This is a genomic window from Lysobacter sp. MMG2 (assembly GCF_016735495.2).
GTDB lineage: Bacteria > Pseudomonadota > Gammaproteobacteria > Xanthomonadales > Xanthomonadaceae > Lysobacter_J.
On sequence record NZ_JAERQY020000004.1, the window covers coordinates 57,672 to 115,342 of the forward strand.

Sequence of the window (57,671 nt, forward strand, 5' to 3'; positions counted from 1 at the left end):
GAATCCGACGTCGTCGAGAACTGGACCGTCGGCCTGGCCGGTCGCTACGAGGACACGTCCAACTTCGACAGCACCTTCGACTGGAAGGTCTCCACGCGCTTCGCCTTCACCGATGCGTTCGCCGTGCGCGCCACCGTCAACACTGGCTTCCGCACGCCCACGCCGGGCCAGCTCAACACGCTGGACGTGACCACCACCGCCGATTCCGACGGCAACCTGGTGCCGCTGGGCACCTTCCCCGTCGCCAGCGACGCGGCGATCGCGCTCGGTGCTCAGCCGGTGAACGCGGAAGAGTCGACCGCGTATTCGGCCGGCTTCGTGTACGCGCCCAACGACGTGTTCACCTTCACGATCGACTACTACAACATCGAGGTCGAGGATCGCATCGCCCTGCAGACCATCAACGTGGCCCCGGGTTCGCCGCAGCAGCAGGCGCTGATCAATGCCGGCGTGCCGGGCGCGGAGTTGTTGCGCCAGGTGTCGTACTTTGTCAACGGCTTCGACAGTACCGTGCAGGGCGTGGACCTGGTGGCCGTGTACCGCGCCGACTTCGGTGCGTGGGGTACGGGCGTGTTCGACTGGCGCCACAGCTACAACAAGCAGGAGATCGACCGCGTTGCAGTGATCTCCGGCACCACCACGCCGGTCATCGACGCCGAGCGTGTGGCCGACCTGGAGAACCAGCTGCCGAACAACCGCAGCGTGCTCACCGCCGACTGGCGCTCGCCGTGGAACGTCAACTTCACCGCGCGCGCCAACTACTACGACAGCTGGGAAGACTTCACCTTCGGCGAGCAGGGCGAGTTCAGCTCGGAATGGCTGTTCGACATCGCAGTGACGTTCAACCTGCTGGAAGACAAGCTGCGCCTCACCGTTGGCGGCAACAACATTTTCGACAACTACCCCGACCGCGAGACCAACAGCACGCTCAACTTCCTGGGCGCGAAGTACCCGCTGTCCTCGCCGTTCGGCTTCAACGGCGGCGAGTGGTACGTCAAGGCGACGTACGAGTTCTGATTCGGGGTGTGGAAGGAGGCCGGGCGGCGCATGCCGTCCGGCCTCTTGTTCAAGGCTGGGCGTGCGGCCTGCGATGGCGTTCACGGTTGGAAGCTGAGGCCACATTCGGTACGACGGACGGTACGGGATCCTGTGACCGTCGCATCGGTCCGCCACAAAGGCTTCACGTATGGTGGCGCCGCCTTGCCGCATCGCGCGGGCAGCGAAAGATCCGTCGGTTCCAGTGCCAGGGGGCGCGGAATGCGACGTCGGACCCCACAGGGGGGAGAAACGCCGGGCGACGGGGAGGTCGTCCGGCGTTGCTTTTTTTTGTTTTGACGCTGCTGCGAACGCGCGGTTGTCGCGCGCTGCTCCGGGTGGCCCTTTGCGACGCTGTGCGGTCTCGCGCGGCCTCGTGCCGCATCTGTTGCCGTCATCCCGGCGAAGGCCGGGACCCAGGCCCGCAGGGCGTGGGCACTCCCCGTGCGGCGACCCACTTCACCGTCATCCCGGCGAAGGCCGGGATCCAGGCCCACAGTACGTGGGCACTCCGATAGCGGCAAGCCTTGTCACCGTCATTCCAGCGAAAGCTGGAATCCATTTTGATTTGGCTTTCTCAGGCTTCTCAAAGAAGGAGCAATAGCAAAGCTTCCGATCGGCTGCGCCGCTCGGGTCACTTTTCTTTGCTTGCCCAAAGAAAAGTAACCAAAAGAAAGGGCCTTCCTTGACACCCCAATCCCACGACCGGACGGAGCAAGGGCGCGTTCGCGATTCGCCATCCATGGCTCAGCGCTCACCGCCGCACATCCATGTGCGGCGCCCTTCGGGGCTAGTGACCTGAAAGGCTGTTCGACAGCAACAGCAACAGCAACAGCAACAGAAGTAGCAATAGCAGTAGCAGTAGGAACAGAAGCAGCAAGAGCAAGAGCAAGAGCAAATCCACCGTCATCCCGGCGAAGGCCGGGATCCAGGCCCGCAGCCTGCGGGCACTCCTCTGCGGTAAACCACTTCACCGTCATTCCAGCGAAAGCTGGAATCCATTTGCTGTTGCTCTTACGCGCAACAAGGTAGAAGCGAAGAGCAAAATGGATTCCAGCTTTCGCTGGAATGACGCGACGTGACGCGACGTGACGTGCGGCGACGTGACGTGACTGGACGGCCGCCACAGCCAGGATCCCGGCCTTCGCCGGGATGACGCCACCATGCGTGCATTCGCACGACCGACCGCAACGACCCGCCTACAGCTTCTTCCCCGTAGCCTCCGCGATCGCCCGGATGCGCGCCTTGCGTATCGCTTCGCCCACGTCCGGCCCGCTCAAGCCGTGCGCAACGTCGTCCGCGCGCACCGTCATCGCCGCGGAAAAAGCTGCTTTCAGTGCTTCGCCCTGCGGATAAGGTTGGTCCTGCAGCCCTGCGCGGCCGCGCTTGTCCGCCTCGCACACCAGCGCCAGCTGGGCGATGCGCGCCGGCTTGCGAAAGCCATCGCAGCGTGCGATCAGCTCGTACACGGTGTGCGCACGCAGCTCATCGAAGCGATGCACGTTGAGGTGTTCGCGGCACGCGGCCTCGGCGAGTTGCCGATGCTCGGTGGGCACCTTGAGGCGGTCGCACAGTGCGCGCAGCGGCGCGAGGCCGGCCTGCTCGTGGCCCAGGTGCTTGGGCAGGACGTGCGCCGGCGTGAGCGCCTTGCCCAGGTCGTGGGTGAGCGCGGCGAAGCCGATCAGGTCGTCGCCCGGCGCCAGGCGCGCGGCCATGTCGCAGACCAGTTCGATGTGCACGCCGGTGTCGACTTCGGGATGGAACTCCGCGCGCTGCGGCACGCCGTAAAGCGCATCCACTTCCGGCAGCACGACGGCGAGCGCACCAGCCTCATGCAGCGTGCGCACGAACGCGGACGGCGTGGCGCAGGCGAGGGCACGGCGGGTTTCCTGCCAGACGCGTTCGGGCGTGAGCTCGGACAGCTCCCCCGAGCGCACCATCTCGCGCATCAGCGCCATCGTCTCCGGTGCCACGGTGAAGCCCAGCGACGCGAAGCGCGCCATGAAGCGCGCCGCGCGCAGCACGCGCAGCGGATCTTCCGCGAACGCCGGGCCGACGTGGCGCAGCACGCGCGCCTGCAGGTCGCGCGCGCCGCCATAGGGATCGACGAGCGCGCCGTCTTCGTCCTGCGCGATCGCGTTGATGGTGAAGTCGCGCCGCTGCAGGTCCTCCTCCAGCGTGACCGAAGGGTCCGCATCGACCACGAAGCCGCGATAGCCGCGCCCGCTCTTGCGCTCCGTGCGCGCCAGTGCGTGTTCCTCGCCCGTGTCGGGATCGAGGAAGACGGGAAAGTCGCGACCCACCGCGCGGAAGCCGGCGGCTTCCATCGAATCCTGCGTCTCACCCACGACGACCCAGTCGCGGTCACCGGCGGGCAGGCCCAGCAGCCGGTCGCGGACCGCGCCGCCGACGAGGTATCGCTTCATCGCACTCAACGCGGCATGTACTGCGCGAGCAGCGCCAGGATCTCGCGAACGCTGCGATCGCGGCCCAGGTCGCGCGTGACCGGCGACGGCTGCCCGGACACCCACACACGCAGTTCCGAATCCATGTCGAAATGGCCCGCCGTTTCCACCGAGAACATCACGATGCTGCGGTAGGGAATGCTCAGGTACTGCACCTTGCTGCCGGTGACGCCCTGCTTGTCGACGAGGATCAGGCGGCGGTCGGTGAACACGATCAGGTCGCGCACGAAGCCGAACGCGCGCTGCAGGGTTTCGCCCGGCGCGAGCATCGGCGCGAAATCCTCGGTGAGCTTGTCCACGGATTTTTCGCCCGCGTGGCCGAGCAGGGTGTCGATGAGGCCCATGGCGCATGTCTCCAGTTCGAGGCAGGCGACGATCCTAACGCACCGGTGCGGCGCTTCCCGTATGCGCCGCGGGGATTCGTCTCAGCAGCCGGCGAGGATCTCGGCGAGCTTGGGCTCCACCGCGGTCGGCGTCACGCCGAGCCGGCGCAGGCCGTCTTCCAGGCTCACCGAATCCAGTTGCAGCGAACGCCAGTTGTCGCGGCTGATCGGCTTGCCCGGAAGCCATTCGCCGATCTCCGCCTGCAGCTTGCCCAGCGCGGGCGGCAGGCCGATGACGATGCGGTGCCGGCCGCGCCCGCGCGCGGCGAGCTTCACGATCTGCTTCAAGGTCAGCACGTCGGGGCCGACCAGGTCGTAGCTCTGGCCGATGCTGCGCGGCTCGTCCAAAGCCTTGGCGAAGGCGTCCACGACATCGCCCACCCACACCGGTTGGAAGCGTGCACCGGCCCCGCCGATCGGCAATGCCGGCGCGAACTTCAGCAGGCCGTCGAAGCGGCAGAACAGGCCATCGCCCGGCCCGGCGATCACCGACGGGCGGAACAACGTCCAGTCCAGACCGGACGCGCGGACATGCTGCTCGGCGCGCCCGCGCGATTGCAGGTAATGGCTGTCGCCGCGGCCGGCGTTGAGTGCGCTCATCTGCAGCAGGCGACGCACGCCCATGCGCGTCATCGCCTCGATCAGCGCGTCGGTGATGCCGACGAAGACGTGCTCGAAACCTCGGCCGTTGTCGCCCTTCTCGTTGAGGATGCCGACGAGGTTGATCGCGGCATCGGCATCGTCGAGCACCGCGGCGAGGAAGTCGGCGTCGCTCACGTCGCCTTCGATCAGGCTGGCGCCTTGCGGTTTCATTGCGCGTTTGCGGGCGTCCACGCCGCGGCTGAGCACCGTGATCCGGTCGCCGCCGGACAACAGGCGCGCGACCAGATGCCGGCCGACGAAGCCGGTGCCGCCAAGGATCACCACATGCCGTTGCGTCATGCGGCGCAGTGTAGGCGAGGCCTCACGTCAGCGCTGTGATCGCGGCCGGGATTGCGCCGGTGCGGCCGGCGCCGGTGCGGTCGGTGCTGCCGCGGCCGGTGTCGGGCAGACGAAGCGCTTGCGTGCACCGTCGGTGCGTCCGCGCAGGCGGTCGCTCAGCGTCAGCGCATCGCCGTTGAGGCGCCAGTCGTAGAGCACGCTGAAGGCCAACACGCGGGCGACATAGTCGCGCGTTTCCTTGTAGCTGATGGTCTCGATCCAGAACTCCGGGTCCATGCCCGGCCGCTGCGACTGCCAGCGCGCCAGCGGCGCCGGCCCGGCGTTGTAGCCGGCGATGACCTGGTACGGCTGGCCGCCGTACTTGTCCATCAGCTGACGAAGGTAAGCCGTGCCCAGGACGATGTTCGTGTCCGGGTCGTAGAGGCTGTCGGCGCCGCCCCAGGGCAGGCCGAGCTTCGCAGCGACGCCCTGGCCGGTGCCCGGAAGGATCTGCATCAGACCCATGGCGTTCGCGCCGGAGCGCGCGCGCGGATAGAAGATGCTCTCGGCGCGGATCTCCGCCGCGATCCAGGCCGGATCGAGCCGGTTGTTGGCGGCCTCGCGGCGGATCGTCGACTCGTGGTGCAGCGGGAAGCGCAAACCGTACAGGCGCGACTCGTCGGGGTTCTTGCCCAGCGAGAACACCGCGCGATCGAACCAGCCGTTGGCCTGCGCCACTTCCACCGCGATGCGTCGCTGCTCGTCGTTGAATCGCGAGAGCGCGTCGTCCCACTCGCGCACGGCCCAGCCGACGCGGTCGATCTGGAACAGCCCCATCGCCCGCACGATGGCGGGATCGCGCGCGATGGCCTGCTGCGCGGCGGCGCCGCTCTGCGGCAGCCACGGGCACAGCGCATACGGCAGGCCGAGCCGGTCGGCGGCCAGGAAGCCGTGGAAGTCGGGCTTGTTGGCCGCCTCCCGGAACAGGCGCTCGGCGTCGGCCTTGCGGCCGGTGAGTTCGCTCAGGCGGCCCTCGAAGAACATCCAGCGTGAATCGCCGCGCTGCTTGGCACCCATCTTCTGGATCGCCGTCAGCGCGGCATTCCAGTCCGAACGCGACATGGCTTCGCGCACGCGCCATTCGTGCAGGCGGTCGTCGAAGGCCGAGGCGGGCACGGCGTTGAGGCGCCGCGCCGAGTCGGGCTCGTACGAGGCCACGGTCCACAGCGCGATCTGGTACAGCACGAGGCCGCGCTGGGCTTCATCCAGCCCCAGTGCGTTGGCGAAGCGCGGCAGCATCGCTTCGGCGGAGGCGGGCGAGGACTTGCCGAGTTTGGCCAGGCCCTGCGACGCGATCTCGCGGCTGCGCGGCGTCTTGGGCCAGGTGAGCGCGCGATCGTGCGGCGACTCCATGAAGGCCGCGTAATCGTTGGCGAGCGCGAGCTGGTCCGGCGGCAATCCGCGCGCGGCGGCGCGCATGACGCCGGTCTCCCACTCGGCTGCGGCCAGGTCGATGCGCTCCCAGCGCAGCTCCGGGCCAAGCCCGCCTTGCGCCGCGAGGGCCGCCATCGGTGCGTCGCACGAATCGGGCAGGGACTTGCCGGTGCGCCACAGCGCCTGCGCATCGCGCGTCCATTGCGCATCGGCGCGACCCAGCACCTGGCGCGCGTTCAACTCGCTGCAACGCAGGTTCGCGCTCTTGATCTGCGGGTTCCATGCGGCCAGCACCGAGGACCAGTCCTGGCGCCGCGCGGCCGCAGCGATCCATGCCTCGCGGAACGCCTCGGCCACGGCCTGCCCACGCTGTCGCGTGAGGAACGCCTGCGCCTGCGGGGCGGGGAGGTTGTCGATGTCGCGCCGCAAGGAGGCGAATTCGATCCACGGGAACAGCGGATGCTGCGCGAGGTCGCTGTAGCGGGCGGCATCGAAGCGGCCGAGCTCGGCGTCCTCCAGTGCCGCACGCACGCGCGGCAACTTGGGATCGGCCATCGGCTTGGGCAACGGCGGAATGACGACGGCGGGCGCGCCTGCCGTGGTCTGCGCGCAGGCAGAAGCGGCAATGGCGAGGCTGCACGCAGCGAGTACGATGATGAATGGGCGGGGGACCATTCGCGGGACTATAGCCCAGCATCGTGAAGCGGCCGTTGGCGCGATGTGTTCGGCTTTCAGGCGTGGTTGCGACAGGATGTGCAGCACGCATGTCGCTGCGAGGTCGCGCTGCATCGTCCAGGAGAAATCATGCTCACTGCATTGCCTGTATTCCTCGCACTCGGCGCGGTCGCCGGAATTCTCGCCGGGCTGCTCGGCGTCGGCGGCGGTCTGGTGCTGGTCGCGGCGCTGGTGTGGCTGCTGCCCGGCATGGGCATTCCGAAGGAAGCGGCGATGCATGCGGCCCTGGCCAGCTCGCTGGCGAGCATCGTGCTGACGGCCGCGGCTTCGGCCCGTGCCCATGCGCGGCGCGGCAGCGTGATGTGGCCGACGGTGGCGTGGATGGTGCCCGGCATCCTGGTCGGCGGATGGCTCGGCAGCGCTGTGGCGGTGCGCATCGACGACGACGTGTTGCGCTGGATCGTCTCCGGCTACTGCTTCCTCGCCGCCGCGCAGCTGATCTTCGGCGGCAAGCGCAATGCCGCCGGCGATGCCGTGCCGGCACCACGCGGCGCGCCGATGACAGCGGCTGGCCTGGGTATCGGCGCGGTCTCGGCGGTGGTCGGCATCGGCGGCGGCAGCATGACGGTGCCGCTGCTGGTATGGCGTGGCGTGGCGCCGGTGCGTGCGGTCGGAACCTCGTCCGCTTGCGGCGTCGCGATCGGGCTGGCGAGCGCGGTCGGTTACGCGCTGCATGCGCCCGCGGGCGCGCTTCCACACCATGCGATCGGCTACATCTACCTGCCCGCGGCGATTGGCGTTGCCGCCGCGTCCGTATTCGCGGCGCCCTACGGCACGCGCCTCGCGCACTACCTGCAGGGCGACACACTCAAGCGCGTGTTCGCAGGATTTCTCGTCCTGGTAGGAACGAGCCTGGCACTAGGCGTCTGACGCGCGCGCGGGACGACGACGGGACGATCACCCCGTCGTGCCGCGCAGCTCCGGTGCCGTCGAATCCAGCTCGGCCTGGATCGCCTGCAACGTGGCGACGATCGCCGCCCGGCGTTCCGCCGTACCGCGCGGTTTCGCATCGCCGGTGATCGGGCTTGCGACCAGGCTCAATGCCCCCTCCATTCGATGCAGGAGCTCGCGCTGGCGCGGTTCATCCCCCGCCTCGATGGCTCGGTCGAGCTCGTCCACCTCGTCGTGGCTCATATCGGAAAGATCGCGCAGGACACGGAGGAACTCGGCCGGATCCTGATACACCGAACGCAGACCCAGGAATGCGTCCGGCACCGCTTCGGGCACGGCGGGTGCTTCCGGCGCGAGGCGAAGCAGCGCCGACAGTTTCGCCGCAAGCGCATCGAGCTGGATGGGCTTGGCGAGGAAGTCGTCCATGCCCGCATCGCGGCAACGGTGGACCTGGTCCGGCAACGCGCTGGCCGACAGGGCGACGACGGGAATGCCCGCATTCGGACCGTCGGAAGCGCGCAGCTCGCGGGCGAGGGTGTAGCCGTCCATCACCGGCATGTGGCAGTCGGTGAGCAGCAGGTCGTAGCGATTGCGCGCAAGTTCGGCCAGCGCTTGCTCGCCGTTCTCCGCCATGTCGTACGCGTAGCCGAGCTTGTCCAACATCCGACCGATGACGGCGCGGTTGATCGGATGATCCTCCGCGACCAGAACCCGAATCCGCTGCTGCGATTCGGCGGCGATAGGCAAGGCGACGCCGTCGTCGCTTGCGATGCCCAGCGCGTTGCGGCATGCGGCGAGGAGGGATCGCAGCGACTGCGGGTCGCCGCGCAACATGATGCCCGGGCTGCCATTGGCGACTGCGTCCCCGGTGCTGCTTGCTACACGCAGCATCGGGCAGCGCAGAAGGGCGTCAGGCAACGCAATCGCAGCGTCCACCACGAACAGATCGGCGTCACAGCAGTTGAAGTCCGGCAGGTCGGAAGCCTCGATTTCCATCTGGCTGAAGCCCAGCGAGCTCAAGTCGTTGCTGATCTCCTGCGCGCGCAGCGGATCGGCGACGCAGACCACCACGGTGCGGCCGTCGAACTCGGGGCGCGGGCGCAGCGGTTCCACCACCTGCAGCGACAGATCGAAGATCGCACGCGTTCCCACGCCGGGTTCGCTTTCCAGATGCAGCCCGCCGCCCATCATCGTCGCCAGGCGCCGGCTGATCGAAAGGCCAAGGCCAGTGCCGCCAAAACGGCGCGTGGTCGAATGCTCTGCCTGGATGAACGGCTGGAACAGGCGCGACAGGTTTTCCGAGGCGATGCCAATGCCGGTGTCGGACACTTCGATCCGCAGGCGCTGTTCGTCGTCGACTTCCTCGATCAAACGGACGTGCAGGGTGACGTGCCCTTCGGAGGTGAACTTCAGCGCATTGCTGAGCAGGTTGGTGACGACCTGCCGGATGCGCATGGCGTCGCCCCGGAAGCGCGTGGCCAGGCGCCAGTCCACGATGGAGTACAGGTGCACCTCGCCCTCACGCGCGCGCGCGCCGAAGAGCCCTGCCGCGCTGTCGATCAGATCGCGCAGATCGAAGTCCGTGCGCTCGATGCTCAGACGGCCGGACTCGATGCGGGAATAATCCAGGATGTCGTCGAGGATCTGCAGCAGTGCCTTGGCCGAGTCGCGGGCCATCAGCGCCATGTCGGACTGGTCGACCTCCAGCCGTGTCTGCGTGAGCAGTTCGAGCAAGCCCAGCACGCCGGTCATCGGCGTGCGGATCTCGTGACTCATCGCTGCCAGGAAGATGCTCTTGGCCGCCACCGCGGATTCGGCCTGCGCCTTTGCTTCGCTCAGCGCTTCCGCCTGTTCGTGCAGCTGCGTCGTATCGAACCAGTAGCCGCTCCATTCCACGGCACCGTCCGGCAGCCGCCGCGGCATACCGCCTTCGGTGCGGAGCCAGCGCCAGCCGCCGTCGACGTGGAAGCGCAGGTCGAAAGGCGGCATTGGCTGCAACGTCGTCGCGGCGGCCTCCACGTTGCGGACCACCAGCATCTGGTCGTCGGCGTGCACGCGGGCCAGTACCCGGGGCTCGTCCGCAAGCAGTTCCTGCGCGGACATGCCGACCATGCCGAGCGAATCGCCGGCCATGTACGTGAAGCGGCGGCGTCCGTCCTCCTCGACGCGAAGCCGGAAGACCAGGCCGGGTATCGCCTGGGTGATGTCGCTCAGGCGTTGCTCGGACGCGCGTGCCCGGGCCTCGGCGGCACGGATGTCGCTGACGTCGACGATGGTGCCGAGCAGACGCGACTGCCCGTCGGACGTGATGACGGGGTGGCGCCAGACGATCAGGCTGCGCGCCTCGTCCGTCGCCGATAGACGCATCTGGTACTCGCGACGCGTACTCCCACCCGCGCGCAACAGCTCCGCGTCCTCGTCCATGAGCGCGTTCGCGTCGACATCGGGCAGGTGGTGCGTCTCGATCAACGTGTGGCCGATCAGTTCCTCGCGACGTCTTCCGAACATCTCCTCGTAGGCGCGATTGACGGCGACGTAGCGGCCCTCGCTGTCCTTCACGAGCACGGCATAGGGAATGGATTCCAGCAACGCCTGCTGGAATCCCAGCTGCAACGTCAGCTCGTGCTCGGCCTTCGCCTTGGCGTTTGTGGCCCGCCGCAGCCGGACGTAGGCGAAGGCGATGGCGCCGACCACCAGCAGCAGCACGGCGGCGGCGAGAAGCACCCAGCCCCACGGTGCGCCGTAGGCGTATTCGGTGGTGAGCCAGCGCGACCGGATTGCCTGGCGCTCGCCTTCGTCCAGGCCGTCCAGCACCCGATTGATCACGGGCAGTAGCGCCTCATGTTCGCGGCGAACACCGAATGCGAGCTCGGTGTCCATTCCTGCTGGGCCGACGACGCGAAGTTCGGCCGCGTAGCGATTGCGGATCAGCGCGTCGATGGCGGGCAACGTGCCCACGTAAGCGTCGGCCTCGCCGTTCGCGACTTTCGTCAGCCCCGCTCGTTGCTGCCCACCGCGAGCAGGCGCGTGCGCGGGAGCATGGCGCGCAAGCGCGACAGGACGCCGGCCTCATCACGCACAGACACCGTCCGCCCTACCAGGTCCTTAGGGCCGGCGATCGGCGGACCCTGCATGCGCGCCACGATGACTTCGGGAAAATACTCATAGGGCTGGCTGAAGCCCATCTCGCTCGAATCGATGTCCTCGCTGCTGCCGGCCGCGATCAGATCGATCTCGTGGGCCAGCACCATCCGTTCCAGACTGCCCCAGTCCTGCGCCGGGACCAGTTGCACGCGCAGCCCCGTTTGCTTCTGCAGGATGTTGATGTAGTCCGCCGCGATGCCGTCGAACGCGCCCTTGCGATTGATGAAGCTGTAGGGATAGCGGTCCACCTCGTACCCGATTCGCAGCACCGGCAGTCCGGCCAGACGCTGACGCTCCGCAGCCGAGATGCCTGCGTGCGCGAACGGGAGCCTGTCGTGGTCGTCCAGGCCCCAGCGTGCGCGCAGCTGCACAAGCTCGCGCTCGGTGATGGTGGCTTCGGCCTTGCGCAGGATGCTGGTCAACTCATTGAGATCGCGCCGTACCGCCGGGGCGAACTCAAACGTCGGCAGACCGAACGGGCCAAGTATCGACACATCGTCCGTCTGGCGCTGCTGCACCAGCGTCCGCATGCGCGCGGCGGTGACGCCGACGTAGGCATCGGCCTCGCCGCGGGTGAGCATGTCCAGCGCTTGCGCGCCGTCTTCGGCGTAGACAAGCGTCGCGCCTGGAAACTCGTCATGTACTACGCGCGAGACGACCTGAAACTTGCGTTCCAGGACGACGCGCGCCGTGTTGAGATCACCCGCGCCGCGGATCTGCAGGTCGCCCTTGCGCGCCACCAGCACCACCTGCTGGCCCAGCACGAAGGGTCGCAGCATGTGGAAGCGGTCCAGCCGCTGCGGGATGACCGGCTGCGTGAGCAGCATGTCGTACGGCATCGACTCATTCGATCCACCCAGCGCGACCGACACCCAGTCGTTGTACGGGCGGAACTCCAGTTGCAATCCCGCGCGGCCCGCGAGCAGGCGCGCGTAGTCGACGCCCAATCCTTCCGGTTGCCCGCCGCGCCAGGTTTCGAACGGCACGAAATCGCCCGCATACACGCCGACCTGTATGACCGGATGCGCCTGGCGCCACGCGACTTCCGAAGGTGCAAGGGCCACCGAGCCGGGCGCGCGCGCCTGCGCGCCGACAGCACCGCACATCAGCATGCACAGGATGAGAAGGGTCCGGAACATCGAGAGGACGATGCGCAACCGCGTGCGAGAGCCCATGGGATACCTTCTTTTTGCGGTCAGCGCCTGTCGGTCCACACTAAGTTCCGCGGCCGATGGGCTGCCATCAGAATGATCTGAATGTAAACGCTCTCGCCTTGGGGCGGACCACGCGCGAATCGACGCGCGACGTCTGTGGCGATCAACCCGTCTACTGTGAAGACGTGACGAGCGCGTGAGTTTCCCGGGTGCACCCCAAGCCCTTGTGCCAGACAGCGAACCCACGGTAGTCATTTCAGATTCGCGCGCGACGGGCGACGAATCACGCTCCGTCGCTGGCGAGGAACTCAGTCAGGCTGAGTCGGCTGTCCGCATCCGATTGGAACTTTACTCAAAAGCGAGATCCGCTTTACGCAATTTTTAGGAACTGTCCGATGGGTCCCAGCCAGTCTGGTGGCCAACATACGCCCCGTCGCTAGGGCAAGCCAATACAAGGCAAGCACCACCTCTGCGGCCTACCCACTCACCAGTAACGCATAGGAAATTGCAATGAAGAAGATCCTCCTCTCCTCCGCTATGGTTGCCGTCCTCGGCGTCGTCGCAGCTCCGTCCGCTTTCGCTGCTTCGGGCGGCACCATCACCATCAACGGCGAAGTCCTTGATGGCACCTGCACCGTGAGCGGCGGCGAAAACACCAGCGGCGGCGCCGACTTCACCGTCGACCTGGCCCCGGTTCACAAGGACCGCCTGCCGGCCGCCGGCTCCGTCGCCGGTGCCAAGGGCTTCACCGTGAACGTCGGCGGCAACGCCGGTGACGTGTGCGATACCGCCAAGCTCGCCAAGCTGTGGTTCCAGTACGACGCCGCCAAGATCGACTCGGCCACGGGCAACCTCAAGAACATCGATGCCAGCGGTCCGGCCGTGGTCCAGGTCCAGCTGCTGAACCAGGCCGCCACGCCGATCAACCTGTACACGGGTGATAACACCAGCACCGCCGCATTCGTGAGCGGCAAGGCCAAGCTGCAGTACTCGGCGCAGTACTTCGCCACCGCCGCCGCCACGCCGGGCAAGGTCAAGGCGCAGGCCACGTACGTGCTGTCGTACCAGTAATCGCTTCAAGCGTTCAAAGGTGTGGCCGGCTTAGCCGGCCACACCATTACTTGTACTGGATTCGAAGGTCCGCTTCATCGGAGTTGCCATGAAAACCCTTTCACGCACGCTGTCCGCGCTGGTCCTGACCCTTGTCGGTGGTCTTTCCGCCGCGCATGCCGGCATCCAGATTGTGGGCACGCGAGTCATCTATCCGGCCTCCCACCGTGAAGTCACGGTCCAGGTGACGAACAAGGGCGACGTGCCACGCCTGATCCAGTCATGGACGGACAGCGGCAACCCGGAGGAATCGCCTGAAACCAGCAAGGCTCCGTTCCTCATCACGCCTCCCATTTCGCGCATCGATCCGGGCAAGGGCCAAGCACTGCGCCTGATGTTCACCGGTGCCCAGCTTCCGCAGGACCGCGAGTCCGTGTTCTACCTGAACGTGCTCGAGATTCCGCCGGCGCCGAAGGCTGACCAAGACAACAATTACCTGCAGTTTGCGGTGCGCACGCGCATCAAGATTTTCTATCGCCCGACGACGTTGCAGGGTAACCCCGAAGCATCGGTCGATCAGCTTGGCTGGCGCATGGTGCGTCAGGGAGACAAGCTCGCTGTCGAGTGCACGAATGGCACGGCCTACAACGTGTCCATGACCTATGTCCGCCTGAAGGACGCCAAGAATCCGACGAAGGTCGGCGACAACGGCGGCATGTGCCCGGCTATGGGTCGTCAGACCTTCCCGCTGGAAAATGGCGCAGATAGCGGCCGCATTGTTTTCGATTACATCAATGACTACGGCGCGACGGTTGAGCACGAGGCCGCCTACACGCGCTGAGCCAGGCGCACTTCGCAACTAGTTCCCCTCCCGAACATCCCCAGTCCCTCCATGAGGGGCTAGGAAAGGTTTGTCCCGAATTCCTGGCCTGCCGCTATTGCGCGGGCCCAATCCCCGCCAGGTAACGCCATGTTCACTGCCTCGCTCGAAACCCTTCAGGACCAAGCCGCTGCTTATGGGCTGCGTCGCAAGCGCATCGGTGTGTGCATCCTCGCCGCAATGGCTCCGTTCGCGGTGGTGGCGGCGCCGGATCCTTCGCCCAATCCTTCGCCGGAGCCGGGTCCCGCACAGGTCGAGTTCAATGCGGGCTTCCTCGGTGGTGCGACCGCCGCCGCCGCCGACCTGAGCCGTTTCGAGCGCGGCAATCCGATGCCCACGGGCGCGCAGCGCGTTGACCTCTACGTCAACGAGTATCTTCTCTCGCGCGAGACCGTCACATTCCGTGACGACGGCAGCGACACCAAAGCCTGCTTCACCCGTGCGCTACTCACCACGATGGGCGTCAATGTCGGCAAGCTGGAGGCCGAAGGCGCGAATCTGGACGGCGACTGCCTCGATCTCCCCGCGCTTGTTCCCGGTACCACCGTCTACGCCGATGCGGGTGATCTGAGCCTGCGCGTCAGCGTGCCTCAAATTTCGATGAGTCACGATCCACGCGGCTGGGTGGATCCGAGTCTGTGGGACCGCGGCGTCAATGCGTTCACGCTTGGCTATACCGCCAGCGGCAACCAGTCACAACGCAATGGCCATGACAGCAACCTGTCGGGCTACCTCGGACTGGACGCGGGCTTGAACCTCGGCGGCTGGCGTATCCGGAATCAGTCGAGCTACCAGTGGAACCGTGACGGCAACTCGGACTTCCAGAGCATCCGCACCTACGCGCAGCACGACGTTGACCGCCTGAAGGCGCAACTGACCGTGGGTGATACGTTCACCACGGGTCAGCTGTTCGACTCCGTCGGCTTCCGCGGTGTGCAGCTGGCCAGCGACGAGCGCATGCTGCCGGACTCGCAGCGCACCTACGCTCCCATCATTCGCGGCACCGCGGAAACCAACGCCACCGTCGAGGTGCGTCAGGCCGGCTTCGTCCTGTACCAGACGACCGTAGCGCCGGGCGCGTTCGAGATCAATGACCTCAGCGCCGTCGGCTACGGCGGCGATCTGGAGGTCACGGTGCGCGAGGCCGACGGCCGCGTTCAGACCTTCACCGTGCCCTATGCCGCCGTGCCGCAGCTTCTGCGCGCGGGCACCTCACGCTTCTCCGCCACGGCGGGCGAGGTGCGTGACCAAGGGCTGGTCAAAGATGCGCCGATCTTCGTCGAGGGCACCTACCAGCGTGGCATCAACAACGCGCTGACGGCGTACGCCGGTGTCCAGGCGGCCGGCAACGACCTGTACCGTGCCGCCTTGATCGGTGCTGCGGTCAGCACCCCCGTCGGTGCCTTCGCGGCCGACATCACCGGTGCGCGCACCCGCTTCAGCGGCAACGGCGGCGACCAGAACGGCTACAGCGCCCGCGTCACGTACAGCAAGGCGGTTCCCTCCACCAGCACCAACTTCACCCTGGCGGCATACCGCTACTCGACCGAGGGCTTCCTTGGCCTGGGCGACGCAGTGCGCCTCGATGATGCCGTGCGCACGGGGGCATTGGGCGGTGGCGTGATGGAAGGCGCCGGCCGCCAGCGCAGCAAGTTCGACATCATGCTCAGCCAGCGCTTGGGCGACCGCGCCGGTTCGTTGTACGTCTCCGGTTCGCGCAACGATTACTGGGACGCCGACCGTTCGGTCGACACCAGCTACCAGCTCGGCTGGAACAACCGCTACCGCAACCTCACCTATGGCGTGTCTGCCAACCGGGCGCGCGTGGCCGGTGGCGACTACGACAACAGCTACTACTTCACGCTGTCCGTGCCGCTGGGCGGCAGCGGCCGCACGAGCCACACGCCTATGTTGAGCGTGGCGGGCTCCCATGGACGCGATGGCAACGGCGTGCAGGCCCGGGTCAGCGGGTCGGCGGGCGATCGCAGCCAGTTCAACTACGGTGTCAACGGCAACTTCAACGACAACAACACCGACAGCGTCGGTGCGAATGTCGGCTGGCGCACGCCGTACAACATCCTGGGCGCGTCCTACACCCAGGGCAGCGGCTACAACTCGGCCTCGGTCAACGCGTCCGGCGGCCTGGTCATCCACCGTGGCGGTATCACGCTGGCGCAGTCCCTGGGCGACACCATCGGCGTTGTCCAGGCGAAGGGTGCAAAGGGCGCGCGTCTCAACGACGGCATCAGCAAGATCGACGGTCGTGGCTACGGCATCGTGAACAGCCTGATGCCGTACCGCATGAACGACGTGTCCCTGGATCCCGCTGGCATGTCGATGGACGTGGAACTCGGCGAGTCCCGCTACGAAGTCGCGCCGCGTGCCGGCGCCGTGGTGCCGATCACGTTCGAGACGACCAGCGGTGCCACCTACCTCATCCAGGCGCAGCAGGATAACGGCAACCCGCTTCCGTTCGGAGCCGAGGTGCGCGACAGCGCCGGCAACGTGGTCGGCTACGTGGGTCAGGGCGGTCAGGCATTCGTTCGACTGCCCGACGAGAACAGCGTTGCGCTGTCGGTGATGTGGAACGGCAACGGCAAGTGCACGATCGACTGGAACGCGTCGGCCGCCACGAACGCCAACGGCATCGCCCAGATCAGCAACGGCGTGTGCCATGCGCGCTGACGCGTCCACCGCAGCCATCGAGTACAAGCCAATCGTGGTGCCGGCTCAAGCCGGTACCCGGAGTGTCACCATGTTCAAGATAATCGCCACCCTCGGCCTCGCGATGGCGCTGTGGGTCCCACAGCATGCCAAGGCGGCTGGTGAGTGCACGTTCCCGATGAGCACGGACGGACAGATGCCTAGAATCAGGTTCCCGGCGTTCGATTCCGGTCAATTTGATCCAGACGCGATCGACGTGGGTGACACCTTCGCATCCACTCAACAGCCTCAGGCCGCCGTCGAGAATAGTACTAATCCAACAAGAACGACTGTTTCATGTCCGGGGAAAACTGGGCACACAGTTCGCGGGACGACGGCACCGGCGCCCACCACGCTGAAAGGTCGTCCGGTGTACCCAAGCAGCATTCCCGGCGTGGGCCTTGCTATCAAATATACCAGTTGCGCTCCCGTAGGGTGGTGGCCTGCGTCCATGGCCACTTCCGCGCAGACGTTGACGTCGGGGTGCGTGATCAGGGTCGAGCTGGTCAAGACTGGACCGATTTCATCGGGATCCATGAGTGGTGAGTTTGCAGGTTTGTTCAGCCTCCCATCGGGATCACAATTTGTCAGCCTAGTCTGGAGCGGCGAAGTTCACGTTACCCCGGCTGTGCCCACTTGCGCGCCGACCGTAGTGGACAAAGTGGTGAATATGGGCCGGATCGAGGCCAGCTCGATTACGGACGACGGGTACTCGAATGCGGTGCCCTTCACGATGGACGTAGGGTGTTCCGGTGGTGTCCCCGCCAACAAAACGCAGCAGATGTCCGTCACGTTCACTGACGCAACGAATACGACGAACACGACGGACAGGCTGACGCTCACTTCCGCATCCGCCGCCACCGGCGTCAAAGTGCAGCTGTTGAAGGGTGGCACGCCTGTCACGTTCGGTACGGCGCCCACCAATGGATTGGACAAACCCAACAGCATCGCGCTGGGCACCATCCAGAATGGCTCGTACTCGTTCCCGATGGCAGCTCGTTACGTCCAGACCGGACCGGTCACGCCGGGCGTTGCAAACGCGATGGCCACGTTCGTTTTCATGTACCACTAGGCGCAGCGTTTCACAGACAACGGCATCAGCAAGATCGACGGTCATAACTACGGCATCCTGAAAGCCTGATGCCGGAAGGCCGCGCCTTCATGCGTCTATCCGACGACAACGGCGGCCAGCTCACGGTGAGCTGGAACGACGAAGGCAAGTGCGCGCTGGATGTGAACGCATCGTTCGCCACCAAGAGCTCCGCCGGCATCGCCTTCATCAACAACGGGGTGTGCCATGCGCGCTAACGCGTCCACCCCAGTCGAATTCAATCCCATCGCTGTTCCTACCCAGGCGGGTACCTCGAGGAAAAGTATGTTCAGTTCATTTAAGGGTTTGGGGTTTCCCCAAACAACACAGGGCGGCGCCGCACCAAAGCGCGGTCCGCGTCTTTGGCCGGTTCTGTTGGCCTTGATGCTGGGATTGCCCCTGCCTAGCTGGGCCGTCACCTGTACGAACAGCAACGGCAATCAGCCCTATCCGTTGACGTTCACCTTCCCCAGCCCGTTGGTTGTGGACAACTCCATGGACGACGGCGAGGTGGTGGCCTCCATAACTATTACTCAGGGCGCGGCAGGCGGCGGCGGTTATTCGACCTGCGCCAGCGACACTCGGTTGTGGTACGAAGGCATCGGCGCTTATACCCTCGTGGGCAGGCCTGTCTATCCAAGTTCTGTGGAGGGCATTGGCATCGCGATTTTTAATTACTCGCCGCCTGGGGGCTATTTCCCACAAATGTCAGATCGCTCCGGCGCTTCGTGGGTTGTCAACAGCAGTGCCCTTGTGAGGATCGACCTTGTCAAAACCGGACCCATTACGGGGGGATCACTATCGGGCCCCTTCGCCTACTCGACACTCAAATTCTTCGATGGAACTAGCTTTAACCATACCGTCTACCAATTTAGCGGGTCCGTTCCTGTCGTGCTCAAGAACCCCACCTGCGCTGTAACGACGCCGGACGTGGTAGTCAACCTGGACCAGGCTAGGATCGGGGATTTTGCGACGGTGGGCACCACCTTGAAGGAAAAGGACTTCAAGGTCAGCTTGGCCTGCTCGGGCGGTACTGCAGGCACCAAGACGGAAGTGGACATGTCGCTGGCCGACCGGACTACGCCGGCGAACGTGAGTCAGTACCTGTCGCTGACGTCCGCATCCACCGCGAGTGGCGTGGCCTTGCAGATTGTGCGTAATGGCTCGGCCATCAGCTTCAATCCGACGGTCAACAAGTTCAAGGTTCAGGACGTGCTGCCGGGCAACTCGACGGTCGATATTCCGTTCAAGGCCCGCTATGTGCGTACCGGCACCATCACGCCGGGCAAGGTGCAGGGAATCGCGGTCTTTACGATGGACTACAAGTAGGTCGCCCGCTCGCAGCTGGCGATCAGACAACGGCAGGTATCCCCTGCCGTTTGTCGTTTCCGAGTCACCCCGGAGCGGGCGAGCCGTGGCGTGGCGCCTTGGACTCACGGTGTTCTCAAAGCGACATGGGCCCGTCTGCGTTGTTTGCGGCGGCAATACGGCGACGAAATCTTCGGCCTGCCCTGCGCATCCGCGCTCTAGCTCAATATCGCCACGGTTTGTGCGCCGCACGCGGCCCCTCCCGTTGAAAGCCGGTGTTGGGCGCATGTTGTTATCAGCAACGCGCGGGATGACCTGGCTGGTGTCGTGCTCGCACGGGACATGTCATCGATGCCTCGCGGTCCATATGGAAGTCGCCGGCATCTGCGGACGCGCCGCACTTCATGAGGGCGTTGAGAGTGCAGCGCACGCTTGCATTGAGGGTCTTGCAACTGCTGATCCTGACCGCCAGCCGCACCGGAGAAGTCATCGGCGCGAAACGCTCGGAATTCGATCTGAACGTCAGGACGCGCGGAAGCCAACATCGCGCTGTCGCCGCGGATGCACCGGCGACGCAGCCGCACGATCGGCCGCCTCATCGCATCCATGAGGCGGCGGCCATGCTGGAACAGGCATAGAAGCTCGGACGGCGGCGACCTTCACCGCCGGCCTCATGAGGCGATCAAGAGCGCTTGATCACCGGCGGCGGGAAGTACGTGCCATCGGCGACGCCGCCCTTCGGTCCGTAGAAGCGGAACGTGAGGCGGTAGTCCTGCCCGCGCGGCGTCGGCAGCCAGTTGCCTTCCGGTGCATCGGCGGGTTTCTCGGCGGCGAAGTACAGCGTCAGCGAACCATCCTTGCCGTACTCCAGCTTCGACTGCTTGTTGAGCAGGAAGCGGTTCTGCGGATTGGGCAGCACGCGGAAGCTCGTTCCGTCCACCGCGATCACGGACCAGAAATAGTTCGCGAAGCTCGGCGGCAACGCGTCCTTGGGGAAGGTGATGGTGTACACGTGGTCGCCGTTGAAGTTCGCGCCGTCGGCGTCGACGCCGCCCTTGTAGTAGACGACCTCGTCCATCGTGTTGGCCCAGATGCCGCCCTGGTTCACCAGGCTGCGGGTGAGCCAGTCGTCGTGGTACACGCCCACCGTGGACGGGCGCACCCACTGGTTGCGCACGGTGCCGTGGCCGAGGATCTTCGATGCCTTGAAGAAGTCGGGCAGCGCCTTGTCGCGAATCACCTGGTCCACGCGCGCGCGTTCCTGCGGATCCTTCACGCCCTGCGCGATCGCGAGCACCTTCGCGCGCACCGCGTCCATGCCGGGATTGAGGTCGGCTTCGCTGTCCAGCACGGCCGGTGCGAGCTCGAAGGCTTCCACGCCCGGTGGTTTGGCGATGGCGAAATCCGGAACGGCGGGAAGCGTCGGCGGCGTCGGCGAACCGGTCGCCCGGAACGTGATCTTGTTTTGCAGCGCGACCGCTTCGTCCCAGTCCTTGCCGAGTTCGATGCGCGCCAGCACGCGTGAGTACTTCACAGGCAGGTCGATGCGCGTGACGTTGGCGGGAAGCTGCACGTTCGCGCCCTTCAGGCACACCGCGTACTCGCCCGCGCCCTTGGGCTGTGTGCGCTCGTTGATGTTCGCCAGCGTCTCGCCCCAGCCGTTGAGGAACTGCACGGTGTAGTAGCGGCCGGTGATCTTCGGCAGGGTGACGATCGTGCAGCTGTTCTCGTCCACCGCGACCCAGGCTTCGGAATACGCGACGTCGAGATTCGGGTTCGGCCAGTCCACGCCGCCCGGCTTGCGGTGCCGCAGCTCGTTCCACTTGAAGCCTTCCTTGAAGTCGAGCTGCTGCTGCCTCAGCACGAGCAGGCGCGAGAGCAGGTAGATGTACGCGTCGCTGATGTCCTGGTCCGTGTAGGCCCGTGCGGACGCCGTGGCGGGAGTGGAAGCGGGAGTGGTCACGGTCGCCTCGGGCGCCGGGGTGCGATTGCAGGCGACCAGTCCGAGGACGGCGATGGTGAGAACCGAAAGTCCGAGCCGTGACATGACAGATCTCCTTGAACGGTAAGGGGTAAATGCGAGTCTGGTCGTGAAACAGGAGTGAAAGTCCCCCCCGGTTGCGGGAGGGCTGGGCGCGTTCGCCCGGGCCAGGCACCCCCGGGCCGGCCCATCGCAAGGTGAACCTGAGCGAAGGGCGTGAAGCCCCAAGTCGTTGATTTCCATGGGCCCGTGGTCCGTGCCGGGCGGGAATCTTTCTCGAAGCCGCGCCTGGGTCCCGCTTTGCCGGCGGACGCCGACCTAAGCTCGGGCCGGGGCAAGCGAGGGATCTTCGGGGAAGTGTGCCGAAAGTGCGTCTTACTCTTTGCCGCTTGTGGCCGCTTCACGAATTGTTTACAACCTACGGAGCCGTCCGGGCAGGGGAGACGGCGAAAGCGCTGTTCATTCGTTATTTCGAGGGAGAGAGAGTCGATGAAAGCCATGCGTCGTCAATCGCTGACGAGAGCCATCCAGTTGTCGCTGTTGCTGACCCTGCCCGGCCTGGCCGCCGCGCAGGAGACCACGCCGCCCGCCACCACGGGCTCGGCCACCACGCTCGACACGGTCACCGTGACGGGCAGCCGCATCCGCCAGACCAACGCGGTCACCGCGCAGCCGGTGTTCGTGCTGGACAAGGCCAAGATCGACCAGACCGGCCTGCAGACGGTCGGCGACCTGCTCCAGCAACTGACCTCCAGCGGCAAGGCGCTCAACGCCAAGTTCAATTCCTCCGGCAACTTCGGCTATCCGCCGGACGGCGGCGGCATCGGCGCCGGTTCCGCGCAGGTCGACCTGCGCAACCTCGGTTCGCAGCGCACCCTGGTCCTGGTGGACGGCGTGCGTTGGGTCAATGAGTCCTCCGCCTCGGGCGTGAGCGGCAGCGCCGACCTCAACACCATTCCGCTGGCCATCGTGGAGCGCGTGGAAGTGCTGGAAGACGGCGCGTCCGCGATCTACGGCTCCGACGCCATCGCCGGCGTGGTCAACATCATCACCCGCCGCAATTTCGACGGCGCCGAAGTGCACGCCTACTACGGCGAGTACGAAGACGGCGGCGAAACCACCGAAGCCAACCTGACCCTCGGCGGCAGCGGCGATCGCTGGTCGGCGGTGTTCACGGCCAGCTATTTCGAACAGGAAGAGATCAGCTCCGGTTCGTGGGAGCAGTCGTCCTTCCCGACGCCGGGCACCGGCGTGCGCGGCGGCAGCTCGGGCATTCCGCAGGGCCGTTTCTTCTTCTGCGATCCGTCCCGCGCGACCACCGCAGCCGGCGGTTGCGATGCCGACACCGAGAACTGGTACGACGTCACGCTCAACAACGGCACCACCACGCCGACGTTCGTGCCCGGCAATCCCAACGGCGGCACGTACCACAGCTTCGGCGGCGCCGACCGCTTCAACTTCGCGCCGTACAACCTGCTGCTGACGCCGCAGAAGCGCAAGTCGATCTTCGCCAGCGTGTACTACGACGTCACCGAGAACACCCGGTTGCACGTCAAGGGCCTGTACAACAACCGCACCTCGACCAACCAGGCGGCGCCGGAGCCGATCTTCGTCGGTCCGGGCGCGGGCACCGGCGGCATCGCCGACACCATCAGCATCCACGCCAACAACCCGTACAACCCGTTTGGCCTGACGCTGGATGCGAACTCCAACTTCCTCGTCGCGACGCGTCGCCCGGTCGAAGTCGGTCCGCGCATCTTCAACCAGGACGTCGACACGCTGTACTTCAACGTCGGCCTGGACGGCACGTTCCAGCTGGGCACGCGCAGCTACGGTTGGGATTTCAACTATGCGCACGCCGACAACAAGGCGACGCAGGAATTCCTCAACGGCTACAACGTCGCCAAGATGAAGCTGGCGCTGGGTGATCCGGCGATCTGCGCGCAGGTGCCGGGTTGCGTCCCGCTGGACATCTTCGGCGGCCAGGGCCGTCCGATGACGCAGGCGATGATCGACTACATCCGCACGCGCCAGATCGACTCCTCCGAGCAGATCCTGGATCTGTACTCGGCCAACGTCACCGGCGACCTGTTCAACATCGGCGATCGCACCGCGGGCTTCGCGGCGGGCGCGGAACACCGCCGTTACCGCGGCAAGTTCAACCCCGATCCGCTGCGCCAGAGCGGCGAATCGCAGGACTCGTTCGCCGCGCCGGTGTCCTCGTCGTACGACGTGGACGAGCTGTATGCCGAGTTCCAGTTCCCGGTGCTGTCGACCCTGGACCTGCAGGCGGCCATCCGCTACTCCGACTACTCGACCTTCGGCAGCACCACCACCGGCAAGGCGGGCTTCCGCTGGCAGCCGATCGAAGACATCGTGGTCCGCGGTACGTACTCGCAGGGCTTCCGCGCGCCGAACCTGGGCGAGCTGTACGGCCTGACGCAGTTCGGCGCCACGCTGGTCGATCCCTGCGGTTCGACCGGCAGCCCGGGCCCGGCGGATCCGTCCTTCGCGGCGGGCTGCGCGGCGCAGGGTGCGCCGCCGAACTTCGAACAGGCCAACACGCAGATCACCACCTTCACCGGTGGTAATCCGGATCTGCAGCCGGAAGAGTCCGACAGCTACACCTTCGGCGTGGTGTACGCGCCGAGCTGGGCGAGCGGGCTGGACTGGTCGCAGCGCCTGGACTTCGAAGTGAGCTACTACCACCACAAGATCGACGACGCGATCCAGGCCCGTGACATCCAGGCCCTGCTCGAAACCTGCCTGCGCGAAGGCGGCGTCAACTCGGTCAACTGCACGCCGTTCACCCGCGGCGCCGGTGGCAACCTCAATCCGCCGGAGAACTTCCTCGACAACCTGGGCCGCATCGAAACCGACGGCGTCGACTTCAAGGTCAACTGGTCGACTTCGGATTTCAGCTGGGGCCGTCTGAGCGCGTCGCTGCAGTCCACCTACGTCAACGACTACGAGGCCGTCGACGTCGACGGCAACAAGTCGCAGCGCGAAGTGGGCATCGAAGTGAACGACAGCGCGATCCCGGAATGGCAGACCAACCTGCAGACCGGCTGGACGCTGGGCGACTTCAACGTGGGCTGGACGGTGCGCTACATCGCCTCCGTCGACGAGCTGTGCTCGAACGTGCCGGTGTCGCAGGCCCCGGGCTGCATGGGCAATCCGGAGCCGGAGTTCAACAAGCTCGGTTCCACCACGTACCACGACCTGCAGTTCAACTGGAACAACGCGATGGTCGACAAGCTCAAGCTCACCGTCGGCGTGAACAACGTCTTCGGCAAGGAGCCGCCGGTGTGCCTGACCTGCTCGCTCAACGGCTACGACGCGGGTACGTACGACCTGCCGGGTGCGTTCTGGTACGTCAGCGCGGACTATCGCTTCTGATCGCCTGATCGCAGCACTGAAAACACGACGGCCGGTGGTTCGCCACCGGCCGTTTTGTTTGGGGCGGGGTTAGGCGAATGGATGAGGCGGACCGTCGATACCGATGCAAGCCGCGCCCAAAGGCGCGCATCGCGCGCAATCACCGCAACGCGCTGTCCGGCACGTGCAGGTCGATCGACAGCGCCAGATGGTCCGATGACGCCGCCGGCCGTGCGCGCGCATTGGAGACCTTCAACCCGTCGCCGACGAGGATGTGGTCGATCGCGCGTTGTGGGCGCCAGCTCGGGAACGTGAACACTTCCCCGTCCGGCGGCTGCAGGCGCGTGTTGCGGAACAGGGCGCGCATTTCGGGACGGTCGATGGAGCAGTTGAAGTCGCCCATCAACACGGCATTGGGATGGTCGTGCAGCAGCTCGGCGATGAAGCCCAGCTGCGCGGCGCGGGAGTTCGCGCCGAGCGAGAGATGCGCCACCGCGATCAGCAGCGCCTTGTCGCCTTCGCCATAGCGCGCCAGCAATACGCCGCGCCCGGCGATGCGGCCGGGCAGGGCATGGTCGATCACTTCGCGCGGCTCCAGCCGGCTCAGCAGGCCGTTCGCGCTGGAGGCGACGCCGCCGACGCGCCGGTTTGGCTGGTGGCTCCAGTAATCGAAGCCGGCGCGCTGGGCGAGGTAATGCGTCTGGTTGGTGAAACCCGACCGCAGGCTGCCCGGATCGCTTTCGTTGAGGCCGACGATGTCGTGCTCGCCGGCCAGCTGCGCGATCGCGTCCAGGCTGTTGCGCTTGTTGCCCGCAGGCAGCACGTGCGACCAGCTGCGCGCGACATAGTCGTGATAGCCGCGCGTGCTGGACCCCGCCTGGATGTTCGCGCTGAGCAGGCGGAGCCGGCGGGTGTCCATTCCGATGACGCGTGTGCGGCGGTTACTGGCCGCCAGCGGCCGGCGCACCGCCGGCGGCCTTCGCGCGCTCCTGCGCGACCAGGTGCTCGGTGATGCGCAGGGTGTCTTCGAAGTTCTTGCCGACGACCTTGTACTTGCCGTTGACCACGATCGACGGCGTGGAGTCCACTTCGCTGCGGGCGATGAACTGGCCGGCGCGCTTCATCTTCGCGTTGATGGCGAAGCTTTCCATCGTGCTGGCGAACTGCTTGGCGTCCACGCCGTACTTGGCGTAGAACTCGCCGATCTGCTCGTCGGTCGGCAGCGGCTGCACCGGCAGGGAGCGGTCGACGTGGATCGCGTTGAACATCGCCTGGTGCGACTTGTCCAGCACGCCCAGCGTCTGCGCCGTGTAGAACGCCTTCGCGTAGGGCTCCCAGTAGCCGCCGAACGGCGCGGCCAGCGCGATGAACTTCACATCGGACGGCTGCTTGGCCTTCCACGACTCCACCAGCGGCTCGAAGTGCGCGCAGTGCGGGCAGGTGTAGCCGAAGACTTCGACCACTTCGATCTTGCCGCCCGTGGGCTCGTACGGCTGGCCGCCCGCGATCTCGATGAAGTCGGTGCCCGGCACCGGCGCCGGGCCTTCCGGCGGCGTCGCGGCGGCGGCGGGTGCGGCGGCCGGCGTGGCGGCGGCTTCAGCCGGAGCTGCGGCCGGAGCGGTTGCGGTGGCGGGCGCAGCCGGCGCGGCGGTCGGTGCCGCCGGGGCGGCCGTTTCGGCCGGAGCCGGAGCCTGCTTCGAGCAGGCGGACAGGGCCAGCAGTCCGGTCAGGACCACCGCGAGATGAGGCAGGCGCGATTTCATGCAGACAGTCTCCGCAAAGGCTGGAAGCGAAGCGCCGGCGCACCCAGGGGCACGCCGGCGCGGGGTTGATGGCAAGGATACCGGCCGCGCAGGGCCGGTGACACACGGCTCAGCGCGTTTTGCCGTCGCGTTCACGCGCAATCAACGCATCGGCGATGCGCAGCGTGTCGTCGAAGTTGCGGGCGGTCACGCGGTACTTGCCGTTGATCACCAGCGTCGGCGTGCCTTCCACGCCGCTGCGGCGGATGAACTGGTCGGCCTTCTGCAGGCGCTGTGCGGCGTCGGCGCCGTCGTAAGCGGCGGCGAACTTGGCCGGATCGATGCCGTACCTGGCGTAGAAGGTCGCGATCTCGCCCTCCGTCGCATTGCGGATCGGCAGGCTGCCGTCGGTGTGCAGGGCCAGGAACATCGCGTCGTGGGTCTTCTCCACCACGCCGAGCGCCTGAGCCGCGTAGTACGCCTTGGCGTAGGGCTGCCAGTAGCCGCCGAACGGCGCCGCCAGCGGCACGAAGCTCACCGTCTTGGCGTTCTTGCGCGCCCAGGCCGAAACCTCGGGCTGGAAGTGCGCGCAATGCGGGCAGGTGTAGCCGAATACTTCCACCACCTCGACCTTGCCCTTGACCGGCGCGAACGGCGCCCCGCCTTCGATGACCTCGTAGTCCGTGCCTTCCACCGGTGCGGGCTGGGGCGCTCCGGCCGCCAGCGCGGCAAACGGGAGCAGGGCGAGCAGCAGGAGCGAACGGAGCACGGGGCGGCGGGTCATCGGCGTTCTCGCGAAGGTGGGCCGGAAAGTAAAACGCCGGCCGTGGAATCACGGCCGGCGCAACCAGACAACGAAGGAGTACCGCCTCTGACCGAGGTCACCGGCGGAAGTTCCGGAAGGTCAGGAACCCGTGGCCGGCGCGGCGGCCGGCTCGGCCGGCTTCTCCGCCGGAGCGGCAGGCGCCGGGGCGGCGGCCGGCGCAACGACGGCCGGAGTACCGGCGGCGGCGACGTCGTCGCGGCTCGGGTGCAGGCCCTGCAGGTAGCTCGACAGCGAACCGATTTCCTCGTCGGTGAGCTGCTTGGCGACGCCGGCCATCACGTTGAACAGGTGGGCATCGCGCTGGACGGTGGTACCGGCGCGGTACTCCTCCAGGCGGCGCTGGGTGTAGGCGGCCTGCTGGCCGGCGATGTGCGGGTAGGCCGGGCCGGGGTTGCCGGCGCCGTCCGGGCCGTGGCACGCCATGCACGCCGGGATGCCGCGGGCCTTGTCGCCCGAGCGGAACAGCTGCTGGCCGACTTCGAAGAACTTCTTGCCGGCGTTGGGGCCGGTGGCGATGACGGTATCGTCGGCCACGCCCGCGCCCGCCTTCTGGGTCGCGAAGTAGGCGCCGATGTCGCGCGCGTCCTGGGCCGACAGGGCATCGGCGAAGGGCTTCATCACCGCGGCCATGCCCGTGTTGCGCTCGCCGGTCTTGAACAGGGCGATCTGGTGCGCGATGAAGCGCTCGCTCTGGCCGGCCAGGCGCGGGTACTGCGGATCGGTCGGGTTGCCGTCCAGGCCGTGGCACGCGGCGCAGGTGCCCGCCTTGGTGGCGCCGGCCTTGGCGTCGCCCCACACGGTCTTCTCCGGCGCGGTGTTCAGCGGTGCCTGCTGGACCGGCGCGTTGTTCGGGACCGGATTGACGGTGGTCTGGGCATAGGCAACGGCGGCGGCCGCAAATGCGACGATGCCGACAATGCCGAGGACGCGGGCTTGGCTCATGTAGCTGGGCTCCGAAACACTGATGAGGCGAACCGCGGAACGGTCGCCGGAACCGCGGAATTATCGTCGCCGCTCCCGGGCCGGTCAACGCGGACGACGTGCCAAAAGCCGCCCCGGTGGGCAATTCGCAGCGATCGCGGCCTGTCGACGGGGCGCCTCGTGCGTTTCCTGCCGCGTTCGCGCATGCACCCGTGCGATCCTAGTGGCATGGCCAATCCCTTCGTTCGCGCCCGCTATCTGCTCTCGGCGCACAACCACAAGCAGCTTCCGCCCGAGGGCGGCTTCGAGGTCGCCTTCGCCGGCCGCTCCAACGCCGGCAAGTCCAGCGCGCTCAACGCGCTGTGCCAGCAGAACGCGCTGGCGCGCGTGTCCAAGACGCCCGGGCGCACCCAGCAGCTGGTCTATTTCGACATGACCCCGACCGGGATGGAGGCGCAGCCGCGCTTCCTGGTCGACCTGCCGGGCTACGGTTACGCCAAGGTGCCGCAGGACCTGCAGGCGCACTGGCAGGCTTTCATCGACCAGTACTTCCGCACGCGCGAGTCGCTGAAGGGCCTGGTGGTGGTGATGGACATCCGCCATCCGCTGAAGGACTACGACCGGCAGATGCTCGGTTATGCGGTCAGCCGCGGGCTTCCGGCGCATGCGTTGCTGACGAAGGCGGACAAGTTCGGTCGCGGGCAGCAGTCGCAGGCGCTGTTGGCGGTGAAGAAGGAGTTGTTCAGTGCGTTCGGCGATACGGTGAGCGTGCAGACGTTCTCGGGTGAGTCGAAGCAGGGTGTCGATGAGGCGAGGGCGGTCGTGGCGGGGTGGTTGGGGCTCTGACGCTCCTGCGCCTCGTTCCGGCGAAAGCCGCGAGGGGGCGACGACAACGTCATCGTCATCGTCCACCTTCCGATTCCGTCATCCCGGCGAAGGTCGGGACCCAGGCCCGCAGGGCGTGGGCTCTCCCCGTGCGGCGACCCGCGTCACCGTCATCCCGGCGAAGGTCGGGATCCAGGCCCGCAGGGCGTGGGCACTCCCCGTGCGGCGACCCACTTCACCGTCATCCCGGCGAAGGCCGGGATCCAGGCCCGCAGTACGTGGGCACTCCGATAGCGGCAAACCTTGTCACCGTCATTCCAGCGAAAGCTGGAATCCATTTTTGATCTGCTCCTCGAAGCGAGGGCCAAAGCAGAAGCAAAGCTTCCGATCGGCTACGCCGCTCGGGTCACTTTTCTTTGCTTGCCCAAAGAAAAGTAACCAAAAGAAAGGGCCTTCCATTTGCCCAAACCAATCCCACGACCGGACAGCGAATAGGCGCGTTCGCGATTCGCCATCCCTGGCTCAGCGCTCACCGCCGCACATCCATGTGCGGCGCCCTTCGGGGCTAGGGACCTGAAAGGCTGTTCGACAGCAACAGCAACAGCAATATCAGCAGCAACGACAAATCCACGTAGCCACAGCAAATCCACCGTCATCCCGGCGAAGGCCGGGATCCAGGCCCGCAGCATCCGGGCACTCCCTCTGTGGTGAACCACCCCACCGTCATTCCCGCGAAAGCGGGGGCTTTTGGGCCGCCGCACGGCGGCACTCTCCAGGGACGTTCCACGCTTTCGCCGTTGGCTATCAACAGCACGATGGATTCCAGGTTTTGCTGGAATGACGTGAGGTGGCGGGCGGCGTGACAACCTGGATCCCGGCCTTCGCCGGGATGACGTGATGTGTTGGACAGCGTGACAGCCTGAATCCCGCCTTTCGCACGGCATTGGAACGTTGGCCGTGTGCGATCGCTGCCATCGCGCGCCCCAAAAAACAAAACCCCCGCCGGTTCGCACCGGCAGGGGCTTCAATGGCCGCGGGAGGGAGCGGTCAGAACTTGTAGCTTGCGCCCACCAGGTAGGTGCGACCCCACTCGATGTACTCCAGCGGACGATCCTTCGTGCCGGCGTAGGTCTGGTACGGCGAGTTGGTCAGGTTGCTGGCCTCGAGCGTCAGCGTCAGCCCCGCCAGCGAGCTGCTTTCACCGAAGGCATAGCTCACCTGCGCGTCGATCTGGTCCTCGCCCACCACGTAGCGCAGCGTGCGGTTGCCGTCGAAGTTGCCGATCTCGCCGATGAAGTCCGAACGCTTGCGCTGGCTCACGCGCGCTTCGAAACCGCTGCGCTCGTAGTACGCGGTGAAGTTGTAGACCTCGTCCGACAGGCCCGGCAGGCTGATCGGGTCGCTGCCCACGCTCGACGCGCTTTCCGGATCCAGGATCTTGATGTCGCTGTCGGTGAAGCTCGCGCTGGCCTGGATGCCAAAGCCTTCCAGCGGCGCCCACAGCATGTCCAGCGGCAACGACGCGCTCAACTCGATGCCCTGCAGCTTGCCGCCCTCGCCGTTGTACGGCGCGGTGAAGTTGCCGGTGGTCTGGGTCGGCGGCTCGTTCGGGCCGGGCACGTAGTCGGCGACGAAAGCCGAGAAGTCGAAGTTGTCGTTGGTCTGCGTGTAGATGTAGCTGCGCAGGTCCTTGTAGAAGTACGCGGCAGCCACGTAGGCCTTGGTGCCGAAGTACTTCTCGTACGAGATGTCGAACGCGTTGGCACGCCACGGATCCAGTTCCGGGTTGCCGCCGCTCGCGCCGGGCTTGCCCGTTGCGGTGTCCACGCCGAACTCCAGCGATGCGCGCAGCTGGTCAACGCGCGGACGTGCGACCTGCCGTGCCAGCGCCAGACGCAGCGTCTGGTCGTGCGCGAACAGGAACGCCAGGTTCATGCTCGGCAGGTAGTCGGTGTAGGTCTTGCCGTTCTCGTAGGGCTGCACTTCGCTGCCCGCCGGCTGGGTGGAATCCCAGAAGTTCGCCTGCGACGACTGGTCCGCATGCTGGATCTGCACGCCGACATTGCCGCGCACGCCGACGTTGCCCCATTCGGTGTCGATGTTGGCCTTCACGAAGCCGGTGGTGAGCTTCTCGTCCACCGTCCACGCCTTCGGGATCAGGTACGACAGGTTGTCGACCGGCTCGAACGTCATGTAACGCGCAACCGCCGCCGGCACGTTCCACGACGGGATGTGGCCGATGCCGGCGAAGCCCAGGTCCACCAGCCCGTACTGCAGGTCACGCGCGATCGCGATGTCGCCCTGCGGGCCGAGGTTGATGTTGCCTTCCGGCTGCGTCTTGTGCTTTTCGCGGTCGGCGTAGTTCAGGCCCACGTCGATGCTGGACATCCAGTCCATCGACTGCGGCACCGGCAACGCGGCCGCCAGCGTGTAGGACTTCAGTTCGTCCTCGACGCTGGGCACCTTGCCGTAGCCGGAGCCGTAGATCGTGTTGGTCAGGAACAGCGATTCCGGATTGGAGTAGTCGCGCTGCGGCACCATCCAGGAGAAGCCGTTGCTGTTGTACGCAAGGCCGAGGTTATCCAGCTGCGGGCGCGGGATCTGCTGCAGGTTGTTCTCCAGCAGCAGTTCGTCGCGCTTGGCGCGCGACCAGGCGATGTCGGCCTTCACGCGGGTCAGACCGACGTTGAAGTCGTTCGACCAACCGAACGCGTCGATCTTGTCCTCGCGCTTGCGGTACATGCCGCGCACGAGCGGATAGACGTTCTGCGCGACGCCGCCGGTGAACGTGCCGTCGGCGTTGACCTGCGGGTTCACCATGATCGGCACGGGGTTGAAACCGCCGTTGTAGCCCGACAGGTTCACTTCGAACTGGTTGGCCGTGTCTTCCTGGTCGGCGCTGGTGTGGAACATGTCCAGCGTGCTGGTCCAGTCGTTGGACGGACGGTACTGCAGCGTCGCCATCACCGCGTCGCGTTCGATCTCGCCGGTGCGGCGCAGCGCCTTGATGCCGTCGGAAAAGTACACGCCGTTCGGCACGCCGTTGCGCTGGCGATCGGTGGTGTTGGTCTGGCTCCACGGTTCGTACAGGCCGACCTGGTTTTCCTGGATCGGCAGCTCGGTGTGCGAGTAGCCGATCGAGAAGCCGATGGTGCGGTCGGCGAACTGGCCGATGTAGGCGGCATTGAGGCGGTTGCCGTCGTCGTCGGCGTTGGCGGCGTCGCCCAGCGAGTTGCGCTGCAGGCGGCCGCTCACCGCGATCACGGGCTCGGCGTAATCCAGCGGACGCACGGTGCGCATGTCGATCGTGCCGGACAGGCCCTGGCCCACCAGGCCCGCGTCGGGCGTCTTGTACACGGTCACGCCGCTCATCAGCTCGGCCGGGTACTGGTCGAACTCGACACTGCGGTTGTCGCCGGTGGACACCATCTCGCGGCCATTCAGCAGCGTGGTGGCGAAGTCCGGCGACAGGCCGCGCACGCTGATGACCTGCGCACGACCGCCCACGCGCTGCGCCGACAGGCCGGGCAGGCGCGCGATGGACTCGGCGATGCTCACGTCCGGCAGCTTGCCGATGTCTTCGGCCGAGATGGCCTCCACGATCGACGTCGATTCGCGCTTGGTTTCGATCGACGTCTCGATGCCGGCGCGGATGCCGGTGACGACGACGGAATCGAGCGTGGTGGTTTCGTTCTGCGCCGACGGCTCCGATTCCGGTGCCTGCGTGGCGACCTGAGCCTGTGCGCCAACGGCGATCAGCATCGTTGCCGACGCCAGCGCCACGCTCAGCAGATTGCGCTTGAGTTGCATCTCCCCTCCCAGTGATCCGGCTTTTATTTGTGTGTCGGCCCGCGTCCGTCGCGGCAAAGCGCCAGCGCTCGTCGGGGCCCGCGCCCGAATCGGCAAAAAAAACCGGTCCGGGACGTAGCGGCGATGGTAGACGGACCCATCCCTGCACAAATTCCTTTGCATACGTATTCATCGCCCGCGATCACGGCGCGAAGCGGCATGCAAGCGTTTTCCCGCGCACGGGCGAGCGCCCGCGCGATGCGCGGGTCCTGGCGCTGCGACGTCTTCAGCGTCCCAGCAGGAACTGCAGCGGCACCTCGGCCCGATCGCGCCACGCGCGCTCGTTGTGTTCGGCCCCGGGAAACTCGCGGCTCATGAAATCGCGCCCGCTGCGCCACCGGGCGTCGCGCAGCACGCGGTCCATGCGCTGTTGGTACGGCGCGTAGTCGGCGTCCAGCGTCGCCGTGCCGTGGTCGAAGTAGAACCGGTGCGTGCCGCGCGCGGGCAGGTGCGCGGCCAGGTAGTCGATCAGGGCGCCGTCGTTCGCCGGCCAGTGCGTCGACAGACCGCCCGCCGCGCCGAATACGTCCGGATACTCGCTCATCGCATAGGCCGAGATCAGGCCGCCCAGGCTCGCGCCCATCACCATCGTGTCGTCGCGGGCGGGTTGGGTGCGATACGTTGCGTCGATGGCAGGCTTGAGCTCCTCGACGATGAAGCGCAGGTAGCCATCGGACAGCAGCTGCGCGCGCTGCTCCGGCGAAATCACGCTTGCAGGCACGGCTTTCGCGGGCCAGTACTCGTTCGAGCGCAGCGGCGTGTTCGAAATCGCCACGACGATGGCCTCGCGCACGCGATGGGCGTCGATCAGTTCGGTCATCGTGCCGTCGATGTCCCAGTCGATGCCGGTGAACGACATCGACGGGTCGAACAGATTCTGGCCGTCGTGCATGTACAGGACGGGATAGCGGCGCCCGGGATGCGTGGCATACGACGGCGGCAGCCACACATCGACGTTGCGCGCGGGAACATGCGCGGACGGTACGTCCTGGTAACTGTCCACGCGACCCGTCGCTTCCAGCGCAGGCGCGTGAACGGCATACGCCCAGCGCAGGAACACCGGCAGCATGCGAGCCCAGCTCGCCTGTTCATGTCGACCGCCGGGCAGCAGATAGAGCGAGGCATCCGCGCGCGTCGGTCGCGCGGCATAGTCGTCGTTGGTGCTGTAGTCGCGCTGGCGCAGACCTTTCATGCCGCCGGCGTCGGCGTTCCAGCCGTCGAGCAGGTCGCGCGTGTCGTCGATGGCGTCGTTGATGCCGTCGCCGTCGCGGTCATGGGTTTCCTCGTCCGTGCCGACCGCGAAGAACCAGCGCGCGCCGTTGCGCGGCGGGCTCGTATCGACCATGTGCTGCGCCATGCGCGTGCGCTGCATGCTGGCTTCGTCGGTCGTGTCCGAGGCGGGCCAGAACGACGGCGAGAACGCGCCCACGCGCCCGAACACCTCCGGATACTGCCAGCCCAGGTTGAACGCATTCAGCCCGCCCAGCGACCAGCCCAGGATCGCGCGCCCGTCGGGCGTGGCGCGCGTGCGGTAACGCGCATCGATCGCGGGCACGAGCGTGTGCGCGACCCACTCGGAGTATTCGTGTGCGTGCGTGCCCACGCCGCCGTATTTCGTCTTCGCCACCAGGCTGGTGCCGCGTTCACGATCGGAGAGCCCGTAGGCGCCCATGCGATCGCGCGGCATGTCGATGGCGACGACGATCGGCGCGCGGATCTCGCCGCCGGCGATGAGCTGCTGCAGCGTTTCGCGCAGGCGGACGGCGTCGCGGTCCTGCCCGTCGTTGAGGTAGAGCACGGGGTGGCGCTGCGTTCCGGCGCGGTAGCCCGGCGGCAGGAAGACCGTGGCCTGCATGCCTTCCGGTGCGAACGCGGTGGCCTCGAGCTTGAGTGCTTCGGTCGTCACCTGTCCGGGTTGCGGTTGCGGCGACAACGGCTCGATGGCGCTGGCGCCGTGCGAGAGGAGGTCGGCGATCGAGAGCATCAGGACGAAGGCGGAGGCGGCCATGCGCGTCAGCGCGGAGCTCGCCGCGGTGCGGCTTCGCGACCCCTCCCCAACCCTTCCCTGCGAGCAGGGGAGGGGGCAGGAGCGGTAGCGAGCGATTCGCACGAGGACCTCAGCCGATCCGCGCGTAAAACACGCCGCGAGGCGGCAGCTGCAACGTGCCATCGCGCAATTCGCCCGCGCGCAGACCGTGATCATCGATCGGCGCCAGCGCGTGCAGCGCCGCGGGCACGTCCCACGCCTGCGCCGTGGCCGACAGATTGAACACCACCAGCAACTTCTCCTCGCCGGCGCCTCGCGTGAAGGCGAGCACCGGCTCGGCCGCGTCGAGGAAGGCGATCTCGCCGGTCACCAGCGCCGGCTGCGATTTGCGCCAGCGCAGCAGGTGGCGCACACCGTTGAGCACCGAACCGGCGTTCTCGTCCTGCACCGAAACGCTGAGCGCGCCGTGTTCGGCCGGCACCGGCAGCCACGGCTGCACAGCGCTGAAACCGCCGTTGGCATCGCCGTTCCACGGCATCGGCGTGCGGCATCCGTCGCGGCCCTTGAAGTTCGGCCAGAAGGTGATGCCGTACGGGTCCTGCAACGCCTCGAACGGCACCTCGGCCTCGGTCAGTCCCAGCTCTTCGCCCTGGTACAGGCACACCGAACCGCGCAGCGAACACACCAGCGCGACGAGTTGTCTGGCCAGGTCCGCATCGAGCGCAGCATCGCCGCCCCAGCGCGTCACCGCGCGCTGCACGTCGTGGTTGGAGATGGCCCAGCACGGCCAGCCTTCGCGCATCTTCGCTTCCAGGTTCTGCACCGTGCCGCGGATGTAGGCCGCGCTGGAGTCGTCCGTCAGCAGCTCGAAGCTGTAGCCCATGTGCAGGCGGCGTTCGTTGACGTACTCGGCCATGGTCGCCAGCGAGTCCTCCGAGGAGATCTCGCCCAGCGTGGTCGCGCCGGGATAACGGTCGAGCAGCGCGCGCAGTTCTTCCAGGAACGCCACGTTCTCCGGCTGCGTGTTGTTGTACCAGTGGTACTGGAACGCATACGGATTGTCCGGGCTGAACCCGCGACCGGTGCGCAGTTCCGCCGGCTTGGCCGGGTTGTCGCGCAGCTGCATGTCGTGGAAGCAGAAGTTGATCGCGTCCAGGCGCAGGCCGTCGACACCGCGGTCCAGCCAGAACTTCACGTTGTCCAGCGTGGCCGCCTGCACCGCAGGGTGGTGGAAGTTGAGGTCCGGCTGCGAGGCCAGGAAGTTGTGCAGGAAGTACTGGCCGCGGCGCGGCTCCCACTGCCATGCGACGCCGCCGAACAGCGACATCCAGTTGTTGGGCGGCGTGCCGTCGGGCTTCGCGTCTGCCCACACGTACCAGTCGGCCTTGGCGTTGTCGCGGCTTTCGCGGCTTTCCTTGAACCACGCGTGCTCGATCGAGGTGTGGCTGAGCACCTGGTCGATCATCACGCGGATGCCGAGCGAGTGCGCCTTCGCCAGCAGGCGGTCGAAATCGTCCAGCGTGCCGAACAACGGATCGACATCGCGGTAATCGGCGATGTCGTAACCGAAGTCGGCCATGGGCGACTTGAAGAACGGCGAGATCCAGATCGCGTCCACGCCGAGGCTGGCGACGTAATCCAGTCGCGCCTCGATGCCCGGCAGGTCGCCCACGCCGTCGCCGTTGGTGTCCAGGAAGCTGCGCGGGTAGATCTGGTAGATCACCGCGCCGCGCCACCAGTGGGTCTGTTCCGCGTTCCTGACTTCCGCCATCTGCCCTTTCATCCCCGACGCTGCCGTCCCTGTGTCTGCCGTGCCGTCCGTGCCGAATCGTATGCACGCGCCTGCTGGCGCGCGATGGCGTGCACTATTCCACGAGGCCCCGCCGCTGGACATTGCCGCGGGCCGATGCCGGCGATGAATACGTATACAGCCGGCGCGGCCGCCGGCCCCGCGCACTACCATGGCGCGACTGAGCTGGGGAAGCTGCATGAATCGAACCCGTCCGGCGCCGATGCGCTGCATGCCACGCGCCACGCTCGCGATCGCGCTGGCGCTTGCGGGCGTCGCGACGGCCGTCGAGGCGGCGCCGGTCGGCGTGGAATGGCGGGACAGCCTCACGTGGCAGGGCCATCAGGCCCGCATGCGCAGCGACGGCGATGGCTGGCGCCTGCATCCCGGCGCGGCCGACGCGAAGGACATCGCGATTCCAGCGCAAGCACTTCGCAGCCGCACCGCGAGCCCGTTGTTCGACGGCCTGTTCGCGCTGGCGCAGAAGGAACTGACGCAGGCGCAAGTCGAATCGATCAGCGACAACGCCTACGACAACGGCCGCCCGATTCCATGCCCGTGTTTCGAGACGGGCGAGAAATGGCGCTACGTGTGGACGCGCGACCTGTCGTTCGCCGCCGATCTGGCGCTGGCGCGCCTGCGCCCGGAACGCACGCGCGCCGCGCTGCGCTTCAAGCTGTCCGACCTGCGCGCCGGTGCGCCGCAGGGCACCTACGTGGTGCAGGACACGGGCTCGGGCGGCAGCTGGCCGATCAGCAGCGATCGCGTGGTTTGGTTCCTTGCCGCACGCGGCCTGCTCGATGCCCCCGCCGCCGATGCGGACGCCGGGCGTTTCCGCGATGAAGTGTGGGCCGCGTTGACGGACACGCTGGCGCAGGATCGGCAATACGTGTTCGACGCGGACACGGGCCTGTACCGCGGCGAGACGTCCTTCCTCGACTGGCGCGAGCAGTCGTACCCGCGCTGGACGTCGGACGACGTCGCGTTCCTCGCGCAATCCTTCGCGCTCTCCACCAACGTCCTGCATTACGAAGCGTTGCGACTGGGCGAGCGCATGGCGCGCGAACGCGGCGACGCCCGCGCGGACAAGTACGCGCGCCAGGCCAAAGCACTGGCGGCGCAGATCGAGCGGCGCTTCTGGCGCGAAGACCGCGGCCTGTACATGAGCTACATCGGCACCGCCGCGCATCCGGTGCCGTTCGAAGCCTACGACCTGCTCGGCCTGTCGCTGCTGGTCGAAAGCGGCATCGCGCCGCCGCATCGCGCACGCCGCGCGCTGGCGAACTACCCGATGCTGGACTCCGGCAGCCCGGTCATCTGGCCGCAGCAGCCCGGCATCGCGATCTATCACAACCGCGCGATCTGGCCCTTCGTCAGTGCCTACGCGCTGCGTGCCGCGCGTACCACGAATGACGCCGCGCGCATCGATCACGAGATCCGTTCGATCCTGCGCGGCGCGGCGCTGGCGGGATCGAACATGGAGAACTACGAGCTGCGCACGCAGGCCGTGCACGTGGACGACGGCGCGCTCAGTGGGCCCGTCGTGAATTCGCCGCGCCAGCTGTGGTCGGTCGCCGGCTATCTGCAAATGGTGATGGAGGGCGTGTTCGGCCTGCAGGCCGATGGCAGCGTCGAGCCGAAGATCCCGACGTCGCTGGTGCCGCTGCTGTTCGGCGACGGCGACCGCATCACACTGTCGATGCCCGGACGCGAGGTCGTCATCGTGCGACCGCCGGCCGGCGAGGGCGACTTGCTGGTGCACGGACCTGTCGAGCGCGACGGCGAGCGCGAGACGGTGTACCTGGTGCCGTTGCGCGGCGCGCCGGTGGTCGAGCCCTCGCATCTCGACGCCGCGGCGTTCGCGCCGGCATCGCCCGAGGCGCCGGCGATGAAGCGCGACGGAGCGCATTGGCGCATCGACGTTCCCGCCGGCCAGAACCTGTATGTCGACGGCGTCTTGAAGACGCGCGCATCACCGATGGCTTCGAGCGCGCGCCTCGACGTGCGCGACGCACGCCAGTGCGCCAGCCTCACGCGCGTCCACGACGGCATCGAGTCGCTGCACTCGCCCACGCGCTGCGTCGGCGCCGAGGTGTTGATCGACGGCGATTGGCCGCGCACCTGGCGCGCACCGCGCGCGGGTCGCTACGCGCTCAGCGTCAACTTCCGCAACACGCACGGCCCGATCAACACCGGCATCACGGCGGCGGTGAAGACGCTGGTGGTGCAATGCGACGGCATGGCCGAGCAGACCGGCACGCTGGTGATGCCGCACGGCGCGGCGCTGCAGCGCTCCAGTCCGGTCGTGGTCGAGGTTCCGAAGGGCGCGACGTGCCGCCTCGCGCTGCGCGACGGCATCAACATGTCCTACCTTCGACACAACGCGCGCTATACCGGGGGCACGGGCGGCGTCGACGGGCCGCTCAACTCGGCCGACATCGGCGCGCTGCACGCGATGCCGGTCAACGCGGCTCCAATCAACCAGAAGGCTTCTCCATGAGCACGAAACCGCGCCTGTCGTTCTGGCAGATCTGGAACATGTGCTTCGGCTTCCTCGGTATCCAGTTCGGCTTCGCGCTACAGAACGCCAACGTCAGCCGCATCTTCCAGACGCTCGGCGCGAGCATGGACGACATCCCGGTGCTGTGGATCGCCGCGCCGCTGACGGGCCTGATCGTGCAGCCGATCGTGGGCTACCTGAGCGACCGCACCTGGACGCGCCTGGGGCGTCGTCGTCCGTACTTCCTGATCGGCGCGGTGCTGGCGACGCTGGCGCTGTTCTTCATGCCGAACTCGCCGACGCTGTGGATCGCCGCCGGCCTGCTGTGGGTGCTGGACGCGTCGATCAACATTTCGATGGAGCCGTTCCGCGCCTTCGTCGGCGACCAGTTGCCGACCTCGCAACGCGCCAGCGGTTACGCGATGCAGAGCTTCTTCATCGGCGTGGGCTCGGTGATCGCCAGCCTGCTGCCGTGGCTGCTCGCGCAGGCCGGCGTGGGCAACACCGCCGGGCCGGGTGAGGTGCCCGACACGGTGCGCTACGCGTTCTACTTCGGCGGCGCGGTGCTGCTGCTCGCCGTGGGCTGGACGGTGCTGCGCACGCGCGAATACCCGCCCGAGGTGCTGCGCGCGCACGACACCGTGGCGCGCGCGCCACAGCGTCCGCTGGATGGCGCACGCGCCCGGCGCAACGGTGCGGTGTGGCTGCTGGTCGGCGTCGCCGCCGCGTTCGCGGTGTGGCAGCTGGCGCTGGACAAGCAGCTCTACATCCTCGCGGGTCTGCTCATCGCCTATGGCGCGTCGCTGATCGTCGCCAGCGGCTTGCAGGGCCGCGGCGCGTTCGCGCAGATCGTCGGCGACCTGCACGACATGCCGGCGGAAATGCGCAAGCTCGCCGTCGTGCAGTTCTTCTCCTGGTTCGCACTGTTCGCGATGTGGATCTACACCACCGGTGCGGTCACGCAGGTGCACTTCGGCAGCTCCGATACCGCGTCGGCGGCCTACAACGACGGCGCCAACTGGGTCGGCGTGCTGTTCGCCGCGTACAACGGCTTCGCCGCGCTGGCGGCGGTGGTGATCCCGTGGATGGTGCGGCGCATGGGCCTGCGCGTGAGCCACCTGGTCAACGTCTCGCTGGGCGGACTGGGCCTGCTGTCGTTCCTGATGATCCGCGATCCGCACTGGCTGCTGCTGTCGATGGTCGGCGTCGGCTTCGCCTGGGCCTCGATCCTGTCGCTGCCGTACGCGCTGCTGTCCGATAGCGTGCCGGCGGAAAAGATGGGCGTGTTCATGGGCATCTTCAATTTCTTCATCGTCATTCCGCAGCTGGTGGCGGCAAGCCTGCTGGGCTTCCTGCTCAAGCATTTCTTCGGTGGACATCCGATCCAGGCGCTGACCATCGGCGGCATCAGCCTGATCGTCGCCGGCCTGTGCGTGCTGCGCGTGCACGAGCCGCGCGCTGCGGCGGCCGTCGCCACCGGTCATTGAGGAGCACTGCATGCATTCCAACGTTCGTCGCCGTTCCCTGCTGGCCTGTGCGCTGGCGCTCGCGGTGTGCGCGGGTTCCGCGCACGCCGCCGATGCCGCGCCCGACTACTACGGCACGCTGGAACCGTTCGCGAAGGAGGCGGTGTACTTCGTCGTCACCGACCGCTTCGTCAACGGCGACCCGTCCAACGACCATCGCGACCAGGGCGGCGCGGATCCGGCGAAGCGCACGTTCGACCGTCCCACGCCCGGCAGCGACGCGGGCGACAACATCGGTTACCTCGGCGGCGACTTCAAGGGCATCGTCGATCACCTGGATTACATCCGCGGCATGGGCTTCACCGCGCTGTGGGTCACGCCGATCATCGACAACCCGGACGAAGCGTTCACAGGCGGCAAGCCCGCGGTGAAGGGCGGCTTCCTCACCGACGGCGGCAAGACGGGCTACCACGGCTACTGGGGCGTCAACTTCTACGAGCTCGACGAACACCTGCCCAGCCCGGGCCTGGATTTCAAGGGCCTGGCCGACGCCGTGCACGGGCAGGACATGAAGCTGGTGCTGGACATCGTGGGCAACCACGGCTCGCCGTCGTACTCGATGCCCAAGCCGCAGCCGAAGTACGGGCAGGTGTTCGATCGCGACGGCAAGCTCGTCGCCGATCACCAGAACCTGCCGCCGGCCAAGCTCGATCCGAAGCACAACCCGCTGCACCGCTTCTACAACACCACGCCCGGGTTGGCCGAGCTGTCGGACTTCAACGAGAACAACCCGGCGGTGATGGATTACCTGGCCGGTGCGTATGCGCAATGGATCGACCAGGGCGCCGATGCATTGCGCATCGACACCATCGGCTGGTTGCCGCATCCGTTCTGGCACGAGTTCGTCGCGCGCATGCGCAAGGAGAAGCCGGGCATGTTCATGTTCGGCGAAGCCTTCGACTACGACGCGACCAAGATCGCCGAACACACCTGGGCGAAGAACGCGAACGTGAGCGTGCTGGACTTCCCGCTCAAGCAGGGGCTGGAGAAGGCGTTCGGGCATGAACGCGCGGGCTTCGAAGTGCTGGCCGATCGCCTGTACCTGGACGGCGGGCCGTACGCGAATCCGTACGAACTGGCGACGTTCTACGACAACCACGACATGGCGCGGCTGGACGCGAGCGATGAAGGCTTCATCGACGCGCACAACTGGCTGTTCACGGCGCGCGGCATCCCGGTGGTCTATTACGGCTCGGAGGTCGGCTTCATGCGCGGCCGGCCGGAGCACGACGGCAACCGCAACTACTTCGGCGCGCAGAGGATTGCGGACGCGCCGTCGCACGCGATCCACAAGCACCTCACGCGCATCGCGCACGTGCGTTCGGCCTCGCCCGCGTTGCAGCGCGGCTTGCAGCTCAACGTCGAGCTGAAGGGCGATCGCGCGGCGTTCTATCGTGTGTACCAGCACGAGGGCGTGGCGCAGACTGCGTTGGTGCTGCTCAACAAGGGCGATGCGCCGGCGTCATTCGACGTGAAGCAGTACGTGCAGGCGGGGACGTGGCGTGCGCAGATCGCGGGCGGCAAGGCGAAGGTGCGCGCAGGCGGTTCGCTGAAGGCGACGGTGCCGGCGCATGGCGTGGAGGTGTTCCTGCTCGATGCGCCGGTGACGCAGCCACAGTTGCGTGCGGAGCTGGATCGGTTGATGGCGGTGAAACGGCCGCTGTGACGCGGCCGACTCAACCGGCCTTCTGGCCGCCCAGGTGCCGTGACAGGAATTCGAGCAGGCGGGTGTAGTACTCGCGTTGGTGCTCTTCGGTATGGAAGCCGTGGCCTTCGGTGGGGAAGTAGAGCGTCTCCACCGGAGTTCCGGCGGCCCTGAGGGCCTTCTCCATCTTCTGGCTGTGGGCGATGGGCGCGGTGCTGTCCTTGCCGCCCGCGGCCAGAAACACCGGCACCTTGATCCGCTCGGCGATGCGATTGGGCGAACGTTGCGCGAGCGTCGCGTCGTCGTCGCCCATCCATTCGTTGGCGAACGTGCCAAGCCAGCGCGCGCTGTCGCCCAGGTCGTCGCGGCGCATCTGCAGGTCGTAGACGCCGACGTAGCCGACCGCGCAGCGGTACAGGTCGGGCTCCTTCGCGGCACCCATGAGGGCCGCGTAGCCGCCGTAGCTCGCGCCATAGATGCAGATGCGGCCTGCCTCCGTCACGCCTTGTTCCACCGCCCAACGGGTGGCATCGGTCAGGTCGTCCTGCATCGCGCCGCCCCATTCGCGCGCGCCGGCGTGCAGGAATGTGCGGCCGTAGTTGCCGGAGCCTCGGTAGTTGATCTGCAGTACCGCGTAGCCGGCGGCGGCCAGCATTTGCGTGTCGCGGTCGAATCCCCATTCGTCATAGAAGCCGAACGGCCCGCCGTGCGGCAGCACGACGAGCGGCAGACGCTTGCCGTCCGACCCCGGCGGCACGGTGAGATAGCCATGCAGCGGCAGGCCGTCGCGAGCGGTCAGCGCGATGGGGCGCACCTGCGCCGACTGGGCCGGATCGAACCAGTCCGCCCGGCTGAAGACAAGACTCGCCTCGCGCGTGGTGTTGTCGAACAGGTAGAAGTCGCCCGGGCTGCGGTCGCTTGCGACCAGGATCAGCGAAAGCCGGCTGTCCCGCGTGGACGAAACGACGCGCACGGACATTCCGGGGAACGCCTTCTCGAGCATGCGCTGCGCGCGCGCCGGGGGCGAAGTCTCGTCGAAGTAGCGGCTGACCAGCCGTTCCTTCATGTAGGTCGCGCCCACCGGACTGCCGGCGGCGTCGTGGATGATCGAATGCGGGTCGACCACGGCGTCGCGCAGGACGTCGCTGCGCTGTCCGGTCGCGGTGTCCAGCGCCACGATCGCATCCGGCCCCTGCGACTGCTCCACCTGCAGGTACGCCGTGCGATTGTCGGGCGCGAAACCCAGCGCGAGTTCGACCCGGTGGCTGGTGGCCTCGTCGTTGATCAGGCGCCAGTCCGCGCCGCGCGCATCCCGGTAATAGAGCTTGCTGACGTTGTCGCTGCCGGCGCCGCGCGCGAAGCGCACTTCGCCATGGCCATCGGTCGTGAAGCGGGCGCGCCGGACAGGTGCTGTGGCGACGGTGACGCGGCGCCCCGTGACGACGTGCATGCGGTCGATGCGCGTGGTCGGGTCGGCCGTGAATGCCTGCACGGAGATCAGCACGCTGTCGTCTTCGGCGGGCAGGTCGTCCTCGAGGAAGCCTGCGTAGAAGTCGCCGAACGTTTGGGTCGCCGAGATGCCGGTATCGCGTTCGTAGTGGCTCATCAGCGTGCGAGCGAGCTTGCCATCGGCGTTGATGGCATGCAGCTCGCCAGTCGGCACGGGGCTTTCCAGCGTGCTCAGGCGTTCGGCCATGCTGACCACGATGCGCTGGTCGTTGACCCAATGGAAATCGGCGATGTCCGACTTCTGCGGTCCGCTGACGCGGGCAGTGAACGCCTTGTCGGAACGGCGGATCACCGCCAGCATGGTGCGATCGGCTGTCGGCACGGTGACCGCGTAGTACTCGCCGGTGGGCGAGATCTTGATGTCGCCGTAGACATCCTTCTTCAGATACGGCGTCAGGTCGACCTGCGCGATGGCAGGAAGGGCGAGTGCAACCAGCGCCAGACCCACGATCGGGTCTTTCGAATGCTTCATCCGTGATCCCCCACCCGCGCACCGCGCACGGGCCGGGCCAAGTCTAGCCGCGGCCGAGCGTTCGCGGCATCAGGCGCCGCTGGACTTTCTCACCACCAGCGACGTCGGCAGCGTGATGCTGTGCGTCTGCTCGCCCATGACCTGGCGCAGCAGCGTTTCCACCAGCAGTTCGCCGGCGCGCTTGGTGTCCTGGAACACCGTCGTCAGCGGCGGGTTGGCGAAGCGCGCGGTCGGGATGTCGTCGAAGCCGACCACCGCGATGTCCTCCGGCACGCGCAGGCCCGCATCGGCCAGCGCGCGCATCGCGCCGATGGCGATCAGGTCGCTCGCGGCGAACACCGCGTCGAACGAACCGCCGCGCGCCAGCAACTCGCGTGCGGCGGCGTAGCCTTCTTCTTCGGAGCTTTCCGCGTCGACCTGCAGGATCGCTTCCATCGCGCCGCCCACTTCGCGCAGCGCGGCGTCGCAGCCGCGGAAGCGGTCGAAGAATTCCGGGCAGTGGCTCGACGCGCCGCCCAGGAAGGCGATGCGGCGACGGCCGAGTCCGACCAGGTGTTCGCCCGCCAGGCGCCCGCCGTTGAAGTTGTCGCAGCCGATCGACAGGCCCGGCTGGTCCGGCAGCACCGCGCCCCAGCGCACGAAGCGCGTGCCCTGCGCGACCAGTTTCTCCAGCTTGCCCTGGTAGGCCAGGTAATCGCCGTAGCCCAGCAGGATCAGGCCGTCGGCCTTCATGCTGTCCTCGTAGTCGGCGTGCCAGTCGTCGGAGAGCTGCTGGAACGAGATCAGCAGGTCCTGCCCCTCGCGCGCGCAGGCGCGGGTGATGGAGCCGAGCATCGACAGGAAGAACGGGTTGATGTGCGACTCGTCGGGCGTGGGGTCCTCGAACAGCAACAGCGCCAGCGTGCCCGAGCGCTGCGTGCGCAGGCTGGAGGCGTGGCGGTCGACCTTGTAGTTGAGCTCGCGAACCGCGTCCTCGACGCGCTTGCGCGTTTCGGCGTTGACCAGCGGGCTGCCGCGCAGCACGCGCGACACCGTCGCCTGCGAGACGCCGGCGCGGTGGGCGATGTCCAGCGAGGTGATCTTGGTCTTCTTGCTGCGACCGAGGTAATGCACTTGCGACATGGCCGCAGTATGTAAGCCCTTGTCGGTGAAGGCTTGCCGCAGTGCGGCATCGGCCGGTTCACACAGACACGTCGAACAACGACCCCACCCCAGACGACACCGCCATCGCCAGCGCACCCCAGAACGCCACGCGCGCCGCGCCGCGCAGCATCGGCGCACCGCCCGCGCGGGCCGCGAGCGCGCCGGAGACGAACAGCGCGCTGATCGTCACGGCGATCGTCACCGGTTGCACGATCGAGGCCGGCGACAGCAGCACCGAGGCCATCGGCAGCACGCCGCCGCTGACGAACGCCGTGGCCGAGGCGAACGCCGCCTGCACCGGTCGCGCGCGCAGGGTGTCGGTGATGCCCAGTTCGTCGCGCGCGTGCGCGGCCAGTGCGTCGTGCGCGGTGAGCTGTTCGGCCACCTGCCGCGCCAGCTCCGGTTCCAGGCCGCGCCGCACGTAGATGTGGGTGAGTTCGTTGAGTTCGAACTGCGGCTGCGCGGCCAGTTCGCGCCGTTCGATCGCCAGGTCCGCCAGTTCGGTGTCGGCCTGCGACTGCACCGAGACATATTCCCCCGCCGCCATCGACATCGCCCCGGCCGCCAGGGCGGCCACGCCGCTGGCGAGCACGGTCTCGTGCGAGGCGCCGCTGGCGGCCACGCCCACCACCAGTCCCGACACCGACACGATGCCGTCGTTGGCGCCCAGCACCGCCGCGCGCAGCCAGCCGACGCGGCTGGAGCGGTGCGATTCGCTGTGGCGTGTGGGCAGATCCGGCAGACGGTGCGGGGCCGGTGCGGTCTCGTGCGGGCGTGGTTCGCGGGTCATGTCCGCAGGGTAGCCAAGCCGCCGCGAGGGCGCGACCGTGGCCGCGAAGGCGATGCTTCCGGATTACTGCGTTGCACGGCCGGCGATAGGTCCATTCACGCCGGCTCGCTACACTGACGTGATGGCCTGCACAGTCTGGACGTTCGTCCGCTGGCATGCCCGCCGCGAAGCCCATGGGGGCGCGGCATCCGTGCAACGCCCCGGCGTCGCACGAGCAGGGCCGCCGGCCCTGCGGTGGGCTTATTTCGCGAGGTGCGTGTGTCCGGTCCCAGCCAGGTCAAGGATGTTCCCATCGAGGGTCGGGCGCAGCTCGTCGAGTTCCTCAGCTCCGGCGTGCGTCCGCGCGAGGACTGGCGCATCGGCACCGAGCACGAGAAGTTCGGCTTCCGCACCGACGATCTGCGTCCGCCGACGTTCGACAGCGATCGCGGCATCGAGGCGCTGCTCAAGGGCCTGACCCGCTTCGGCTGGCAGCCGGTGGAAGAGCACGGCCGCGTCATCGCGCTTACGCGCGAACAGGCTTCGGTGTCGCTGGAGCCGGCGGGCCAACTGGAGCTGTCCGGTGCGCCGCTGGAGAACCTGCACCAGACGTGTTCGGAAACCAACAGCCACCTGCGCGAAGTGCGCACCGTCGCAGAGCCGATGGGGCTCGGCTTCCTGGGCATGGGCTTCCAGCCCAAGTGGCGCCGCGACGAAATGCCGTGGATGCCCAAGGGCCGCTACAAGATCATGCGCGAGTACATGCCCAAGGTCGGTTCGCTCGGCCTGGACATGATGACCCGCACCTGCACCGTGCAGGTCAACCTGGACGTCGGCTCCGAGTCCGACATGGTGAAGAAGTTCCGCGTCTCGCTGGCGTTGCAGTCCGTCGCCACCGCGCTGTTCGCCGATTCGCCCTTCACGCAAGGCAAGCCCAACGGCTATCTGAGCTATCGCTCGCACATCTGGACCGATACCGACGCCGGCCGCACGGGCCTGCTCGATTTCGTCTTCGAAGACGGCTTCGGTTACGAGCGCTACGTCGACTACCTGCTCGACGTGCCGATGTACTTCGTCTACCGCGACGGCGAATACATCGACGCCTCGGGCCAGTCGTTCCGCGATTTCCTCGACGGCAAGCTGCCGGCTTATCCGGGTCATCGCCCGGTGCTGCGCGACTGGGCCGACCACAGCACGACGGCATTCCCGGAAGTGCGGCTGAAGAAATACCTCGAGATGCGCGGCGCCGATTCCGGCCCTTGGAACCGCATCTGCGCGCTGCCGGCGTTCTGGGTCGGCCTGCTGTACGACGACGCTTCGCTCGACGCGGCGTGGGATCTGGTCAAGGACTTCAGCCTCGCCGAGCGCCATGCCCTGCGCGACGGCGTGCCCAAGCACGCGTTGAAGCTGCCGTTCCGCGGCGGCACCGTACTCGACCTGGCGCGCCGCGCGCTGGAAATCTCCGCGCAGGGCCTGCGCCGCCGCGCCCGCATGAACGCCAACGGCGCCGACGAGTCGGTGTTCCTGGAGCCGATGATGGAGTTCGTCGAAGCCGGCATCACGCCGGCCGAACGCAAGCTCGATCTCTACAACGGCCCGTGGCAGGGCGACATCGACCGGGTGTTCCGGGAGTTTGCGTACTGAGCTGCGGCGCGCGGCGCCCGCTCAGCGCGCGCCGATGCGCTCCAGACGCTTGAGGTAGTCACGGTTCATGCGGCGCGCATAGGCCGGCAGGCGCTTGGCCTTGCGCAGCGCTTCATCGCGCAGGCGGATGGCCGCGTCGGCCTCGCCCCAGCCTGCGAGTGTTTCAGCGTAGAACGCGTGCGCTTCGAAGCCGCCGAAATAGCCCACGAGCGTGTCGAATTCATGGCGTGCCTTGTCGCGATCGCCTTCGGCCGCGAGGGCGCGTGCGTACAGCAGGTGACCGGCGGGCGAGCGGAAATCCGGCTTGCGCTGGATCAGGTCGTCCAGGCGCCGCCGTGCATCGCCCGCGCGTCCGGATTCCAGCTGCGCGCGCGCCACGCGAACCTGCAAATCCGGGTCGTCCGCATAGAGGCCGCGCAGTGCTGCCTCGTAATGCGTCATGGCGTCCTCGGCGCGGCCCGCTTCGATCAGCGCGTCCGCCAGGCGCACGCGATTGTCGGTCGTGGCCGCCGTTTCGAAAGCGTCCTGGGCCGCGCGAAGTTCGCGCGTGGGATCGAGCCGGCGCTGCACGCCCTGGACGACCTGCCGGCCGGCATGGCTGTGACGCCATTCCGGGAGCCAGATGGCGACGGCGTACACCACGCTGCCCAGCATCGGGAACGCGAACAGGATGAAGAGCCAGTAGCGCTCCTGCCCGCTGCGCACGGCATGCACGGCGAAGCAAAGCGCGATGGCGACATGCACTCCAAGGAACGGCATCGATCGAGTCTCCCCCACGGACCGGCGGAGTGTCGCGCAGTCGCCGCGTCCGCGCCAGCGCTCAATTTTCCCGAACGCGATAGCATCCCCGCGTCCACCACCCGGAGTCTGCGCATGCGTTCAGTCGTATGGGGTCTTGTGTTGGGATTGCTTGGCGCCGCGTCCGCGCACGCCGGGCCGATCACCGCGCTGGTCGGCGGCACATTGGTCGACGGCACGCTGCGCGAGCCGATCCGCGACAGCGTGATCCTGATCGAGGGCGAGCGGATCACCGCCGTGGGTACCGTCGACACACTGCCGGTGCCCGCGGGCGCCAAGGTCATCTCCACCGAAGGCATGACCGTGCTGCCCGGCCTGTGGGACATGCACGTCCACCTGATGATCAACGGCCACGCCGACTACGACTATTGGGACCGCACCTACCCGCCGCGCCTGCGCAACGAGATCATGCCGGCCTCGGCATTGCAGCTGCTGCACGCGGGCGTGACCGGCGCACGCGATCTCGGCGGCCCGCTGGAGGACAGCATCGCCGTGCGCGATGCGATCAACGCCGGGAAGATCCCCGGCCCGACGTTGTTCGTCTCCGGCCCCTTCATCCAGAAGAAACCGTCCCCCGGCACCGAACTGTTCCGCTGGGGCGTGGACTCGCCGGGCGACGCGCGCGCGAAGGTGCGCCGACTCGCCCAGGCCGGCGTGGACGTGGTCAAGCTGATCGACCAGGACCAGATGAGAGACGCCGAAGTGCAGGCGATCGTCGACGAAGCCCACAAGCACAAGCTGCCCGTGGTCGCGCATGCGCACCGGCCGGAGGAAATCCGCCGCGCGCTCAAGGCCGGCGTGGATTGTCTCGAACACACCGGCCTGGCCGCGTCGCCCGAATACCCGGAGGACATCGTCGCCGCGCTGCGCGAGCGCACCGCGAACATGGCCGCCGGCCCGCTGTTCTGGACGCCGACGATCGAGGGGCTCTACAACTTCCCCTACACGGTGAAGAACCACGAGTTCATCGACGCCGACGCGTGGCACGAAGGCCTGTCGCCGGACACCGTGGCCGACATCAAGCGCTCGCTCGCGCACCCGGAGCGCATTTCCTACTTCCAGCAGACGCCGCAGCGCTGGCCGACGCTCAAGCGCAAGTTCCAGCAGCTGCGCGATTCGGGCGTGCTGTTGCTGGTGGGCACCGATTCGGGCATTCCGATGAAGTTCCACAGCGGCAGCACCTGGAACGAGCTGGACGTGTGGGTGAACCAGCTCGGCGTGCCGCCCATCGACGCGATCCGTGCGGCGACCTACTGGCCGGCGGTGGCGATGAAGGCCGACAAGGATTACGGCAGCGTGGTCGAGGGCAAGTACGCGGACATCATCGCGGTGAAGGGCGATGTGCTGAAGCAGGTGGCGTTGCTGCAGCGGGTGGACGTGGTGGTCAAGCACGGGGTGCAGGTGAAGTGAGTGATGTCATGGCTACTGGCCGTCATTGCGCTTCACTCGTCCGCTTCACTGTCGTCCCGCTCCACTGCCTTGCGACACATCACCGTGGTCCCACTCCACTGTCTTGCGACACATCACCGTGGTCCCGCTTCACTGTCTTGCGACACATCACCGTCATCCCGGCGAAGGCCGGGATCCAGGCCCATAGCGTTCGGGCACTCCCTGACAGGCGACCCACATCTCGTCATTCCAGCGAAAGCTGGAATCCATTTTGCCTCTGCTCTTCAGGGCAACAGGTAGAAGCGAAGAGCGAAAATGGATTCCAGCTTTCGCTGGAATGACGTGGCGTGCGGTGACGTGACGTGACGTGATGTGTTGGATGGGGTGACAGCCTGGATCCCGGCCTTCGCCGGGATGACGGTGTGTGGGAGAGCAGCACGTCCACCGCAACACACGGTCAGGCTGCTGCAGCACGACCTCACCCCACCGCCACCCGCGACGCACTCCGCGGCGAACGCACCGCGCACGGCAGCGTCACCGTCACGCGCAGGCCGCCTTCGCTGCGGTTGATCAGATGGATGTCGCCGCCGTGCGCGAGCGCGATGCTGCGCGCGGTGGCCAGGCCCAGTCCGATGCCGCCGGTTTCGCGGTTGCGCGAAGTCTCGCCGCGCACGAAGGGCATGAACAGCTGCTCGCTGCGGTTCGCATCCACGCCGGGGCCGTCGTCGTCGATGTGCAGCGCATAGCCTTCGGCGTCGGTGTGCAGCGACAGGCGCGCGCTCTGGCCGTACTTGAGCGCGTTGTCCACCAGGTTGCCGACCATGCGCCGCAGCGCAAGCGGGTCGCCGCGCAGCGGCGCCGGGGCGCCGTCGGTGAGCGCGACCGCGTTGCCCACGTCGGCCAGGTCGTCCACCACGCTCTCCACCAGCAGGCGCAGGTCGAGGCGTTCGCGCGTGCCGTTGCGGTGCTGTTCGCGGATGAACTCCAGCGCCGCTTCGATCATCTGCGACATCTCGGCGATGTCCGCCGTCGCCTTCTCGCGCGCGTCGGCCGGCAGGCCGTCGAGACGGAACGACAGCCGCGCCAGCGGCGTGCGCAGGTCGTGCGCGATCGCCGCCACCATCTGCGTGCGCTCGCGCACCAGGCGGTTGATGCGCGCCTGCATGGCGTTGAACGACGCCGCCGCACGGACGATTTCCGCCGGGCCTTCCAACGGCACCGGCGGCCCGTCGGCATCCTGGCCCATGTGGTCGGCGGCGGCGGCGAAGCGGCGGATCGGGCCGGCCAGCGCGCGGGAGAACCACCACGCCAACGGCAGCAGTGCGATCAGGCCCATCGCGAACATCAGCGCGAACGCGCGGCCGATCCCGACGCCGGACTCCACGCGCTCGACCACCCGCCAGCGGCCGTCGGCCAGGCGCGCGGCGGCGACGAAGGCGAACGACAGGTGCGAGTCGGCGCGCCAGGGACGCTCGCGCAGGGCCGGGCCGGTGAGCATCTCCGGTTCGCCCACGCGCACCACGAGGGCCTCCGGATCATCGCGCACCGGCGCAGGTGTGGCCGCCACCGGTGCCGGTGCCGTCGCGGTCGTCGCAGGCGATGGCGCGGGCGCCTCCGGGTGGGCGGGCGACACGTGCACGTAGGGCGGCATGTACTGGCGCAGGTACGCGGTGGACGGATCCGGCGTACGCGTGGGGTAGGGCTCGAGGCTTTCGCTGGCGATCGGCGCGGAGGCCGTCGGTGGCGGACTCTCGGCGGCGCTGGACGACGTCGACACCGTGGCGACCGCCGTCGTCGCGGTGGCGACACGGCGACGTTCCTCGCGACGGGCACGAATCCGGTCGGCGGTGAAATCCGGCCGATCGCGATACCGGATGTGCAGCGGCGCATCCGGCGTGGCGCGACGCGTGTCGCGCGGCAGCGGGTGCGCGCCGGGCGGTGCGGGGCGGTCGAGCGTCTGCGCGGTCGCGCGGGGAATCACCAGGTCGAGCATGTCGCCGCCGGTCAGCGGCACGGTCGGTGTCACGACGATGCGCCGGAACGGCGGCAGCATGTTCGGACCGGCGATGTAGAAGCGCACGCGGTCCTCGGGCACGTCCAGCCACTGCGCCAGCAGCGTGCGCAGCGGCGGCGGACTGAGGTAGCCGGATTCGACCTGCGGCGGCGCATCGACCTCGCGCACCTGCAGCAGCGGATTGCCTGAAGGCATGCGCGAAGACAGCAGCGCGACCACTTCCGACATGCGCACCGCCGGCGGCGGTTCGCGCAATGCGAGCAGGGCGATGCCGATGCCGTACGCCACCGCCAGTGCCGCCAGCAGCAGCAGGAAGGTGCGCGCGAAGATCGGAAGCCCTTGCCAGTTCACAGGCGTGTCACCGCCGGCAGCAGCATGTAGCCCTCGTTGCGCACGGTGCGGATGAGTTCGCTGTGGCCGCGTTCGTTGATCTTGCGGCGCAGGCGGCTGATCTGGCTGTCGATCGCGCGGTCGAACACTTCACTGTCGCGGCCGCGCGCGCAGTCAAGCAACTGGTCGCGGCTGAGCACGCGTTGCGGGTGCTCGACGAAGGCGTGCAGCAGCGAGAACTCCCCGTCGGACAGGTTGATGTAGGTGCCGTTGGGATCGCGCAGGGCGCGACGCACCACGTCCAGATGCCAGCCGGCGAACTCGTAGCGATGGCCGCTGGCCGCATCGGCCGCCAGTTGCCGGCGGCGCAGCACGGCGCGCACGCGGGCGAGCAGCTCGCGCGGGTTGCAGGGCTTGGCCAGGTAGTCGTCCGCGCCGATCTCCAGGCCGATGATGCGATCGGTGTCGGTGCCCAGCGCGCTGAGCATGATCAGCGCCGGCCCGCGTTCGGAGGTCAGCCGGCGCGCGGCGCTGAGGCCGTCCTCGCCGGGCATCATCACGTCCAGGATCACCAGGTCGGGGCGTTGCTCGTCCAGCACGCGGCGCATCTGTGCGGCGTCTTCGGCCGTTTCCACGCGGTAGCCGTGTTCGGTCAGGAAGCCGGAAATGAGCCGGCGGAGATCGGGGTCGTCGTCGACGACCAGGAGGAGCGACTGCAGATCCATGCCACCAACGACGAAAGGGCGTTGCGGAGTGTAGGCAGGCGGCGGGCCGGTTGTGTCAACCGCCTCGGGGCGGGCCCGGAAAAGAAAATGCCGCCGCCGGGGGATCGCCGGACAGCGGCAACGGGACACATGGGTCCACGACTCGTACTGATCCTGACCAGCCGATGTTGTCGGCCGATGCCGGTTTGTGTCAGGGCTGACAAGAATGGGCCGGGGGGCAGGACAGGGGCGGGGGACGGTCCAGGCTGTCATCCCCGCCTTCGCGGGGATGACGGCTTCCGGAGCAAGGGCCCCTTCGAACGCCGGCTCACAAGAAGCGATGGGGCCGGCGCACTCCCGTGCCCCGGTGCCCCTGTCCCCTCTACGCTCGTCGGGCAGAGGGGAGGCGCGAGCCGGCGATCAGAACCGCGACGCCACCAGCTTCACATCGGCCCACTGCCACGCGGCCGCCTGGCGGCGTTCGCTGTCAGCCGCGGCGTCCTTCTGCTTGAGCTTCTTCTGCGCCTGCGCCAGGCCATGGAGCGACCAGCCGTTTTCCGGGAAGCGCTTGAGGTCTTCCTCGTACACGGCGACGGCTTCCTTCGCACGGCCCGCGTCCAGCAGCGCCGCGCCCAGGTACGGACGCACCGGCAACGGCCAGTCGGGCGGTTCGTTGTAGTTGAGCAGGTCTTCGGCGGCCACCGCCTTGCGCAGGTAGTCCAGGCCCGCCTTGGTCTGCCGGGTCGACAGCGCGAGTTCGCCCGCCAGCATGTTCTGCGCGACATCCAGCACGCGGTCGGCGCGGTTGATGTCGAACAGCACCACCTTCTCCATCGCCGGGTCCTTGGCGATGGCCTGCAGCGCCTTCAGTTCCTTGCGCGCCTGCTCCGGCTTGTCGGTGCGCACGAACGCCATGCCGCGGGCGAAGTGCCAGATCGCGCGCGGGAAGGCCACCTGCGACGGCGGCTCGGCCTGCGCGAGGATCGCGTCCCACTCGCCGAAACGCACCCGCGCGAACAGCGGCGCGACGAGGAACTGCTGCATGAAGGCCATCGCCTCCAGCTGCTGCGGGTCCACGCGCTGCGCGGTCTGGTCGGCCGCTTCGATCGCCAGCGTGCGCGAACCGTGCAGCGCCGCGGTCATCGCCGCGAAATGCCAGTTGTGCGGCACGTAGCCCAGCGGATAGGCGCCGTTGCTGCCGCGACAGACCGCGAGGAAGGCCTTGTCGGCGGTGCTCGCGGCGAGGTTGCTCAGCGTCGCGTCGTGGTAGCGGCCCACGCGGATGTAGACGTGCGCGGGCATGTGCACCAGGTGTCCCGAACCGGGCGCGAGCGCGGCGAGGCGGTCGGCGTAGGGCTCGGCGCGTTCGGGCTGATTCGAGGCTTCCACGGCATGGATGTAGTAGTGCGCCGCGCCGATGTGGCGCGGGTTGCGCTTGAGCACCGTCTCCAGCGTGCCGACGATCGCGTCGGTGTACTGCGTCGGCTGGCCCTGCGCGTTCCAGTACGCCCACGGCGTGAGGTCCATCAGCGATTCGGCGTACAGCGCGGCGATGTCGTCGTCGTCGGGGAACTGCTGGTGCGCTTCGCCCATCGCCTGCGCATAGGCCTGGTCGAGCGGTGCGCGGTCGGTCGGCGCGGGCGTGATGTAGCGCTTGGTGAGCGCGGTGATCAGCGCCTGGTCGGCGGGCTTCGCGTTGGCCGAAAGATGCTGCGCGCGCAGCGCGAGCGTGGTCGCGTCGGCGGCCAGGTCGGGCGACATCGGCAGGTTGATGTTGGGTCCCAGCACCAGCGCCTGGCCCCAGGCGCACATCGCGCATTTGGGGTCGAGCCGTTCGGCTTCGGCGAAGGCGCGCGCGGCGGCTTCGTGGTTGAAGCCGTAGGCCAGGCGCAGGCCCTGGTCGAAGTAGCGCTGCGCCTCTGGCACGCGCGTGCCGATGTCGCGGTGCAGGTCGCCGAAGGTGTCGAACAGGGGCGGCGCGGTCTCCTGTGCGGCGTCCTGGCGCGCGGGCGCGTGGCACGCGGCCAGTGACAGGCTCAGTACGGCAAGACCGAGAAGGCGGTGCAGTGGCGCCATGGTGGAACGCTCCGGCTCGAAAGGGGCATCAGGAAAAACAACGCGGCCAGCGGCAGGGGGCGGTCAGGAGTATGGCCACGGCGGCGGATGCCGGACGCACCGCCGGGCGGCTCGCGGCCCCCGGGGCGTCGCTTCGTTGCGCCTGAAACCGTCGCGCCACCCCATGTTGCAGTGCGGTAGGCTCGCGTGATGACCCGACAACCCGTGCCTGCCGCCGAGTCCGCCGAAGAACCGCTGCGCGTCGTCGATTTCGCTCCGCACGACGCCCTCCTGCGCGAAGACGTGAAAACCGTGGGCGCGCTCGTCGGCGACATCCTTGCCGAGCAGCGTGGCCCGCAGTTCCTCGCCGAGGTCGAGACACTGCGCCGCGCCGCGATCCGCCGTCGCGAGTCGAACGCGCCGGTGGGCGAACTCGCACAGGCACTGGCGGGCGTCGAACTCGAACACGCCGGCGACCTGGTGCGCGCCTTCGCCACTTACTTCCAGGCGGTGAACGTCGCCGAGCGCGTGCACCGCATCCGCCGCCGCCGCGATTACGAACGCCAGGGCGCGAGCCGCCAGCCGGGCGGCCTTCGCGATGTGCTCGCCACGCTGGCCGCGCAGGGCGTGAGCCTGGAGGAAGTGGTCGCGCTGCTGCAGCGATTGCGGATCGAGCCGGTGTTCACCGCGCATCCGACCGAAGCCGTGCGTCGCGCGCTGCTGGAAAAGGAACGGCAGATCGTCACCTGCCTGATCGACGACATCGACCGCACGCGCACACCGTACGAACACCGCGCCGACCTGGAACGCATGCGCCTGGCGCTCACCGCCAGCTGGCAGACCGCCGAAACGCCGCCGGTGAAGCCCAGCGTCGCCGACGAGTTCGAACACGTGGGCTTCTACCTGTCCGACGTGCTGTACCGCGTGCTGCCGGTGTTTTACGAGCTGTTCGAGGACGCGCTGCGCGAGACGTACGGCGAGCACGTCGCGATGCCCGCCGTGGTCGGCTTCGGCACCTGGGTCGGCGGCGACATGGACGGCAATCCGAACGTCGGCGCGGACACCATCGCCGCTTCGCTCGCCGGGCAGCGTTCGCTGGTGCTGGGGGCATATCGACAGGAAGTCGCGGCGCTGGGCGAGCTGTTGAGTCAGTCGCTGGGACGCATCGGCGTGGCGGAGACGGTGCTCGCGCGCATCGAGGAATACCGCTACCTGCTGCCCAAGGCCGCCGCCGCGCTGAAGCCGCGCCACGCCGACATGCCGTATCGCAACCTGCTGGCATTGATCGCCGCGCGCCTGCGCGCGACGACGGAGGACCACGTCAACGGTTATCCCGACGCCGCCGCCTTCCTGGCCGACATCCGGATGATCGAGGACAGCCTGCGCACGCACCAGGGCGAACACGCCGGTGGGCATGCGGTGCGGCGCCTGCGCCGGCGCGCGGAGTGCTTCGGCTTCCATCTGGCCAGCCTGGACCTGCGCCAGGATTCGGCCACGCACGACGCCGCGCTCGCCGAAGTGCTGGGCGATGCGCAGTGGGAATCGCGCACGCGCGAGAAGCGGGCGCAGCGGCTGCATCACCTGCTCGACGGCAGCGAACCGGTGCGAGGCGTCGGCAACGGCACCGCGCGGCCGACGCTGGATGTGTTCCGCGCCGTCGCACGCCTGCGCCCGCGCTACGGCGCGCACGCGTTCGGGCCCTACATCGTCAGCATGAGCCGCAGCGCGGCCGACGCGCTGGCCGTGCTCGCGCTGGCGCGCGTGGCCGGTTGCATCGACAGCGAAGGCCGCGTGCCGCTGGACGTGGCACCGCTGTTCGAAACCGTGGACGACCTCGACGCCGCCAGCGACACGCTGCGCGCGCTGTTCGCCGATCCCGTGTACCGCCGGCACCTGGCGGCGCGCGGCAACCGCCAGGTGGTGATGCTGGGCTACTCCGACAGTGCGAAGGACGGCGGCATGCTCGCCTCGCGCTGGGCGCTGCAGCGCACGCAGATCGCGCTGACCGAACTGGCGCGCGAGAGCGGCGTGCGCATCGCCTTCTTCCACGGCCGCGGCGGTTCGATCAGCCGCGGTGGCGGCAAGACCGAGCGCGCGGTGATCGCCGCGCCGCGCGGTTCGGTGGACGGCTACCTGCGCCTGACCGAGCAAGGCGAGGTGATCCACCGCAAGTACGGCATCCGCGCGATCGCGCTGCGCAATCTCGAACAGGCCACCGGCGCGGTGTTGCGTGCGACGCTGCGACCGCGTCCGCCGGAGCCGCGCGAGGAGACCTGGCGTGCGATCGCGGGCGAACTGGCCCGCGACGCGCGCGCGCACTACCGCGCGCTGGTGCACGAGAACCCGGAGTTCCCGGCTTATTTCCGCGCGGCGACGCCGATCGACGTGATCGAGCGCCTGCGCATCGGCTCGCGTCCGAGCAAGCGTGCCGGCAGCGGCGACGTGGGATCGCTGCGCGCGATTCCGTGGGTGTTCGCGTGGTCGCAGAACCGCGCCGGGCTGACCGCGTGGTACGGCGTCGGCACCGCGTTGACGAAGGCGCTGGACACGCACGGCCGCGACACGCTGACCGAGATGGCGCGTGACTGGCCCTTCTTCGGCACGCTCATCGACGACCTGGAGATGATGCTGGCCAAGTCCGACCCGGGCATTTTCGAGCAGTACTCGCGCCTGGCGGGCGAA

The 57,671-nt window shown here is 67.6% G+C and carries 39 protein-coding genes and 1 pseudogene (2 of these 40 cut by a window edge); 17 read left to right on the forward strand and 23 right to left on the reverse strand.

What is annotated here, in order from left to right:
* Positions 1 to 1,017: the final stretch of a TonB-dependent receptor gene (locus tag JI752_RS14865; RefSeq protein ID WP_216965507.1), read on the forward strand. 1,596 nt of this gene lie to the left of the window's left edge; the window shows 1,017 of its 2,613 coding nt (coding positions 1,597-2,613); the start codon falls outside the window, past its left edge; it ends in the stop codon at positions 1,015 to 1,017.
* A gap of 554 nt (positions 1,018 to 1,571) precedes the next feature.
* Here JI752_RS14865 and JI752_RS14870 read toward each other — a convergent pair.
* The 5 genes from JI752_RS14870 to JI752_RS14890 all read right to left on the reverse strand — a co-directional run bounded on the left by JI752_RS14870 (position 1,572) and on the right by JI752_RS14890 (position 6,913).
* A complete protein-coding gene (locus JI752_RS14870; RefSeq protein ID WP_216965509.1) occupies positions 1,572 to 2,162 on the reverse strand; it encodes a hypothetical protein in 591 nt (196 codons plus the stop codon).
* A gap of 72 nt (positions 2,163 to 2,234) precedes the next feature.
* Positions 2,235 to 3,461 carry a multifunctional CCA addition/repair protein gene (locus JI752_RS14875; RefSeq protein WP_216965511.1) on the reverse strand — a complete coding sequence of 409 codons (1,227 nt, stop codon included), beginning with the start codon at positions 3,459 to 3,461 and terminating at the stop codon, positions 2,235 to 2,237.
* A gap of 5 nt (positions 3,462 to 3,466) precedes the next feature.
* Entirely contained in the window at positions 3,467 to 3,844 is a 378-nt protein-coding gene (locus JI752_RS14880; protein WP_216965512.1) for a PH domain-containing protein, read from the reverse strand.
* 81 nt (positions 3,845 to 3,925) lie between these two features.
* Positions 3,926 to 4,825: a complex I NDUFA9 subunit family protein gene (locus tag JI752_RS14885; RefSeq protein ID WP_216965514.1), complete on the reverse strand. Its 900-nt coding sequence runs from the start codon at positions 4,823 to 4,825 to the stop codon at positions 3,926 to 3,928.
* 27 nt (positions 4,826 to 4,852) lie between these two features.
* On the reverse strand, positions 4,853 to 6,913 hold the full coding sequence (locus JI752_RS14890; RefSeq protein ID WP_216965516.1) for a lytic transglycosylase domain-containing protein: 2,061 nt from the start codon (positions 6,911 to 6,913) through the stop codon (positions 4,853 to 4,855).
* Positions 6,914 to 7,042: 129 nt separating this feature from the next.
* On the opposite strand from JI752_RS14890, the gene JI752_RS14895 reads away from it, so the two are divergent.
* Positions 7,043 to 7,843 (forward strand): sulfite exporter TauE/SafE family protein, encoded by an 801-nt coding sequence (locus JI752_RS14895; RefSeq protein ID WP_216965518.1) that lies wholly within the window; start codon positions 7,043 to 7,045, stop codon positions 7,841 to 7,843.
* 27 nt (positions 7,844 to 7,870) lie between these two features.
* Here JI752_RS14895 and JI752_RS14900 read toward each other — a convergent pair whose 3' ends face one another.
* On the reverse strand, positions 7,871 to 9,997 hold the full coding sequence (locus tag JI752_RS14900) for an ATP-binding protein (RefSeq protein WP_345777369.1): 2,127 nt from the start codon (positions 9,995 to 9,997) through the stop codon (positions 7,871 to 7,873).
* An 80-nt stretch (positions 9,998 to 10,077) separates the two neighbouring features.
* Positions 10,078 to 12,417, reverse strand: a pseudogene (locus JI752_RS19550) (PAS domain-containing protein); the annotation flags it as partial.
* 255 nt (positions 12,418 to 12,672) lie between these two features.
* Between JI752_RS19550 and JI752_RS14910 the strand changes: the two are divergent.
* The 7 genes from JI752_RS14910 to JI752_RS14940 all read left to right on the forward strand — a co-directional run bounded on the left by JI752_RS14910 (position 12,673) and on the right by JI752_RS14940 (position 19,831).
* The gene (locus tag JI752_RS14910) at positions 12,673 to 13,233 is read left to right on the forward strand and encodes a fimbrial protein (protein WP_216965524.1); all 561 of its coding nucleotides are present in this window, start codon (positions 12,673 to 12,675) and stop codon (positions 13,231 to 13,233) included.
* A gap of 88 nt (positions 13,234 to 13,321) precedes the next feature.
* On the forward strand, positions 13,322 to 14,053 hold the full coding sequence (locus JI752_RS14915; protein ID WP_216965525.1) for a fimbria/pilus periplasmic chaperone: 732 nt from the start codon (positions 13,322 to 13,324) through the stop codon (positions 14,051 to 14,053).
* A 129-nt stretch (positions 14,054 to 14,182) separates the two neighbouring features.
* On the forward strand, positions 14,183 to 16,777 hold the full coding sequence (locus tag JI752_RS14920) for a fimbria/pilus outer membrane usher protein (RefSeq protein ID WP_216965528.1): 2,595 nt from the start codon (positions 14,183 to 14,185) through the stop codon (positions 16,775 to 16,777).
* Positions 16,778 to 16,847: 70 nt separating this feature from the next.
* Entirely contained in the window at positions 16,848 to 17,867 is a 1,020-nt protein-coding gene (locus tag JI752_RS14925) for a fimbrial protein (RefSeq protein ID WP_216965530.1), read from the forward strand.
* A gap of 89 nt (positions 17,868 to 17,956) precedes the next feature.
* A complete protein-coding gene (locus JI752_RS14930; RefSeq protein WP_216965532.1) occupies positions 17,957 to 18,103 on the forward strand; it encodes a hypothetical protein in 147 nt (48 codons plus the stop codon).
* 67 nt (positions 18,104 to 18,170) lie between these two features.
* Positions 18,171 to 19,214, forward strand: coding sequence for a fimbrial protein (locus JI752_RS14935; RefSeq protein ID WP_216965534.1), 1,044 nt, complete (start codon positions 18,171 to 18,173; stop codon positions 19,212 to 19,214).
* A gap of 425 nt (positions 19,215 to 19,639) precedes the next feature.
* Positions 19,640 to 19,831, forward strand: coding sequence for a hypothetical protein (locus JI752_RS14940; RefSeq protein ID WP_216965536.1), 192 nt, complete (start codon positions 19,640 to 19,642; stop codon positions 19,829 to 19,831).
* A 44-nt stretch (positions 19,832 to 19,875) separates the two neighbouring features.
* Here the strand turns inward: JI752_RS14940 and JI752_RS14945 are convergent, their stop codons facing one another.
* Positions 19,876 to 21,240 (reverse strand): DUF1214 domain-containing protein, encoded by a 1,365-nt coding sequence (locus tag JI752_RS14945; protein ID WP_216965538.1) that lies wholly within the window; start codon positions 21,238 to 21,240, stop codon positions 19,876 to 19,878.
* A 423-nt stretch (positions 21,241 to 21,663) separates the two neighbouring features.
* On the opposite strand from JI752_RS14945, the gene JI752_RS14950 reads away from it, so the two are divergent.
* Positions 21,664 to 24,573, forward strand: a complete 2,910-nt coding sequence (locus tag JI752_RS14950; RefSeq protein WP_216965540.1) for a TonB-dependent receptor — start codon at positions 21,664 to 21,666, stop codon at positions 24,571 to 24,573.
* Positions 24,574 to 24,712: 139 nt separating this feature from the next.
* Here the strand turns inward: JI752_RS14950 and JI752_RS14955 are convergent, their stop codons facing one another.
* The 4 genes from JI752_RS14955 to JI752_RS14970 form a co-directional block, all read right to left on the reverse strand.
* A complete protein-coding gene (locus JI752_RS14955) occupies positions 24,713 to 25,450 on the reverse strand; it encodes an endonuclease/exonuclease/phosphatase family protein (protein WP_216966116.1) in 738 nt (245 codons plus the stop codon).
* A 43-nt stretch (positions 25,451 to 25,493) separates the two neighbouring features.
* On the reverse strand, positions 25,494 to 26,315 hold the full coding sequence (locus JI752_RS14960; protein WP_216965541.1) for a thiol:disulfide interchange protein DsbA/DsbL: 822 nt from the start codon (positions 26,313 to 26,315) through the stop codon (positions 25,494 to 25,496).
* A 109-nt stretch (positions 26,316 to 26,424) separates the two neighbouring features.
* Positions 26,425 to 27,078 carry a thiol:disulfide interchange protein DsbA/DsbL gene (locus tag JI752_RS14965; protein WP_216965543.1) on the reverse strand — a complete coding sequence of 218 codons (654 nt, stop codon included), beginning with the start codon at positions 27,076 to 27,078 and terminating at the stop codon, positions 26,425 to 26,427.
* A 120-nt stretch (positions 27,079 to 27,198) separates the two neighbouring features.
* Positions 27,199 to 28,062 carry a c-type cytochrome gene (locus tag JI752_RS14970; protein ID WP_216965545.1) on the reverse strand — a complete coding sequence of 288 codons (864 nt, stop codon included), beginning with the start codon at positions 28,060 to 28,062 and terminating at the stop codon, positions 27,199 to 27,201.
* A gap of 207 nt (positions 28,063 to 28,269) precedes the next feature.
* Between JI752_RS14970 and yihA the strand changes: the two genes are divergently transcribed.
* Positions 28,270 to 28,887 (forward strand): ribosome biogenesis GTP-binding protein YihA/YsxC, encoded by a 618-nt coding sequence (gene yihA / locus JI752_RS14975; RefSeq protein WP_216965547.1) that lies wholly within the window; start codon positions 28,270 to 28,272, stop codon positions 28,885 to 28,887.
* Between the two features lie 371 nt (positions 28,888 to 29,258).
* On the opposite strand, the gene JI752_RS14980 is transcribed toward yihA, so the two are convergent.
* The 4 genes from JI752_RS14980 to JI752_RS14995 all read right to left on the reverse strand — a co-directional run bounded on the left by JI752_RS14980 (position 29,259) and on the right by JI752_RS14995 (position 36,473).
* A complete protein-coding gene (locus JI752_RS14980; RefSeq protein WP_216965549.1) occupies positions 29,259 to 29,555 on the reverse strand; it encodes a hypothetical protein in 297 nt (98 codons plus the stop codon).
* A gap of 358 nt (positions 29,556 to 29,913) precedes the next feature.
* Positions 29,914 to 32,676, reverse strand: coding sequence for a TonB-dependent receptor (locus JI752_RS14985; protein WP_216965551.1), 2,763 nt, complete (start codon positions 32,674 to 32,676; stop codon positions 29,914 to 29,916).
* Between the two features lie 265 nt (positions 32,677 to 32,941).
* Entirely contained in the window at positions 32,942 to 34,723 is a 1,782-nt protein-coding gene (locus JI752_RS14990) for an alpha/beta hydrolase-fold protein (protein ID WP_216965553.1), read from the reverse strand.
* Positions 34,724 to 34,832: 109 nt separating this feature from the next.
* Entirely contained in the window at positions 34,833 to 36,473 is a 1,641-nt protein-coding gene (locus tag JI752_RS14995) for an alpha-glucosidase family protein (protein ID WP_216965555.1), read from the reverse strand.
* Between the two features lie 217 nt (positions 36,474 to 36,690).
* Here JI752_RS14995 and JI752_RS15000 point away from each other — a divergent pair, with 217 nt between their 5' ends.
* The 3 genes from JI752_RS15000 to JI752_RS15010 are packed head-to-tail and all read left to right on the forward strand — an operon-like array spanning position 36,691 to position 42,183.
* Positions 36,691 to 38,991 carry a Six-hairpin glycosidase-like protein gene (locus tag JI752_RS15000; RefSeq protein WP_254200922.1) on the forward strand — a complete coding sequence of 767 codons (2,301 nt, stop codon included), beginning with the start codon at positions 36,691 to 36,693 and terminating at the stop codon, positions 38,989 to 38,991.
* Positions 38,988 to 40,478 carry an MFS transporter gene (locus JI752_RS15005; RefSeq protein ID WP_216965557.1) on the forward strand — a complete coding sequence of 497 codons (1,491 nt, stop codon included), beginning with the start codon at positions 38,988 to 38,990 and terminating at the stop codon, positions 40,476 to 40,478. Before JI752_RS15000 ends, JI752_RS15005 begins: the two co-directional genes overlap by 4 nt.
* Positions 40,479 to 40,488: 10 nt before the next feature.
* Positions 40,489 to 42,183: an alpha-amylase family glycosyl hydrolase gene (locus JI752_RS15010; RefSeq protein WP_216965559.1), complete on the forward strand. Its 1,695-nt coding sequence runs from the start codon at positions 40,489 to 40,491 to the stop codon at positions 42,181 to 42,183.
* A gap of 10 nt (positions 42,184 to 42,193) precedes the next feature.
* On the opposite strand, the gene JI752_RS15015 is transcribed toward JI752_RS15010, so the two are convergent.
* From JI752_RS15015 to JI752_RS15025, 3 genes are all read right to left on the reverse strand, one after another.
* Positions 42,194 to 44,143 carry a S9 family peptidase gene (locus JI752_RS15015; RefSeq protein WP_216965561.1) on the reverse strand — a complete coding sequence of 650 codons (1,950 nt, stop codon included), beginning with the start codon at positions 44,141 to 44,143 and terminating at the stop codon, positions 42,194 to 42,196.
* A gap of 69 nt (positions 44,144 to 44,212) precedes the next feature.
* Positions 44,213 to 45,265 (reverse strand): LacI family DNA-binding transcriptional regulator, encoded by a 1,053-nt coding sequence (locus JI752_RS15020; RefSeq protein WP_216965563.1) that lies wholly within the window; start codon positions 45,263 to 45,265, stop codon positions 44,213 to 44,215.
* A 58-nt stretch (positions 45,266 to 45,323) separates the two neighbouring features.
* Positions 45,324 to 46,019, reverse strand: coding sequence for a VIT family protein (locus tag JI752_RS15025; RefSeq protein WP_254200991.1), 696 nt, complete (start codon positions 46,017 to 46,019; stop codon positions 45,324 to 45,326).
* A gap of 315 nt (positions 46,020 to 46,334) precedes the next feature.
* Between JI752_RS15025 and JI752_RS15030 the strand changes: the two genes are divergently transcribed.
* Positions 46,335 to 47,699, forward strand: a complete 1,365-nt coding sequence (locus JI752_RS15030; protein WP_216965567.1) for a glutamate--cysteine ligase — start codon at positions 46,335 to 46,337, stop codon at positions 47,697 to 47,699.
* A gap of 21 nt (positions 47,700 to 47,720) precedes the next feature.
* Here JI752_RS15030 and JI752_RS15035 read toward each other — a convergent pair whose 3' ends face one another.
* Entirely contained in the window at positions 47,721 to 48,458 is a 738-nt protein-coding gene (locus JI752_RS15035) for a tetratricopeptide repeat protein (protein WP_216965569.1), read from the reverse strand.
* 114 nt (positions 48,459 to 48,572) lie between these two features.
* Here JI752_RS15035 and JI752_RS15040 point away from each other — a divergent pair, with 114 nt between their 5' ends.
* Positions 48,573 to 49,907 carry an amidohydrolase family protein gene (locus tag JI752_RS15040; RefSeq protein ID WP_216965571.1) on the forward strand — a complete coding sequence of 445 codons (1,335 nt, stop codon included), beginning with the start codon at positions 48,573 to 48,575 and terminating at the stop codon, positions 49,905 to 49,907.
* Positions 49,908 to 50,364: 457 nt separating this feature from the next.
* On the opposite strand, the gene JI752_RS15045 is transcribed toward JI752_RS15040, so the two are convergent.
* The 3 genes from JI752_RS15045 to JI752_RS15055 all read right to left on the reverse strand — a co-directional run bounded on the left by JI752_RS15045 (position 50,365) and on the right by JI752_RS15055 (position 55,010).
* Positions 50,365 to 52,251 carry an ATP-binding protein gene (locus tag JI752_RS15045; RefSeq protein ID WP_345777365.1) on the reverse strand — a complete coding sequence of 629 codons (1,887 nt, stop codon included), beginning with the start codon at positions 52,249 to 52,251 and terminating at the stop codon, positions 50,365 to 50,367.
* Positions 52,248 to 52,955, reverse strand: a complete 708-nt coding sequence (locus tag JI752_RS15050; protein WP_216965573.1) for a response regulator — start codon at positions 52,953 to 52,955, stop codon at positions 52,248 to 52,250. The genes JI752_RS15045 and JI752_RS15050 overlap by 4 nt, the downstream gene beginning before the upstream one ends.
* 399 nt (positions 52,956 to 53,354) lie before the next feature.
* Positions 53,355 to 55,010, reverse strand: coding sequence for a hypothetical protein (locus JI752_RS15055; RefSeq protein ID WP_216965575.1), 1,656 nt, complete (start codon positions 55,008 to 55,010; stop codon positions 53,355 to 53,357).
* A 189-nt stretch (positions 55,011 to 55,199) separates the two neighbouring features.
* Between JI752_RS15055 and ppc the strand changes: the two genes are divergently transcribed.
* Positions 55,200 to 57,671: the 5' portion of a phosphoenolpyruvate carboxylase gene (gene ppc, locus JI752_RS15060; protein ID WP_216965577.1), read on the forward strand. It continues 273 nt past the right edge of the window; only the first 2,472 of its 2,745 coding nucleotides appear in the window; it begins with the start codon at positions 55,200 to 55,202; its stop codon lies off the right edge, out of view.

Bases quoted from the DNA above. Each gene is read 5' to 3' on its own strand.
- JI752_RS14875 (WP_216965511.1), bottom strand. From the start codon at position 3,461: ATGAAGCGATACCTCGTCGGCGGCGCGGTCCGCGACCGGCTGCTGGGC.
- JI752_RS14880 (WP_216965512.1), bottom strand. From the start codon at position 3,844: ATGGGCCTCATCGACACCCTGCTCGGCCACGCGGGCGAAAAATCCGTG.
- JI752_RS14885 (WP_216965514.1), bottom strand. From the start codon at position 4,825: ATGACGCAACGGCATGTGGTGATCCTTGGCGGCACCGGCTTCGTCGGC.
- JI752_RS14890 (WP_216965516.1), bottom strand. From the start codon at position 6,913: ATGGTCCCCCGCCCATTCATCATCGTACTCGCTGCGTGCAGCCTCGCC.
- JI752_RS14895 (WP_216965518.1), top strand. From the start codon at position 7,043: ATGCTCACTGCATTGCCTGTATTCCTCGCACTCGGCGCGGTCGCCGGA.
- JI752_RS14900 (WP_345777369.1), bottom strand. From the start codon at position 9,997: ATGGCCGGCGATTCGCTCGGCATGGTCGGCATGTCCGCGCAGGAACTG.
- JI752_RS14910 (WP_216965524.1), top strand. From the start codon at position 12,673: ATGAAGAAGATCCTCCTCTCCTCCGCTATGGTTGCCGTCCTCGGCGTC.
- JI752_RS14915 (WP_216965525.1), top strand. From the start codon at position 13,322: ATGAAAACCCTTTCACGCACGCTGTCCGCGCTGGTCCTGACCCTTGTC.
- JI752_RS14920 (WP_216965528.1), top strand. From the start codon at position 14,183: ATGTTCACTGCCTCGCTCGAAACCCTTCAGGACCAAGCCGCTGCTTAT.
- JI752_RS14925 (WP_216965530.1), top strand. From the start codon at position 16,848: ATGTTCAAGATAATCGCCACCCTCGGCCTCGCGATGGCGCTGTGGGTC.
- JI752_RS14930 (WP_216965532.1), top strand. From the start codon at position 17,957: ATGCGTCTATCCGACGACAACGGCGGCCAGCTCACGGTGAGCTGGAAC.
- JI752_RS14935 (WP_216965534.1), top strand. From the start codon at position 18,171: ATGTTCAGTTCATTTAAGGGTTTGGGGTTTCCCCAAACAACACAGGGC.
- JI752_RS14945 (WP_216965538.1), bottom strand. From the start codon at position 21,240: ATGTCACGGCTCGGACTTTCGGTTCTCACCATCGCCGTCCTCGGACTG.
- JI752_RS14950 (WP_216965540.1), top strand. From the start codon at position 21,664: ATGAAAGCCATGCGTCGTCAATCGCTGACGAGAGCCATCCAGTTGTCG.
- JI752_RS14960 (WP_216965541.1), bottom strand. From the start codon at position 26,315: ATGAAATCGCGCCTGCCTCATCTCGCGGTGGTCCTGACCGGACTGCTG.
- JI752_RS14965 (WP_216965543.1), bottom strand. From the start codon at position 27,078: ATGACCCGCCGCCCCGTGCTCCGTTCGCTCCTGCTGCTCGCCCTGCTC.
- JI752_RS14970 (WP_216965545.1), bottom strand. From the start codon at position 28,062: ATGAGCCAAGCCCGCGTCCTCGGCATTGTCGGCATCGTCGCATTTGCG.
- yihA (WP_216965547.1), top strand. From the start codon at position 28,270: ATGGCCAATCCCTTCGTTCGCGCCCGCTATCTGCTCTCGGCGCACAAC.
- JI752_RS14980 (WP_216965549.1), bottom strand. From the start codon at position 29,555: ATGCTGCGGGCCTGGATCCCGGCCTTCGCCGGGATGACGGTGGATTTG.
- JI752_RS14985 (WP_216965551.1), bottom strand. From the start codon at position 32,676: ATGCAACTCAAGCGCAATCTGCTGAGCGTGGCGCTGGCGTCGGCAACG.
- JI752_RS14990 (WP_216965553.1), bottom strand. From the start codon at position 34,723: ATGGCCGCCTCCGCCTTCGTCCTGATGCTCTCGATCGCCGACCTCCTC.
- JI752_RS14995 (WP_216965555.1), bottom strand. From the start codon at position 36,473: ATGGCGGAAGTCAGGAACGCGGAACAGACCCACTGGTGGCGCGGCGCG.
- JI752_RS15000 (WP_254200922.1), top strand. From the start codon at position 36,691: ATGAATCGAACCCGTCCGGCGCCGATGCGCTGCATGCCACGCGCCACG.
- JI752_RS15005 (WP_216965557.1), top strand. From the start codon at position 38,988: ATGAGCACGAAACCGCGCCTGTCGTTCTGGCAGATCTGGAACATGTGC.
- JI752_RS15010 (WP_216965559.1), top strand. From the start codon at position 40,489: ATGCATTCCAACGTTCGTCGCCGTTCCCTGCTGGCCTGTGCGCTGGCG.
- JI752_RS15015 (WP_216965561.1), bottom strand. From the start codon at position 44,143: ATGAAGCATTCGAAAGACCCGATCGTGGGTCTGGCGCTGGTTGCACTC.
- JI752_RS15020 (WP_216965563.1), bottom strand. From the start codon at position 45,265: ATGTCGCAAGTGCATTACCTCGGTCGCAGCAAGAAGACCAAGATCACC.
- JI752_RS15035 (WP_216965569.1), bottom strand. From the start codon at position 48,458: ATGCCGTTCCTTGGAGTGCATGTCGCCATCGCGCTTTGCTTCGCCGTG.
- JI752_RS15040 (WP_216965571.1), top strand. From the start codon at position 48,573: ATGCGTTCAGTCGTATGGGGTCTTGTGTTGGGATTGCTTGGCGCCGCG.
- JI752_RS15050 (WP_216965573.1), bottom strand. From the start codon at position 52,955: ATGGATCTGCAGTCGCTCCTCCTGGTCGTCGACGACGACCCCGATCTC.
- JI752_RS15055 (WP_216965575.1), bottom strand. From the start codon at position 55,010: ATGGCGCCACTGCACCGCCTTCTCGGTCTTGCCGTACTGAGCCTGTCA.